The following is a 57,671-nucleotide window of genomic DNA, read 5'->3' as shown; positions in this document are numbered from 1 at the left end:
CAGAGGATGGTGTGTTGCGCGGCCACTCGCTGCACGTGCTCGAAGTCGAGAGCGGCGAGCTCATCGCCGTCGACGCATTCCTCGACGCGACGCAGCTGGAACGCTTTGGACTGCCGGACGCGCTGCCCTGAACAACGGCGTAGCGCTTCGGAGCTCGAGCTGGCCGAATCGACCGAGAATCGCACGGTCGCACAGCGCTGAGCGCGGCTCAGGCGCCGCGTCGCAAGTCGCTGCGCTTGACAGCGAAGCCGCGTCGCGGAAGCTTTCGCGCCCCTTGGCCGCAAGTTATTTCGACGTCGACGGAACACTGGTCAGCACGAACCTCGTGCACCCGACCTTGTTCTACCTCTTGAACCAGGGCACCCCGGTCCAGACGGCGCTGCGCTTCGGGCGTGCGCTGTTCAAGGCGCCCGCCATGGGCGTCGCCGAGATGGCGGATCGGCGCACCTTCAACGAGCTGCTCTACAGCTCGTACGAGGGCATGAGTGAGGATCGCCTGGTGCTCCTGGCGGAGGAGGTCTTCGAGAAGGTGCTGCGCCCCTCCGTGTTCCCGGCGGCCCGCGATCTCGTGCGCCAGAACGTCGACAGTGGTCACGTCGTCGTCCTGATCTCCGGAGCGCTCGACTTCATCGCCAAACGCCTGGCCGATCACCTGGGCGCGCACGAGGTGATCGCCAACCGCCTCGAGATGAAGGAGGGCTACGCGACGGGAAAGCTCGAAAAGCCCGTGGTCGCGGGCCCCGAGAAGGCCCGCTTGATCCGCGAGCACGCCCGCCGTCACGGCCACGATCTCGACGACTGCTACGCCTTCAGCGACAGCTACTCCGACCTGCCCATGTTGAGCGTGGTCGGACACCCCGCCGCGGTGAACCCCGATCCGCGGCTCAAGCTTCTGGCCAAAGCCTACAGCTGGCCGAGCTTCGACCTGAGAGTTTCGTCATGAATCACCCCTGCCTGGTGACCCTGGAAAAAGACAGCGCGCCCCGCGTGCTGTTCGCCGGAGACAAGTTGGTCGAGGCGGATCTGCCCAAGGGCACCCGCTGTATCTACCCGAAGCCGCCCATCAGCCCGCTCCGGGACGTGGACGCCGCGATCCGTTACGCCATCAACCACCCCCTCGGCTCCGATCCGCTCTACGCCAAGCTGCGGCCCGGCATGAAGCTCACCATCGCCGTCGATGACATCTCGTTGCCCCTGCCGCCCATGCGCCGTCCCGACGTGCGCGAGCGGGTGCTCGAGATCGTGCTCGCCCTGTGCGCCGATCACGGCGTCGACGACATCGAAATCATCGTTGCCACCGGCATTCACCGGAAAATGAAGGCTAACGAGGTGCGGCACATGGTCGGCGACCGTGTGTTCGAAGCCTACTGGCCGGACCGCCTCTACAACCACGACGCCGAAGACAAAGACACCATGGTGGAGGTCGCGACCACCGAACACGGCGAGGTCATCGAGATGAACCGCCGCGCCGTCGAGAGCGACCTGATCGTGTACGTGAACCTGAACTTCGTGCCGATGGACGGCGGGCACAAGTCGCTGATGTGTGGGCTCACCACCTATCGCAGCCTGGCGTCGCACCACAACCCGGAGACCATTCGTAGCTGCGACAGCTACATGGATCCGAAGAAGAGTGAGCTTGCGACGCGCGTCACGCGCATGGGGCGGCTAGCCAACACCAAGCTGAACGTGTTCACCGTCGAGACCACCATCAACAACCGGATGTTCGACCGCCCGCTCGAGTTCTTGGCCAAGAACGAGGACGACCTCGACGGGCGTGAGCGCGCCATGCTCAAGGGCCTGGTCGCGACCACCGGGCGCCTGCCGCAGGCGGCGCGCCAGGCCATCTTCGATCGTTTCCCGGCGCCGTATGGTGTGACCGGCGTCTGGGCGGGTGAGACCGAGGCGGTCCACGAGAAGACCCTCGAGCGCTGTTACGAACAGTACCTGGTGCCGGTGCAAGGGCAGGCCGACGTCCTGGTCTGCGGGATCCCGTACATTGGCCCGTACAACGTGCACGCCTTCCTGAATCCGCTGCTGGTCAGCGTGCAGGCGCAGGGGTACCTGTTCAACTTCTATCGGGGGGCGCCGCTCTTGAAGAAGGGCGGCACGCTCATCATCACGCATCCGTGCACCGACAAGTTCGATCACGAGCAGCACGCGCCGTACATCGACTTCGTGCACCGACTCCTGCCGGAGACGCGCGACGCGGTGGAGCTCCACAAACGCTTCGAGAAGAAGTTCGCGGAAGACCCGGCATTCATCCAGATGTACCGCACCGGCCACGCCTACCACCCGGCCCACGCCTTTTTCATGTGGTACTGGGGCGAAAACGGGCGTCAGCACATCGGCCGGGTGATCGTGGTCGGCGCCGACAACGAGTACATCCCAAAGCTACTCGGCTACGAGACCGCTTCGAGCATGGACGAGGCCCTGTACCGGGCTCGGGGCGAGGACAATAAGAGCTTGGACATCGCCTGTTTGCACGTGCCGCCCATCGTCATGGCGGACGTCTCCCTGTGACGGCTCCAGGATTTTTCGTTTAACGACCGCCCGAGCCCCGGCATCGGCGGGGCATGCACAAATTGGGGCGTTCGCTGCTCGTCGGGTCTGTGTTTGCGCTGGTGGGCGCCTGCGCGCGCACGCCGCCGGTGGCGATGCTTCGGCCCGTCGTGGCGAAACCCGCCGTGGAACGCCAGCTGAGCGCGGGAGAGGGCCGCCACCTGCTCAATCGTTTTGCGTTCGGGCCGAAGCCCGGTGAGGTCGAACAGGTCGTGAAGCTTGGGGCGGTCGCCTGGCTCGACGCGCAGCTCGGACCACGGGCGCCCGATCCGGCCCTGGAGCAGGCGCTCACCCCCTACCGGTCCGCGATGGAGGCGCCCGAGGCGCTGGTAGCTCGCTGGTTGGGCGGCGACTGGCAGGACGGTGCCATGCGAGACGGCGAGATCCGAAAAGAGATCAAGGACCGCGCCAAGGATCAGCTGGCCCGCATCGCCCTCACCGAGCTGACGCGTCACATCCAGAGTGAACGGCAGCTCGAGGAGGTGATGGTCGACTTCTGGACGAATCACTTCAACGTCTTCGGCCGCAAGGGGTTGGTGCGGATCTTTGCCGGGGACTTCATCGAGCGCACGCTCCGGCCGCACGCGCTCGGTCGCTTCGAAGAACTCTTGGTCGCGACGGCGCGGCACCCGGCGATGCTGCTGTATCTGGACAACGCCCGGAGCCGCGCGCCCCGCGAGAACGCGAGCGGTGAGCCGCGCGGTGGACTGAACGAGAACTACGCGCGGGAGCTGCTCGAGCTCCACACCCTGGGGGTCGACGGCGGCTACAAACAGGGCGACGTGGACGCCCTCGCGCGGATCTTGACGGGGTTCAGCGTGCGGCGTCCGAAGGAAGGAGGCTTCGGTTTCATGTTCCGCCCTGGTGCCCACGACGGCAGCGAGAAGGAGCTGCTCGGGCAGCACTTCGCGGGCGGCGGCGGCGAAGAAGAGGGCCTGCGGGCGCTTTCGCTCCTGGCCAGACACCCGGCAACGGCCCGGCACATTGCCACGAAGCTGTGCGCTCGCTTCGTGGCGGATGAGCCTCCGCCCGCCTGTGTGGAGGCCGCGACGAGGAGCTATCGCGAGTCGAACGGCGAGATCGCACGTGTGCTCCGCACGATCGCGCTTCACGACAGCTTCTGGCAGACGAGTGTGCAGAACAAGAAGCTGAAGACCCCGTTGGAGCTCGTGGTGAGCTCGGCGCGTGCGCTCGGAGCACGCCCGGACGGCTCGCTCGGGCTGGCCAAGGTGCTCGAGCGCATGGGAGAGCCGGTCTTGCTCGAGAGTGTGCCGACCGGTCACCCCGAGTCCGAGTCCGAGTGGGCGGACACGAGCGGGCTCTTGTCGCGCATGAGCTATGCGTCGCTGCTTGGTGCGGGCCGGTTGCCCGGCGTCGAGCTGGATCTGGAGAAGGTGCTCTCGGCAAAGGGCGACGAGCTCGTCCCGAGGGCCAGCGCGCTCTTGCTCGGAGCTCCGGTTCGTGAACGCACCGTCGCAACCCTGAAGAACGCGGTCGCGGGGCTCGATGATCCCGAAGCGCGTCGCGCCATCGTTGTTGCTCTGCTCGTCGGGAGTCCGGAATACCAGCGTCAGTGAGGTCGAAAATGTCGAAGATGGGTCGTCGTTCTTTGCTGCTCTCGGCCTCGAGCTTGGGTCTTGCCGCACTCTGGCCCGGCGTGGCGCTCGCGGAGGCCCCGCCTGCGGCGAAGCGCCAGCGGGTCTTGGTCGTGGCTTTTCTGCGCGGTGGGCTCGATGGGCTGAGCCTCGGAGTCCCGCACGGCGATGCGGGTTATTACTCGGCGCGCCGAGGTATCGCCATCGCTGCGCCCGGAAAGACCGGCGGCGCCATCGATCTGGATGGGTACTTCGGGCTGCACCCGCGGCTCGCTCCGCTCGTGCCCGCCTACCGCGCCGGGGAGCTTGCGCTGGTGCATGCGGTCGGTTCGCCGCACGGGACTCGTTCACACTTCGAGGCGCAGGACTACGCCGAGACCGCGATGCCCGGCGCGCGTTCGGTCCGCGACGGTTGGCTCGGTCGCGCGCTCGTGAGCACCGGTCGCGCCCGGGCTCCGCTCGGAGTCGTTGCCTTGTCGAGCAAACGACCGCTCGCGCTGCGCGGCAATCTGGACGTCGTGAGCGCGAAGCGCATCGATCGTTTTGCGCTGCGTGCGCCGAAGAAACTGGACGAGCGCCTGACGCGCGGGTTCGAGGCGCTCTACGCCGACAATGACGACCCGGTCACGCGCGCCGGGCACAATGCCCTCGACGTCGCGCGCAGGCTTCGCGACATCGATCGCAGCGTCGACGCGAGCACCTACCCCCAAGGGGCGCGACCGCTCGCGGAGGTCGCGGCCTTGATCCGCGCGGATGTCGGGCTCGAGGTCGCGTGGATCGACGTTGGAGGCTGGGACACCCACCAAGGACAGGGCAACTCCGAGAGCGGGAGACTGCCGCGTTTGTTCGACGGGCTCGGCAAGGGTCTGGCTCAGTTCCGCGCCGATCTCGGGGAGCGGTTTGCAGACGTCGTGGTGCTCGTCATGACGGAGTTCGGTCGGACGGTGGCCGAGAATGGTACCGGGGGAACCGATCACGGTCACGGCTCGGCCATGCTCGTGATGGGCGGTCCGGTGCGCGGTGGCAAGGTGTACGGCAAGTGGCCTGGTCTTGCCGAAGGGTCGCGCCACGAAAAGCGCGACCTGGCGGTGACCACCGACTATCGCGACGTGTTGGCGGAGCTCTCGACAGGGCACCTTGGCGCACCGCACGCGGCGCTCGTCACGCCCGACTACACTCCTTCGCCCCTCGGGCTGCTGCGCTGAGCGGGGTTTCGTGGACGTAGTTTGCCGGGCTCGCAGTCCGGCGACTGCTTACCGTATACTCGCGCCCCCATGCGCCTTCGTGCCTCTGCTGTGTTGATTGTGGTCCTGTCTGCTCTCCTTGCTTGCAAGATGTTCAAGAAAGAAGAGCCCACCGACGCGGGCATGGAGCCGACCGTCGAACCTGCGCCGACTCCCACCGCCGCGGCGGAACCCGCTCCCAGCGCCGAACCGGCGAAAGACGACCCCGGGACCGCTCCCGGCACCACCAAACAGCCGACGGTGCAGCAGACCGACGCGGGGGCCAAGGCCACGGCGGACGCGAGCGCTCCGAGTGACGCGGGCGCCACGGCCGCGGACAGCGGCTCGTCCAAGGGCGCCAACTGCGCGGCGAAGTGTCAGGGCGTGATGCAGGCCTGTCTCACGCCGAGCGTGAAGGACGGCGGCTTTCCAAGCTTCGCCGATCCGACGAAGTGCCAGGCGGCGTTCGACGACTGCGTGAAGGCTTGCAAGTAGTCAGGCCCGTGTTGCCGTCGACGGTTGGGGTCGAAGCAACCGTGGGTTGGCAGACGGCGTTGGCGCTGGTGCGGGTGCGGTGCGCTGTCGAGCCCTGTCTGTTGACACCGCCGATCGCCGATCTGGCCCGCGCAGGCTGAAATCGCAGGGCAGGCCGTTGCCGAGGCGCAGCTGCGCCCAGTCGAACTTTCGCACTTCTGGGATGGCACGTGAGCTGCATGTAGGTGTGTGTGCGTAGAACGGGAATCACCACAGGAATTCAGGAGCCACGAACATGACTGCAGCACCGGTGATCGGCGGAGCCGTTTGGGAGGTCGATGAGGCCGCGCCCACTTGGGTCAAGAGCGAACCGCCACTTGCCAGCGACCTGGAGGCAACCCGGGTCTGGCGCGCCGAGCGGAGTGGTGTGCGGGCAACCGAGGCGGCGGACTTCGCCGAACCGCTCGCGTCGGAGGCCCAGACGCGCTTGCGCGTGGTGCCGGTGCTCGACTCCGTGCGCGAGTCCTTCCCCGAGCTTCCTGCGCGCAAAGCTCAGCTCGGACTGCCGTCGCTGGAGTCCACGCTGGTATTCCCTCTCGAGCGGCGCCTGCTACCGGCGAGCGCGCTCGGGCGGTGTATGGCCCCGCCCATCGAGGAGACGCCCCGAGCTGCCGTCTCCAGGCGGGCGCTGCTGGTGTCCGCAGTCGCGGCGGCATGTGTGACACTCACCGTCTTGTTTGCGGCGACGGCGCCGTTCCTGTTGTCTCCGTGAGCGCGGTCGCGCGCTTCGCGGTCAGAGTCCGACGTAGCCTGCGATGAAGTGAAAGTAGAGGCCACCGAGCGCCCACAGCGGCAACGTCACGAAGCTCGTGTGCCCGTGATCGATCTTCCAGTGGTTGTAGGTCCACAGACCGCGCTCGAAGAACAGGCTCATGCCGCGCCCGTAGGTGTATTCCGTCACGAAACCGACCAGCGCGAACGCGGCCATGATGCCGAGGTAGTGCAGGCTCACCCAGGCCGAGAGCGCGCCGGCCGCTAGGGCGATGGGCAAGCAGAAGACCGCGAACGCGGTCTTCGAGAAGCGTCCATGCCGGGCGCTGGTGAGTCGGCGGAGCGGCCAGGCCAGAGCGATGCCGAGCGTGAGGGCTGCGGCGCAGACCATCACCGGGCGATCGAGTGAGAGCGCCGGCTCCACGGAGCCGCGCAGCACACGCCGGGTCTCACAGAACAGCAGCGCGCCGACGGCCCAGGGCAGGAAGTTGATGGTGCTCGTGTAGCCGGACAGCACCGAATGATAACTGTAGGTCCAGATCGGCTCCCTGAAAAACCCGCGCCAGACCACGGATACGATCAGCTCCCCGACGATGCCCAGGAGGCCCGCCGCCACGAACAGGACGAGGTAGCGAGGACTGATGAAGAGGGCGAGGGACAGAAATGAAAGCGGGACCCAGCCCATGAGCACGTAGAACTTGGTCAGCGAGAACTGTTGGTCGGTGAGCCAGTCGCCACGCTTGAGCGCCAGCAACACCAGCACGAAGCTGTAGACGTTGGAGGCGGTTCCGAACAGCAAGAGCGGTCGGAACTTGGGGTCGAAGAGCAGCGCCAGCATCAGGGTCCTCGTGGGGCGGGCCGCCGCGCGAGGTAGTACTCGAACTCGCGGGCCGACGTCGCCTCTTCTTCGTCAGCGCGCACAAGCGCGGTCCGTCCGGCTGCGACGACGCTGTCGCGCCAGAGGTACAGGGTGGCCTCGGCAACGTCGTAACGCCGCGCGAGCACACCCGGGGGCACACCCCGCAGCATCTCGAGCACGATGCGAAGGCGCGCGGCACCCGTTGCATCTTCCGTTTCGAGCCCGAGCCGACGCTGCGCTGGCGCCGAGAGCCGAGCCAGAACCAGGGCCTGATGTTCAGTCGCGGCGCGCAAGCGCTCGAGCCAGCGGCCTCGGTAGGGTAGTCGTGGGGTGGGCCAGACCAGCAAGCGCGTGAACTGCCGGCTCTCGTCGCTGAATGCCGTGCGGCCGTGCAGCATGCGGTGGTTGTCGACCACGAGCAGCTCTCCAGCTCGAGGGTGCACCCGGAGCAGGCTCGTTCGCGCGATGAACGCCCTCAGGCCGAGGGCGATCGTGTCGTCGGCTCGCGGGCGGGGTGAGTGGGTGAACACCACCGACGCCCCGCGCAGCGACAGCGTGGGCCCGAGCACGTCGCCGAACACGAAAGGCAGGCGCCGCGGCACGTCGAACAGCTGCGCGAACAGCTCCGGTGCCTCGCGCTCGATATCGTCGAGCAGCGCATGGCTATCGAGCAGCAGCGTGTCGCCGCCTTCGACGGCGTGCACACAGAACATGAACTGGAGCTGAGGCGGCACACCCAACAGCAGCTGGCTATCGGTGTGCAGCGGTGTCTCGCCGGACGTCGACGCGAAAGAACGTCCCCAGGGCACGGCGGCGATGGGCTGGCGTTCGACCATCTCCGGCGTGTCGCCCAGGAAGAAAGCGGCCGCCTCCCACGGGTCGCCGGAGGACAGCTCGAACGCACGCGGGTCGGGTGTGCAGAGGGCGTAGCCGGAGCTGACGAGGGACTCCTGGAGTCGCGCGCGACTCGGCTGGTCGCCGAAAAACGGGAACGCGACCGTCATGAGCTGCGCGGAGCGTAGCCCCACTCGACCCGTTCATGCGTGGCATCCAGCAGCCAGCGCGGGAAGGGCATGAATTGCGCGAGCGGCGCTCCGGCGCGCACCCGCACCCGCCGACCCGGAGTGCTCAGGCGAAATACGGCAGGCAGCGCGTGGAACTGATCCGTGGCAACCACGCCGCGAAGCACCTCGAAGCCGCTGCCAGTGAAGCCCTCGACCAATGTCGACCAACCCGGCGCGGTGGACACGAGCGCCGGAGGTTTCACGAAAAAGAGCGGCTCGCCTGCCTGATGCGGCGTCACGTATTTGGTGAAGTACCAGATTGCGCCGCGATGGCGCTCCAGGGTTTCCGCGTCGAAGGCGGAGGCCCAGGCCGCGCGTGTCCGGTCGGCGAAGCCCTCGAGCGCGGAAGCATTCGGTTCCACGCGAGTGTTGTGTCCGTCGAACTTGGCCGTGAAGGCGACGGCGTTCTGGAAGATCAGCCGAGCGACCGGCGGGTTTCCGCGTTCGACGCCCGTCGCGGTCAAGAGGTCGACGCTCGTGCTCTGGACCAAACACTCCGGCCCCGCGGAGACACATCGGAGCTCGCCCTTCTCCCCTGGTTTGGGCTCACTCGTCTGCGCCCGCATGCGTTTGTACTTCTGGGTCGAACCCTTCTTCTTCTGCTCGAAGTACTTGGCATCGAAGAAATCCAGGTGGCCTCGACCCACGTCGAGCGCTTGGTCGAGCGCGACTACGCGCGGGCGCGCGCACGACACAAAGGGCATGAGCGTCGCGAGCTCGCCGTGAACGAGGAGTGGGAAGGGGTTGGCCTCGCTCGGGGTCAGCGACAGCACCAGCGGGACGAAGTTCTCGGTGTCGGTGAGCCAGCGCTCCTCCACGTCGAACAGCACGTTTCTGCGGTTGCCCGCGTGACCGATGCGCAGACAGAAGCCGGGTCTTGGTCGCACGAACAGGCCGGTGAAGAACCCGACGCGGGGGCCTCGGCCTTCGCGCCAGACGAGTCCCCGTTCCATGCGTTTCGGCCAGAGGCTGTGCTTGGGCAACAGCCCTTCGGCGACGAAGCGCGGCACACTGCCGCGCAGCAAACGCAGCAGGCGCTCCGGTGGGTTGCTCAGTCCGGGCCGGCCGAGGGACTTCGTCAGCCAGAGCTGCTCTCGCAAGAGCAGCTGAAAGCCGGCGCGATTTCCGTCGAGCAGGGGGCTGCACGCCTGCGCGGCCCGGAGCGGAATGGAGCCGTCCAGGGTTGCGCTCGGCCGCTCGAGCCGCACAGCTCCGTCCAGCGTATCGAGCACCTCGAAGACGCTCGGAGGCGCGCGCTCCACTGGACGCTCAGCTGCAGCCACCACCGCCGCCGCAGCCACCACCGCCGCCACAGCCGCCACCGCCGCCGCAGCTCGACGACGAACAACTCGACGATGAACAGCTGGAAGAACCGGAGGAGGATGCGACCCAGAAGCCAGCGCCCGTGGTGCTCGTGTCGATGTCTCCGGGTGACAGCAGGCGCTCGGTGGCCAACACTGGCTGCAGCGCTGCGAAGGCGGGTACGGCAGCCAGCGCCGCGCCACCCGCGACGGCGACTGCAATGCCCACATCTGCCGGGTTGAACCGCCGGCCGCCCGTCACGTCTGCGCGCAGCGACAACGTGGCGTCATCGAGCCAGGACAAATACGGTCTTGCCAGCGTGCTCCGCTTGCGTCCGACGAAGGCCAGCACGAGGCCGATGCCGCCCACGATGATCATGGCGGTGAACAGGTTGGAGAAGGGACGATCGATCTCCATCAGCCAGAGCACGCGGATTGCGCCCACGATCTCGACGAACGCGAGCGGCACGAGCATCACCAGGACGTACATGGCGATGCGGCCGGCGTTACGGATCAGCCCGCCCCGTGCCAGGAGCGTCTTCAGCTCACTCTCCTGGGTGGTGGCGACGGCCGTGGCCGTGGCGGTGATCGTCGCTGCAGTCGGCTGGCTGCCTGCGGTGCGCAGCGATTGTTTGAAGGAGCTGAGCAGCGGCGTGGTCGGGGTGATCGAGTCGTTCAACACGTACGCCGTCTGCTGTGCACCCGAGGCGTCGACGACCGGCGCGCTCGGTGTCAGCCAGCCTTCACCGATGGCCTGGGCCACGAGCAAGTTGGCGACGCCCGGCACTCCACGCTTCAAATAAGCCACCGCAAACAGCTCGTCGCCCTGGGGGATGAAACCTTTGGCCAGACCGCGCACCGTCGGTTCCGGTGCCGGCATTGCACCGGCCATGCGGTACGGCGCACCGGCGGCCTGCGCCCACATGATTGGCGACGCCTTTGGTGTTGCCAGCGGTGGGGCCGCGTCGAGCAAGATGCGCGCGGCCAGAAAGCGCACGACCAGTGCGCCGACGGCGACCAGCAGCGAGAACACCAGGAAAAAATCGAGGAAGGGCCCGCCGGGTTGGATGTCGAACGGGTAGAAATCGAACAACTCGTGCATTGCTCAGCTCTCCATCTGATCGACTTCTCGAATCATGTGATCGAGGAGTTTTTGCAGGGCATCGTGGGCGGCATCCGGGTCTTTGCGCACGCTCGAGAGCGGCGCCGTGTCGACGTCGTACACCGCGGCCGCCTTCTCGAGCAGCGTTGGCAGGGTGTCGTCCTTGGCCGGCGACTTGCGCAACGACAGGAGGGCGTGTAGCGGACCGCGGAGCTGCTTGACCTTGCGCTCGACGGCGCCGGCGAGCTGAGGGCCGGCGCCGAGTCCATCGACGACGGCGCGGCGCAAGCGGATCTGCGATTCTCGGAGCTCTTGCTCGATGCGCAGTCGCCGGTGCTGGTCCGAAATTTCGAGCGCCGCGAAGGGGTCCTTGCCGGAGAGGACGACGTGGCAACTCTTGATGTCGTCGTAGAAGAGCGGGAAGACGTCGGCGGCGCGCGGGATCTCGTCGGCGCCGAGGATCACCGCTTCGAAGCGGAACGCCGAGCGCGCGACGGTGAGGGTGTTGGCGACGGACAGCAGGGCCTCGCGGCTCGGATCCGCGAGCACCAGGATCAGATCGACGTCGCTCACTCCCGGGCGAAATCCGCCCCGGACCGCGCTGCCGAAGACCAGCAGCGCCGCGAGGTTGTCGCCGAGCTGGCTCTTCAGGGTGCTGGCCAGATCGCCGAGCCGGTCGCGCACCGTCTCCGGTAAGTCGGAGGCGAGCTTTGGTGTCTGCTTCGGAGTGTCGGTCATGGTCGCGGCCTGGTCCTTTCGATTGTGCGTACGCGGGAACGGGAGCCTGGCGCTTTCAGCGCCAAGAGCCGGCTGCCGTCGTGGAGGGTCTCTTGTCCGACGAAGGGCGCGCGTCGCGGCTCGACGGCGCAGGTAGTCGGGTTGCGCGTGAAACGCGAGCGCAAGATCAAACAGTCGCGGCGCGCGTCATCCGCCAGCGAGCGTATTTGCACGGCGCGCTCCGCGATGGCCCAGGCATCGGCGATCGCAGCCAGGCGCGGCTGACGCGGAGTTGCATCGACGACCGCGCGGCCGATGACCTCCAGCTCGGGTTTGTGGCGCGCGAGAAACCCGAGGATCGGCAGGGCTTCGTCCACACGCTTGCGTTTCAGGATCTCGCGCGAACGGCGCAGCGGTTCGGCGCCGAAGTGGGCCTCGTCTGCGGCGTTTGGTGCACGCACGTCCGTCAGCGCGCACGTAATGCGATTCTGCGCGGCCACCAGCTCGGCACGCATCGGCTCCGATGGAAGCACGAGCGGGGTGGGCTCGACTTTGTGTTGCGCCTTCGGCGCCGCGCCTCGCTGAATGTTGCGACAGCGCTCGGTCTCGCCCGTGAGCTCGGTGAACTCGGGAAACAGAGCGTCGCGCTCCAGGAGCATCGGCACGGCGCCGGTCCGGTTGAGGACCCGTTCGAGCAGCAAGAACACCGGCTCGGGTACCGCGTGGGCGTGGTCGTCGAAGTAGAATCCGTGCTCCGAGACGCCCCCGGCCAGGTGGATCATGCCGACCTGCTCCAGTGGGAAGCGTTCGGCCGCCTGCCACGGCTCTTCACCCGAGTTCACGGCGTTGGCGTACAGGTTGCCAACGTCGAGCAGAAGTGGGCAGCCGGTGGCCGCGGCGACCTCGCTGTAGAAATCACCCTCGCTCATTTCGTGGTCGGGCCACGCGAACGACCACGCCACGTTTTCGAGCAGGAAAGGCACGTCCGGCAGGTAACGCCGGGCGCGGGCGACGTTGCCGGCAACGACGCTCACGGCGGTGCGTGTGTAGGGGAGCGCGGTCAGGTGACCGATCTCGCGGCCACCGCTGCGCACGAACGCGATGTGTTCGCTGATCACGGGCGCGCCGAGCTCCCGAGCGAGGGCGCCCAGGGCGCGGGCACGCTCCGGTTCGATGCCTTCGGCCGCCCCGAGCGAGAGCTTCACTCCGTGAGGCACGACCGGCCAGAGCTCGGTCAGCGCACGAGCCTCGCGCCGTGTGGCCGGCTGCACGAAGCAGCTCTCGGCGACGACCTCCACGAAGTCGACAGAGCTCGGCCGCCGCAGGAGATCCGCGGCCAGCTCGGCTCGAAATGCCAATCCGACACCACCCGTCCCCGACATGCGCGCCGGGACGCTAGCCTGCGCCGCCTTTTGCTGCAACGCGGTCGACCGAGGGCGGACACTCGCTGTGCTCAATACGCCCGGGTACGCGGTCAATGCCAACGTCGTCAAGGACAGTATCACCGGTCTCGAGTGGCCGACTCCCGAGCAAGGCCTCTGGACGTCGACGCCCCGGCGCTCGGACCCGACGAAGTCACTGCTCGTCGACTTCGCAAGCGGCACGGAGTCCTTCGACACGGCCAGCGTTCCCCACCGTGCACGCTGCGTGCGCGGCCTGCCATGAACCGCACGCTGGTCAGGGGATGAGCGTCGGACAGGAAGCGGAGCACTTGGTCTGCAGGCAGCTCGAGAGCGGGAGGAACAGCGTCGGGCTGATGCAGGCCTGACACGCGGAGAGCACACAGGCGGTCGCGCTCACTCCGATGCAGTTGTCCAGGTAGCAGCGGAGTGTCTGGGCGCAGAGCGCGTCGGCGAGGCACGCGTTCGTCTGTGTGCAACATTGCTGGCGCCCGCAGGTGTCGCACGTGGGGTCTCCCGTCGTGACCTGGGGTGCCATGCAATCCTTGCCGTGCAGCGTCGTCGAGCAGACGTAGCTGCCGACATCGGTGCCAGCGTCGACTGCTCCCCCGGTTCCGCCCAGCGCTGCCGTTCCGCCCTGGCCGCCGCTGCCGCTCTGGCCGCTGCTGCCGCCCAGGTTGCCGGTGCCGCCGCTGCCGCCGGTCGCGCCGGTCCCCGCATCGCTGCCGCCGGTCCCCTGGTCGCTTCCGAACTCGCTTCCACCGCAGGCCACGAGAAGAAGGAAAGAGAGGGCCCAGCCCAGCCGAAAAAAACCACCCATCGCGTTGGATTGTTCGACGAAGTGACCCGCACTGCAAGCCGGACGGAGCCCTGGCCTAGGGCGGCGGCGAATCCAGAGCAAGCGGCGACCGGGTGCGAGATCGGGTTAGGGTCCGAGCATGGCGGAGCCCGTGGACACGCTGGTCGTCGGCGCGAGTGCGGCGGGCCTCTCGACCGCTTGTTGCCTCGCCAAGGCGGGCGTCGAGCACGTGATCCTGGAGAAGGAGGCCGAGGTCGCGACGGCGTGGCGCAATCACTACGAGCGGCTCCACCTGCACACGACCAAGTCGCTCTCGCAGTTGCCGTATCGGAAGTGGGGCGCAGACATCGAGACTTATCCAGCCCGTGACGCCGTCGTGAAATACCTGGAGGGATACGCCGAGCGCTTTGATCTCTTTCCGCGCTTTGGTCAGGAGGTCCGGCGCATCGAGCAGCGCGACGGAATGTGGCTCACGCAGTCGACGGGTGGCGAGTACTTGTCGAAGAACGTCGTCATCGCCACGGGCTACACCCGGGTGCCGTTCATCCCGTCATGGCCGGGACAGGACGACTACGGCGGGGAGCTCCTGCACAGCTCGAAGTACAAGAACGGAGATGCCTGGAAGGGCGAGCGTGTGCTGGTGGTCGGTTTCGGGAACTCCGCCTGCGAAATCGCCATCGACCTCCACGAGCGAGGGGCCAGGCCAACACTGTCGGTCCGCGGGGGGGTCAACATCATTCCCCGCGACCTGTTCGGCATACCGATCCTGGGGGTCGGAATCAGCCTGAGCTTTCTCTCTCCCGAGACCGCCGATTTGATGGCGTGGCCCTTGATCCGCGCGACGATCGGCGATGTTCGCAAGCTGGGCCTGAAGAAGCTGCCGTACGGGCCCAATGTGCAGATCCAGCGCCACGGGCGCATCCCGCTGCTGGACATCGGCACCGTGGCACTGATCAAGAAAGGTGAGATCGAGGTGCGCCCGAACATCCAGCGTTTCACCCGCACGGGCGTCGTGTTCGAAGGGGGGCGCGAGGAGGCCTTCGCGGCGGTCGTGCTGGGCACGGGCTATCGGCCCGCCCTGAGCGACTTTCTCGCGGCGGCGGACCAGATCTGTTCGCCGGACGGCGTTCCGACGAAGAGCGGTGCCGAGACCCTGCCCGGTCTGTACTTCTGCGGGTTCTACGTCTCGCCGACGGGCATGCTCCGGGAGATCGCGCTCGAGGCTAGACGCATCGCCCTCGCGATCGCGGAGTCTACGGCGCGTGCTCGCTCGCTCGCGGACGGCTGAGCGCCGTGAGCACATTGCAACCGTCGGGCAGCGGTTCGGTTGGATCCCAGGCGGAGACGTGACCCGCTCGTTCGACCAGCGGCACGTTGGCAGCGATTTCGGCCGGGGAGCGGCCGGTCCAGTCTTGGGGCAGGGCGCCGAAGCACAGCGCGGTCAGCCCGCGATCGTCCTCCAGGCCGACGACGGCGTCGTCGAACAACGCCGCCGCGGCGAAGGTGGGAGCCGCGACGCGAGAGGTGCTGACGGCTACGTCCACGAGCTTGCCCTGCTCGAGCTTGCCAGCGAAATCGGCGTCGAACACCCGCACGATGGTGCGGAGCTTCGGTGAGAGCCGGCGCGCTCCGAGCGCGATGCCGAGGTTGGCGGCGTCGTCGCCGGTGGTGGCTATGATCGCAACGGCGGTCTCGACCTGGGCGGCCGAGAGCGTCGACTCGATGCGTGCGTCCCCGGTCACGAAGGGCGCGCGTCCTGCGAGAGCGCTGGCGAACTCCCCTTCGGAGTCCAGATCGATCGCCACGACGTTCACCCCCAGGCGACCGAGCTCTCCCCAGGTGCGGTATCCGACGTTCCCGAGTCCGACGACGATCACGTGGCCGCCTCGTGGCATGGGGGGGCGCCCGAGCTCGGCGCGCAGTTGCTCACTCACGACGAAGCTGGTCGCGAACGAATAGAGCACTGCCATCGTCACCGAGCCGAGCAGCATGAACAACGAGGCATAGACCATCATCGCCGGGCCCGACGTGCGCGGCGTGATGTCGCCGTAACCGGTGGTCGTGATGGTGGTGATGGTGAAGTAGAACGCCTCGGCCAAGCTGATGGGCGGCTCGACACCGAATCGGAACACCAGCACGCTACAAAGCGCGAGCGCGACCAGCACCCAGAACACACTCCGCAGCGCGCGGGGTGAGTTGTTCCATGCGGTCCGAAACGTGGCGACGACGCCCGTGCTGGTTCGAGCTCGAGCGGTGACGGCGGCGAGCTCCGCCTGCCCAGGCAGCGAGGCATACGCGGAACGCTCGCCAATCAGCGTGACGCGCTCGCCGGCCTCGAGCTTTATGCCACAGCTCGCGAGCACACTCACGCCGTAGCGCTGCCTCAGCTCGTCGCGCGTGAGGTCGACGAGGGGCGACCTGGCATCGAGCGCGAGCTCCCCGACGAGGACCTCGTCTTCGCCCAGGGTGATGGCCGCCGTGAGCTGACGGCCCAGGGCAGCAAACGCGAGCACGGGCGCGGACAGCGCCGAAACGCCGACTGCCCGGGTGTGCCCCAGGCTGTCTTCGAGGGAACGGGCGAGGTCGCGGTCGAAGACCCGCACGCCGAGTCGCAGATCGGGTCGCAGTCGGCGAGCATCGAGCGCAATCTCGAGATTGGCGAGATCGCCGTCGGTCACCGCCAAGAGCGCCTGCGCGTCCGCGACGCCGGCTCGGTTCAGCTCCGCTTCATCGCGTGCGTCGCCGGTCAGGACTTCACCGCCGGACTCGACGATGGCGCGCGCTCGATCAGCCCGCACCTCGAGTCCCAGTGTCTTGACCTTGACACCCAGACGCAGCAACAAGCGCGTCACACGGTAACCGACGTGGCCCAGCCCGCAGACCACGACATGTTTGTCACCGACGCTCATGCTCGGGAGACTATGCCGACCTGGCGCGGCGTCCGAGACCCACCTATGCTCACCGGCGTGCGAGGCGTATTGGCCGCAGTTCTGGCCCTCGGAGCCGCATCGTGTACGGGTGATCCGGTCGGAGAATCCGCGAGCGACGCGGCGGCAGGCTCGGGGGGAGACGACGGCGGCGTGGACGCCGCGCTGGACGCGACCGGAGATGGGGCGGGCGCCGGCGGCGTTCAGGTGCTCGCGGCCGGCAGGGATTGCCCAGCGGATCTGCGAGTGGTTGGCGGTACCATCACCTGGGTCGATCAAGGTTCACTGCAGAGCTCGGGAAAGAATGGTGTGGTGGCCACGATGCCGGCGGCGGGCTGCGGCGACGACGCAGGTAGCTGCATCGTAGTGCTCGCGACCGATCAGAGCTCACCTTCGGCAGTCGAGGTCGATCCCGCGACGAACGACGTCTTTTTCGCGACGGCCGGCGACGGCTCGATCTGGCGGCTCCCGGCCGCCTCCACCACCCCGGAGAACTTCGCGAGCTTGCAGGTCTTGCCGCGCGCGCTCGCCCTCGACGAGACGTCGCTCTACTGGGTGAACGCCGGCACGTATGGCGGGGGCGATGGCCAGGTTCGACGGCGTTATCTCGATGGTGGCACGGTCGGTGGTATCGCGATCTTGGACGCCCTCGAGTCTCCGGTGTCGGTCGAGTTGCTCGCGATGAAGGTCTTCGTCTCGATCAGCGGCTCCGGTGACACCGCGGGGCAAATCTACGCCAGTGACATCACCGGCGCCGGCGCTGCGATCGTCGCCAGCTCCCAGAGTCTCCCGCGGGGGCTCGCGATCGACGCGACACACGTGTACTGGACCAACTCCGGGGACGGCACCATCATGCGTGCGCTGCACGACGGGAGCGAGCCGACTCAGCTGCTCTCCGGCCGAGCGACACCCAGCGACATCGCGGTGGACACAAAGGGGATCTACTGGGTCGAGGCTGGGACTCCGAACGAGTTCTCCGACGGCGCCGTGATGGCGGCACGGCTCGACGGCTCGAACGTCGTGACGCTGGCGGCAGGGCAGCGCGACCCCCGCAAGCTCGCCCAAGACTCCAGCTTCGTGTACTTCCTCAATCGCGGCACCCAAGGGGTCAAGCAGTGTACTCAGCACGACGGCAGCGTGGGGCGCGTGCAGAAGCCGTGGTGACGCTTCGCGCCGGAGCGCGAGGCCGGCGTGTGCTACAAGTGCGAGATGAAGCCTGTTCTCGTGGTCTGTGGCCATGGCCCCGGGATCTCCGACGCCGTGGCACGGCGGTTTGGTCGAGAGGGGCATCCGGTGGCGCTCGTTGCGCGCAACGCCGGGCGCCTCGCCGCAGCGGTGGAGGCGCTGGGCGAAGTCGGAGTGACCGCCAAGGCTTTTCCATGCAACCTCGGTGACCCCGATGCGGTGCGTCAGCTCATCAGTGATGTGCGCGCCGCCGTCGGTCCAATTGGCATCTTGCATTGGAACGCCTACGGCGGGGGCGCCGGCGATCTGACCACCGCCAAGACCGAGGAGCTCCGCGCCGTGCTCGACGTGAGTGCCCACGGTTTCCTCGCCGCGGTGCAGGAGGTGCTGCCCGATCTTCGCAGCAACAAGGGTGCGATCTTGGTTACCGGCGGCGGGTTTGCGTTCTTCGATCCGAAGATCGATGCGATGGCGACCGAATGGAATGCGATGGGGCTCGCACTCGCAAAGGCAGCGCAGCACAAGCTGGTCGGACTCTTGAGTCAGAAGCTGGCTCCGGACGGCGTCTACGTCGGCGAGGTCGTCGTCATCGGCTCCGTGAAAGGCACTGCCTTCGACTCCGGGCAGGCCACGCTCGAGCCGGCCGCCATCGCCGACCGGTTCTGGGAGCTTGCCGAGAGCCGCAGCGAGACGAGCGTGAATTTCCCCTGAAGCGCGAGGTTTGCCCCGGACGTCCCAGCAGGGCGGGAACGTGAGGCACGCCGCTAACTGCCGCCTTTGCCCGAACCCCCTGACGACGCAGCGCGCCAAGCCTTGACTCCCGGGCCGGCATGGGTGACCGAAAGGACCCTTTAGGCCCCGAACCGTCCGAAGTTAGATGCCGAAGCACCCGCCCATCGTTCGCAAACCCGTCAGCGCGGACAGCCCGCCGCTGGATTTGGCGCGTTTGCTCGGCGGTCGGCACTTCGTCGTGGTGGGGGGTACCGGGTTCTTGGGCAAGGTCTGGTGGACCTTCTTGCTCTACCACTACCCCGAGGTCGAGCGAATCCACCTCGTGGTTCGACCGCGCGGCAATCAGACTGCCGAGCAGCGCTTCTGGAAGGATGTGGTCGGCAGCGAGCTGATGGCGCCGCTCCGCGAGCGCTTCGGAGCCAACTTCGAGGCGTTCATGCGCGAGAAGGTCGTGCCCGTCGCCGGAGACGTGGTGCAGCCCTTCTGCGGGCTCGACGCCAGCCTGCGAGACGAGCTCCGCGGGTCGGTGGACTGTGTCATCAACGCATCGGGCGTCGTGGATTTCGATCCCCCGCTCGACGAAGCGCTCCAAGTGAATGCGTTCGGCGTGCAGAACCTGGTGGCGCTGTCCAGGGACCTCGGCGAGGTGCCCTTCCTGCACACCAGCACGTGTTTCGTGGCCGGTTCCCGCACCGGCTTCATCGAAGAGATCGACCCACGCGAACACCCGTTCCCGCGGGCCGGCGAGCTCGAGCGGGCGCACTGGGATCCGGATCGCGAGATCGCGGAGTGCCTCGACGTCGTCGAGCAGGCGCGGCACCGCGCGAGTGACGCCTTCCGTCAGAGTCATTTCCTGGACGACGCAAAGAAGAACCTCGAAGCCCGCGGGGAGCCCGCCCGGGGCAGCCCGCTCGAGCACGAGGTCGAGCGCGTGAAGCGCAAGTTCATCGAAGCGCGCCTGGCCGAAATGGGCATGGAACGCGCCAAATTTTGGGGTTTTCCCAACACCTATACCTACACCAAGGCCATCGGTGAGCAGATCGTCGCTGGCTCCGGGCTGCCTCACACCATCGTCCGCCCCGCCATTGTCGAGAGCACCGTGCGGTTCCCGTTCCCGAGCTGGAACGAGGGCATCAACACCAGCGCGCCGCTGATCTACTCGCTGCGCGAGGGACAGACGCAGATCCCGGGTGGCGACAACTACCTGGACATCATCCCCTGCGACATGGTCGCCGGCGGCATGACGCTTGCCCTCGCGGAGTTGCTCGATGGCAGCCATCACGCCGTCTACCAGCTGGGCTCGAGTGACTCGAACCCTTGCACGATGCGCCGCTGTTTCGAGCTCTCGGGTTTGTACAAACGCACCTACTGGCGCAAGACAGGGCGTGGCGGGCCCGTCATCAGCGCACTGCAATCCCATTTCGAGGGCGCGCTGCTCGGAGAGAAACAATTCGAAGCCTACGGGCCGCTCAAGATCGCCGACGGTGTGGGGGTCGCGGCTCGGTTGCTGAGGAAGGCCGCCATCGGTCCCGCCGCACCGCTGCTCAAGCCCACCGCGAAGGCACTGGAGAGCTTTGCCGACGGCCAGCGCAAGGTGGGTGAAGTGCTCACTGCGTTCGTGCCGTTCACGGCGGTCTACGACTACGTGTTTCGTTGTGACAACACCCGCGCCGCCTACGCCCGCCTCTCGCCGGCGGATCGCGAGAAGATCTTCTGGGAGCCGGAGAGCATCGACTGGCGGCAGTGGTTCCTCGATGTCCACATTCCGGGCCTTGAAAAGTGGGTATTTCCCCAGATCGACGAGCGGATCCGGCGGCCGCGGCGCGCGCCGGTTGCCCACGCGACGCTCACCAACCTGCTCGACGACATGTCGGATCGTTTTGATCTGTCGGTGGCGCTGCAGCGCACGGAGGCCACCGGGCTGTCGCGCATCAGCTTCCGCGAGTGGCAGGCGCGGGCCCTCGCCACGGCGGCCCGGCTGCGTCAGGCCGGAGTGGCCCCGGGCGAACGTGTGCTGCTCGCTGGAGCCAATCATCCGGCGTGGCCCATCGCCTTCTTCGGCATCCTGTACAGCGGCGCCACGGTCGTTCCCGTCGACTCCGGCATCGAGGCGGATGTCGTCGCGAATCTCGCCAACGCCTCCGGGGCGAGGGTCTTTCTCGCGGACCAGACGGTGACCGGGCGGGTCCGACCCGTGCTGCCGGCAGATGGCCCGGCGCTATCCTGGTTGGACCTCTGGCAGGCGACTGAGGACGGCGCTCCGCTCTCGGATCCCAGCGAGCCGGCTGTCGATGACGTCGCGGCGCTGATCTACACGAGCGGGACGACCGGGGTGCCGAAGGGAGTGATGCTCTCGCACGGGAACCTGACGGCCCTGGTGGCGTCGCTCGCGCCGCTGTTCCCGCTCGGCAAGGGAGATCGCGTGCTGAGTGTGTTGCCGCTGCATCACACCTTCGAGCTCACCTGCGGCATGCTCCTCCCGCTCTCGCGCGGGTCGCGGATCGTGTATCTGGACGAGCTCACGGGCGAGCGTCTGGAGCTGGGTCTGAAGAGTGGGCGCATCACCGCGATGATCGGTGTGCCAGCGCTGTGGGAGATGCTCGAACGGCGCGTGAGCGCCAAGGTCGCCGAGCGCGGGCGTTTTGCCTCGCAGGTCTTCGACTTTGCCGTCGAGCTCAATCGGTCACTGGGCAAGTCTCTGGGCATCGACGCGGGCAAGCTGCTGTTTGGGCCCGTGCACGAGGGGCTGGGCGGGCATCTGCGTTATCTGGTGAGTGGCGGCGCTGCGCTGCCCGAAAAGACACACCACCTGTTCGCGGGGCTCGGTCTGCACCTGGCCGAAGGGTACGGCCTGACCGAGGCTTCCCCGGTGCTCACGGTGGCGTCCGGGGGGCCGAAGTCGCGGTCGGGGCACGTCGGCAAGGCCATCCCGGGCGTCGACATCCGGATCGCGGCGCCGAACGCCGAGGGGGTCGGCGAGGTGCTCGCCCGCGGTCCCAACGTGATGCTCGGTTACTCCGACGACGAAGAGAGCACACGGCGCACCATCGACGCCGAGGGTTGGCTGCACACCGGCGACCTCGGCAAGGTCGACAAACGCGGGCAGCTCGTGATCGTCGGGCGCGCGAAGGACGTCATCGTCGCGGCGAACGGCGAGAACGTGTACCCGGACGACGTCGAAGCACGCCTCGGCGCCATCGAGCACATCGCCGAGCTCGCCATCGTGGGGATCGATGACCCCCGAGGCGGAGAGCGTGTTGCGTGTGTCGCCGTGCCGGCTGACGACGACAGCCTGTCGCGCGTCGAGCGCAAAGAGCGCGCGAGGAAATCCTTGGAGCGGGCGCTCTCGGCGCTGCCGCCGTCTCAGCGGCCTGCAGTCGTCACGCTGCTCGAGACGAAGCTGCCGCGGACCACGACACGCAAGGTCAAGCGCAACGAGGTCCGGCGCGTGATTGAGCGAGTGGGTCCACTCAGCGAGCGGCCGCCGCGCATGACCGGTGCGAGCCACCTGGATGGCCCCGCGCAGAGTGTGCGCGCTGCGGTAGCGGTCATCACGCGCAAAGATCCGAACGAGCTGGAGCCGAGCCTGGGCCTGCGCGCCGATCTCGGCTTCGACTCCCTGATGTTGCTCGAGCTGTTGGTCGCGCTCGAGGCGCAGCTCGGCGGCTCCGTCGATGCCGAGCGGCTCAACGCCTGTGTCACCATCGGCGACGCCGAGGCGCTCGTGCGCGAGACCCGGCTGGGGCGCCATGTGTCGCGCACGCGGGCCATCGAGACGCTGGAGGACGAACCGCTCGAGTTGCCGCCGGCGCTGCGCGAGGCGGCGATGCACTGGCTGGGGCGAGCGCAGATGGGGTTCTACGATCGCTTCTTGCAGACACGGGTCGCGGGTCGCGCGTTCATTCCCCACAACCGCAACGTGCTCGTCGCGGCGAACCACGCCAGCCACCTCGACATGGGGCTCGCGAAGTACGCGCTGGGCAGCTATGGCGAGGGGCTCGTATCTCTCGCGGCGCAGGACTATTTCTTCGAGGGCAACCGCTGGCGCAAGGCCTACTTCGAGAACCTGACCAACCTGGTGCCGATGTCCCGCAGCGGTTCGCTGCGACAGAGCCTGCGCCAGGCCGCCGAGCTGCTCGAACAAGGCAAGACGGTTCTGATCTTCCCCGAGGGCACCCGCAGCTCCGACGGCGACGTGAAGGAGTTCAAGAGCGCAGTTGGATATCTGGCCTTGCAGAACCGCGTGGACATCCTGCCGCTCTATCTTGGCGGCACGTTCAACGCGCTGCCCAAGGGTGCCACCGTGCTCCGACGTCGCGACGTGGTTGCCCGCATCGGGCCGCCGCTCGAGGTGAAAGAGCTCGAGCGGCTGACCGCGGGCATGAACGCAAGTGAGGCGTCGCGGGTCGTCGCGGAGCTGACACGGCGAGCGGTCGTGGCCCTGTCGCGCGGAGAGATCCTGGATATTTCTCGGCTAGAATCCCTGGACGCTGCGGCTCTCGGCCCCGTCGACGACTCCCTGGCACCGGTCTTCGGCGAGCTCCGCCAACGTTTCGTCCCGAACGCAGTCGAGGAGCCGGTGAGCTTCTACTTCTCCCTGGGCGAGAGCGAACGCTGGACGTTGCGCATCGAGCCCGACCGCTGCGAGGTCACCGTGGGCAAGGCCGTCGAGAGCGCCGACTGTGTGCTCAAGACCACCCCCGGCATGTTCCGCCGCATCGTGCGCGAGGCGTACACACCGAGTCCGCAGGAGTTCATCTCGGGCGCGGTGAAGAGCAACAACATCGAGCTATTGATGGTGTTCCAGCGGGCGTTTCAGCTGGAGAACACCAGCGACAAACTCTCGAGTGTGCTCACGCTGTCGGCCGGCGGGGACGTATGAGCGAACACGGGAACGGCGGCCGTCGCTCGAACGGCAACGGCAAACGCTCGACACCACCGAGCGCGCGTCCGGTGGAGCAGGAGCCGCGCAAGTACTGGGTAGGCGGGGCGACCGGTTTTCTGGGCGCACATCTGGTGCGCCTGCTCGTTGCGCGTGGACACCAGGTCGTGGCGGTGTCACGCGGCGGCGGAGACGTCGATGGGCTGCCCGTGCTCGCGCTGGACGTGAGTGATGCTGATGCGGTGGCGGAGAGCGCCCGCGGCGCGGATGGCGCCTTCGTTGCGACGGGCAAGGTGTCACGGGATCCCGCCGATGCCGAAGCGATGCACCTGGCCAACGTCGTGGCGACCCGCCAGGTGCTGGCGGGGCTCGAGCGCGCGGGCGTGCGTCGTGTCGTCTACGCCAGCACCAGCGGCACCATCGCGGTCAGCGAGGACGCCGAGGAAATCGCGGACGAAGAGGCCTCCGCGCCGATGGAGCTGATCGCGACCTGGCCCTACTACCGCAGCAAGTCCTACGCGGAAAAGGCGGCCCTCGAGGCGAATCACCCCCCGACCTTCGACGTGGTGGTGGTCAACCCCAGCCTGCTGCTCGGGCCGGGCGATCTGCGCGAGTCGTCCACTGGAGACGTGCGGCGGTTCCTGGAGCGGGCCGTCCCCGCCGTCCCCGCCGGAGGGCTCGCCTTCGTGGATGCGCGCGATGCAGCGCTCGGCATGTTGCTCGCGTTCGAGCACGGGCGGGCAGGCGAGCGTTATCTCTTGAACGCGCAGAACCTCACCTTGGCGGCGTTCTTCCAGCGCCTCTCGCGCCTGACCGGTGTGCCGGCGCCGCGCCTGAAGCTGCCGGCGTCGCGCCCTCTGGCCCTCGGCATGTCTCGTTTGTTCTCCCGCGCGGTGCGCGCCATCGGCGGTGAGCCGCCGGTGGACGACGTGAGCGTCGAGATGGCGCAGTACTTCTGGTACTGCAGCAGCGAGAAGGCGGAGCGGGAGCTCGGTTGGGTCGCTCGTGATCCCGGCGAGACGCTCCGAGACACCGTGGAAGATCTGGTGGCGCGCGGCGTCGCGTCGCCCCGCGGGGCCTGGGCCTCGCACTCGCACTGACCCCGATGTCGAGCAAAGGGCGTCCGTACCGCACCCTCGAGATTGACGGCTTCGAGGTGCTGATTGGACGCGGCGAGCACGAGAACGACGAGCTGACGTTCCGTGTCGCGGAGCCCCACGACCTGTGGCTTCACGTCGGCGGCGGCACTCCGGGCAGTCACGTCGTGATTCGCAACCCCGAACGCGTCGAGGTGCCTCGGGAGGTCTTGCTGCGCGCCGCAGCCTTTGCTGCCTGGTTCTCCAAGGCGCGCAGCAGAAGCCGGGTCGAGGTGCACGTCTGCCGCGTGGCTGACGTCTCGAAACCGCGAGGTGCCCCTGCCGGCATGGTGCAGATTGCTAGGGAGAAACGCCTGAAGGTGGCGCCAGAGAAACCCGAATCCGACGTCTGAGGCCGCTGCGGACATGGGCGCATATCGCCGGGTCCGAGGCCGCGCTACTCTGATCGTTCCGAGAACCCGCAGGAACCGAGGAACAGTTCATGAGTCGATTGGGCGTTTGGGCTGGGCTGATGGCGGTCTTCTTCTTGGTCGGCTGCGGAGGTGAGGACGGGGGGGGCGGCGGCCTGCTGAAGCCCGACGCCGGCGCGGACGGCAACACCGACGACGCTTCCGACGCGGGGACGAATGATGCGTCGGACGACGGCTCGGTCTCCGATGCACCGGACGACGGCAGCACCTCGGATGGCGGCGCCGACACCGGTCCAGGCGACAGCGGCTGCGTGGACACGGCGGCCGCGTGTGCGCTCGCCGACGAGCAGCGCGCCTCGGACAAGCTGAACGGGTTGCTCGGTGATCCCGTCGGCCTGAAACAGTTCCTGACCGCCGTGCCCAAAGGCGGAGATCTTCACAACCACATGTCCGGCGCGGTGTACGCCGAGACCTACATGAGTTGGGCCAAGACCGAAGGGGGTTACTGCATCACGAACAGCACGCTCTCGCTCTCGACCTCGTGCAACAACACGTCCACGACGTCGCCAGTGCCAACGGCCGCTGACGCCCTGTTCTTGCAGGTGGTCAGGGCCTGGTCGATGCAGGACTTCGTGGCGGGGGCCGAGACCGGGCACGATCACTTCTTCGCGACCTTTGGAAAGTTCGGCGCCATCTCCGGAGCGGCGCACCACGCCAAGGGGCTGGCGGACGTGAAGCAGCGCGCGGATAGCGAGAACGCGGTCTACATCGAGCCGATGTTGTACTCGAACTCGACCGCGGGAAATCTCGGTAGCTCGGTCTGGACCGGGGGCACACTGACGACGGCGGACCTGCCGGCCTTCCACGCGGCGTTGCTCGCGAGCAGCGGTTTTGCCGGGGCGAAGTCCGCCGTCATCAACGACATTCAGAACACCGAGTCCGGTGCCGACCAGCTGCTCGGCTGCAAGGGTTCGAACCCCGCGAGCGCGTGCCGCGTGGGCTCGCGGTACATGGTGTACATCTCCCGGAGCGGCAGCGGTCCGGCGGTGTTCGCCCAGATGGTCGCGGCCTTCGAGGCCGCGAAGACCGAGCCGCGCCTGGTGGCGTTGAACCTGGTCGGACCGGAGGACGGTTCCAGTGCCCTGAGCGCTTACGACCGTCACATGGAGATGCTCGGCTACCTGAACGGTCAGTACGCCGGCAAGAGCCCGCTCCACGTCACGCTGCACGCGGGTGAGATCACCACGCAGTACCTCCCGACGAGCTACAAGATCGCCACCATCAACCACATCAGGAAGGCGGTGGAGATCGCCCACGCCGAGCGCATTGGTCACGGCGTCGACGTGCTCGGCGAGACCGACCCGACGGGGTTGCTGACGCAGCTGAAACAGCTCGGGGTGATGGTCGAGATCGGCCTGAGCAGCAACGTACAGATCCTCGAGGTGAGCGGCACCAACCACCCGCTCGCGAGTTACCTGAAGGCGGGCGTGCCCGTCGCCCTCGCGACCGATGATCAGGGGGTCTCACGCTCGAGCATGGCGGGCGAATACCTGCGCGCCGTCCAAGATCAGAAGCTCGACTACAAAACCCTCAAGCTGATGGCCCGCATCAGTCTCGAGAAGTCGTTCTTGCCCGGCACGAGCCTGTGGGTTTCGCTCGACCTGCTCGATGCGGTGGTCGCGTGTGCGCCGACCGCGACCAGCTACTACGGTGACAGCCCGGTCGCGGTGAGCTGTCAGAGTTTCCTCGATGGTAGCGCCAAGGCGGCGATGCAGTGGGAGCTCGAGCGCCGCTTTCGGGAGTTCGAGGCGAAGCAGTGAGGCGTTGGGCGGTCGCGCTGCTCGTGCTGACTGCCGCGTGTTCACCCGCGCCAGAGCCCAGGGACTCGACCGCGGTCGGCGCCGAGGCGCAAAAGGCGAGCAAGCCGCGCTCGAAGCAGGCCAAGAGCGCGGGCGCGAGCGCGGACTCCGGCAGAGCGCCGGACGCCGAGGTCGCAAGGGACGATGCGGACGCTGGACCGACCGAGCCGGTGTATCGCGACCCGCCGCCGGTGGTGGTGCGCCGTCACCACGTCTTTGCCACGCTGTTCGCCCGCGCCGGCAAGCGAGTCACGCTGACGTCTCTCCTGACGACGGCCAGTGACACTCACCCCGATCTCGAGACGGGCACCGAGGTGGCGCTCCAGTTCAAGGCCAAGGGCAGCACCGACTGGCAGGGGGCCGCGCGAGCCAAGGTCGTGTCGATCAAGGACAAGGGTAATCGGGCAATCGGCACCGAGCGGCAGGAGATTTCGGTCGAGCTCGTGAGCGAGGAGCCGAAGACCAAGGCTCTATACCTGCGCGGGGCGCGGGTTCGGTTGGAGGTCGACCGCCCCGAAGCACAGTGAGGCGAGGCGGGGGCTCGGGGACGACCCGAGATTGCGCCGATCACGCTGGCGGCAGGTGCGCCGAGAAGTGAGCGCAATGTCCTGGACGCGGCCGCTGGTGGCCGAGGGAAGTTGTCCCGGCTCGGGGCCTTCGGGCAGCCTTCGCGTTTGGAGGTGCCCATGCCCGCTACCGAGGCGATGAAGCTCTACGCAATTTTCAGCAGCGTGATCGCGCTGCACCTGCTCGTGCTCGCGGGTTGGACGGGAGGAGTGCGCTTCGCCCGCAAGGCCTACGTCAACCCCGAAGACGCGAAGCTGAACAAGGCCGAGCAGGCAGATGTCGACCACCCTGACGTGCAGCGAGTGAAGCGCGCGCACCAGAATGCGCTGGAGAACGCCATCCCGTTCTTCGCGGTGGGTTTTCTGTATGCCGGCGTCGCACCCAACAAAAACGCTGCGCTCGTCTACTTTGCGACGTTCACCGCAGCGCGCGTCCTGCACTCGATCTTCTATCTCTGGGGACGCCAGCCGTTCCGTACGATCGTGTTCGCGATCGGCGCGGCCTGCACCGTCGGCATGGCGGTCCAGGTCATCCGAACGGCGATCTGAACCTACTTCTTCTTCATCGTCGGCGGCGGCAGAGGATCGGGCGGTGGGGGCGGCGGAGGCCGCGGCTTGGTGGTCGGGGGAGGTGGGGGATCCGGTGGTGGCAGATACACCGGGCCCGCGTCGGGTCGGAGGTCCGTCGGTGGCTCTGCGTACTGCGAGGCGTCGGGCTTGGGGTCCATCTCGAGCGGCTGACCCGCGCCCGCGTCTGCGAGTGTCGGGCCCTGGTTCTGGTCGCGCATGTAGGGGGGCGGGAGCGGATCGGGTGGAGGCGGAGAGAGTGGGTCGCAGGCCAAGGGCGAGAGCGCGATGGCTGCGGCCGCGACGGCGCTGATGCGGACGCGTGGTCTCGGGCGCACGACTCCCCGTGCGGCCGTCAAGATCGCGTGACTGGTGTCCGCGACCTCGTCCTCGAGCTTCCGGTTCGCCGCGCTGACCTCCTCGAGCGTGATGTTCGTGAAGTCCTCGAACGCGGCGGGGTCGAGTGAGCGCTCGGACTCCGCAAAGTCCACGATCTCGAGCATGCGGGCGACGGAGTCGTAGTTCACCTTCCGGATCGTCTCGAGCGTGCGCGCGCCCAGCCTCGCGGTCTGCGCCCGCGGGTAGAACTGGCGCAACAAGTGCCAGTAGTACCCGAGGGACAGGTTGGAGTTCATTAGGCCGTCGCAGCGGAAATTGCGGTCGAGGAAGGCGTGCGCAAACACGCGAAACGCACGCTCCGCGGCCGGATCACTGATGTCGTAGTCCCAACCGAAGACGTCACCCACGAGCCGCTGCTCGCGGGCGAGCTTCCGGTGAAGTGGAGTGCCCGGGTAGATCTCGGTGCGGCAGAAGTTCATCGGGACGTCGGCGTTCAGGCGCAAGAACTGCAAGCTCTCGCGCAGCGAGCGGATGCGCGTCTCTGGATCGAAGATCAGCATGTTGAAACAGGCGTAGATGCCGGCGCGCCGCAGGAAGTCCAGCGCGCGCTGGTTGGCGCCGATGTCCACGCCACGACCCAGGGTCTTCAGTCCCTGGCTCGAGCCGGCCTCGATGCCGATGTAGATGCGCAGGATGCCGATCTCGGAGAGCACGCGGAACACGTTGTCGTCGAGATCGTCGGGACGAGCCTTCAGCACGAGGGCGACGTCGTTGACACCGCGCTGCTTCAGGGCGTCACGCAAGCTCTTTGCCCGCGCCAGATCGCGGACGGCGTTGCGCGTGAAGAAGTCGTCGTCGTGAAACACCAGCATGCGGGCGCCGCGCTCTCGGCGTACCAGCGCGATCTCGTCTGCGATGTTGTCGGCGCTGCGCGAGCGATAACGCTCTCCGCCGGCGTCGTCGATGTAGGCGTTGATGCAGCAGAACGTGCAGTGGCCGTAACACCCACGGGTACCGACCAAGAAGGCCGCGGGCACGCCCATGTGCAGCTGCGGCTCGCCGACGCGCTTGGGGAAGGCGATGGCGTCCAGATCCGAGGCCAGCGGGCGAGGGGGCGCAACGTGCAGAGATCCGTCAGCGGCGCGGTGAGCGAGACCCGAGAGGTCGTCCAGCGACACTCCGCGGCCGAGGCGCTCACACAGCTCGACCAGGGTGACCTCGCCTTCGTGCCGTACGACGCTGTCGATGGCCGAGTAACGCTCGAGCACCTCGCGATAACAGAAGGTCGGGAAATGCCCGCCGACCGTCAGGTGCCCGGAATAACCCGATTGGCGCAGCGCCCCTGCCAGATCACCGAACTCTTCCGCCCGGCGCTGGAAGGTCATCGACAACCCGATGAGATCCGGCTTGCTGCGGCGGGCCGCAGCCAAGACCTCGTCCGAGTCGCCTGCGGACGAAAACGCCGCCAGCTCCGGCGTGTGACCGGCGGCCTCCAGGGCAGACGCGAGATAACGAAGAGCCAGGTTTTCTTCCAGCTCTGACCCCACCAAGAGTACCCGCATGGCGAACCTCCGCGCGCGATCGAGCAAGTCGCGTGCCCGAGTCGCGCCGCGCACGGCGTGCGCGCATCTAACCGATCCCCCGAGCCAGAGCTCGCAGCGGATGCGCGCTTTGGTGACCTCGGTGCAGGGGCTGCGCAATTCCGACGTGCTCGATCCGAGGTTGCCGGCTACGATGCGGAGCTCTCGAGACTCGGGTGACGAGCATGAACCAGCTACGGAAGATGTCGTTGCTGTCCGCCTTGTGCCTCGGCTTCGCGGGCTGCGGTGGGGACGACGCCGCAACCTCCGCGGGGTCCGGCGGCTCGGGCGCTGGCACCTCGAGCTGTGGTCTCGGCTTCCTGGGCGATCCGGACAAACCGGTCGAGATGAAGGTCGTCGCTCGGGGAGGGGACAAGATCTCGAAGGAGCTCACGGAGGGCGGCGAGGCGCCGATGATCCTCCCGCCCCAGGGCGGTCGAGTCATCTTCATCGGTGCGCGCGCGACGAACGTCGGACCGTGTGGGGTCGTGCTCACCGGGACGCTGCGCGATCTCGGCTCGGGTCAGATCCGCGTCGACGAGCGCAAGACGAACCTCAAGCCGACGGGCGACGGTTGGGGCATGAGCCTGGACGCCGACATCTCCACTTTCTCCAACATCCCGCTGTGCCCGAACCAGTGGGCCTCGACCGACATGGTGGGCCACACGTTCGAGCTCGAGCTGACCTTGCTGGACAAAGAAGGCCGCACGGCGACGACGAAGATGAACGTGGTTCCTACCTGCGCCGAGCCCGAGAGCCTTGCTGCTTGCCAGTGTGAGTGCAAGATGGGCTATACGCTCGGTCAGACCTGCAACTGACGACCGGTGGGAGAAATGATGCGAGCTTCGTCGCGTAAGAACTGGCTCGGCGCCCTCGCCGTTGTCCTGCCGTTGTGCGCCGCTTTTGCTTGTGGTGGTGGGGACGACACCGCCACGAGCAAACCGAAGAACGACGCCGGCACGGGGGACGCTGGCGACAGCGGCGCGCCCTGCATCGACACCGGCGAGCACCCACTGCCGAGAGGCGAGGTGTTTGCGGCGTACGACTCGAAGCGGGAGCGAGTGGTGTTCTTCGGCGGCGACGTGGGGGTGCCCGTGCAGTGCAACCCAGCGCCAAAACCCACGGGCGAGCTCTGGGTCTACGATGCTCGCTGCAAGACGTTTGCTCAGGTCAATGCCAGCGGGGGTCCAGGACCCCGCGCGCGTGGGCTCGCGGTCTACGATCCAAAGGGCGACCGGTTGGTGGTCTTCGGTGGGCGTTACCGCGAAGCCTCCAGCGGCCCGTACACGGTGTATGCCGACGTGTGGACGCTCAATCTCGAGACGCTGACGTGGCAAGAGCTGCCGACCACGGGAGTGGCGCCGCCTGCACGCAGCAGTGTCGCCGGGGCGTACAACCCGCTGACCGAAGAGCTGGTGTTGTTCGGTGGCAACTCCAGCACCAGCGGGCTGTCCTTCGGACCGCTCGACGACGCCTGGGCGCTCAACCTGGCTACCGGTGCGTGGCGCGAGATCGTGGCCACGGGCACGAAGCCGCCGGCGAGGTTGTTCCACTCTGCGGCGATCGATCCGGCGACGGGGCGTTTGTTCATCCAGGGTGGCGGCGGAGCCGGCGCCTTCCAGGGGCCGTTCATGACGGATCTCTGGTCCCTCGATCCAGCCACCGGTGCATGGACGGAGGAGGATGCCGGCACGGGCACGGCACCAATGGGTCGCATTCATGCGTCACTCACCTTCGACAGCAAACAGAAGCGCGTGCTCTTGTTTGCCGGTCACGACGACGGTGCGGTCGGCAACAACAACGACACCTGGTCGTTCGATCCCGCAACCAAAGCCTGGTCCGGGCTCGTGCCGGCGGAGCAAGTGAAGACGCCCGCCCCGCAGTTCTGCCTGTTCCCACCGGATTTCACGGATGCCAATCTGTCGGCTCCGGATCGACGCTCGGCGCAGCTCGCAGTCTTGGACGAAGCGGGCGGTCGCTGGTTCGTCTACGGCGGCAAGACTGACTGCGGCAACATCGATGACGTCTGGCTGTTCGAGCTGGCCACGAACAAGTGGCAGCGAGAGGTGGAGGCCAGCGTCGGAGAAGCCTGCGTGCGCGGGAAGTTCCCGTCGCAGTGCACGACACTCTGTAACTGAACTCAGCGTTTGCGGCGGATGACACCCTCGGGATCGGGGCGTCGTTCCGACGTCGGCGCGCTCGCGCCCGCTCGGGGTTCATCGCGCTTCGGCGGGTCGGCGGCGACGAACGCAGCCATGCCGGGTTGAGCTTGCTGGGGTGCAGCTTCTGGTTCCTTGGTCACGGCTGGCTCCGGCTCCGCGTCGGGCAGTCCGAGCTTCTTTCGCAGCAGGTCACCCAAGCTACCGAGCGAACGCCCACCCGGACCGGTCGCGCCGGCGAAGTCACGGTAGTTCTTGCGCTCCTCGACCCGAGCGACCCCCACCGCCGAGAACCGGAGTCGTCCGCGGGATGCGTCGCGTGAAACCACGACCACCTGCAGCTCCCGCCCCGCCGGGTAAGCACGCCGGTGATCGGAGCCCGGAGGCAGCCCGAGCTCGTTGTGCGGGATCATGCCTTCACCCTTGGTGGTGCTGACGATCACGCCGCCACCGGTGGCCTTCACCACCACGGCCGCGAGCACCTCGTCCACCTGCACGACCGGCGCTTCCGGGGCCGACGCGCGCGCGCGCATGCTGAGCCGAACTCGTGGTCCCTTGTCGCTTTGCTCGATGGCGAGCACCCGCACTGACACGCGATCGCCGGTGTTGACCACGTCTTCGGTGCGTTCGACGCGCTGGTGAGACAGCTCCGAAATGTGAACGAAGCCATCGAGCCCGCCGATGTCGACCTGTGCCCCGTGGCGGGAGACCGATGACACCGTGCCGTCGAGGTCGGCACCAACGACCAGCGTCTCGAGCACCGAGACCTCCTTGGCGCGGCGCTCGTCTTCGAGCAGCGAGCGGCGGGACAGCACCACCGAGCGCCCCCCGTCTTTGATCTCGAGCACCCTGAACTCGAACGTCTGCCCTTCGTACGGAGCGAGGTCGGCGGCGTAGCCGATCTCGACCTGCGATGCTGGGCAAAACGCCCGCACGCCGCCCACGTCGACCTCGAGCCCACCCTTCACCGCCTTGGTCACGCGCCCCGATACCGGCGCGCCGGAGTCCCGCGCGGTCTCGAGCTGGCCCAGGTCGATGCCCCCTCGACCGAGCGCGATGGCAAGTAACGGCGAGTCCGCGTTGTGATCGACCACGGTCGCCTTGAGCTTGTCACCGACCTTGACGCGCATGTTGCCGTCTTTGTCCTCGAGCTCGAGGCGCGGCACACGCGCTTCTTTGGTGGCGCCGACGTCGACGAACACACTGTCGCCGCTGATCTGGACGACCGTTCCTTCCAAGACCTCGCCGTTCTTCAGCCGGCGGCCGGTGCCTTTGCCAGCCTTGACGGAGGCCTCCATCAAGGAAGCGAAGTCCTCTTTGCTCATGGGGCGCGGAGCATGCCACCCCGTGCGAAGCCTGGAAAGACGTTCGGCTGCCCAAGACCGGGGTGAGCTAAATTAGCTCACGCTTCGATTCGCCGCGAACTTGCGCGGCTCGCGCCCGGGAGTGCAAGGTGCTCGCGCATGCGCGCCCTGTTCTTCCTCGTCCCGCCACTCCTCGCCGCCTGGGCAGGAAACCTGGGCCCGGTCGCGCCCACGAATACAGACCGCCCGGTCGCGATGCCGCTGGCGGACGCCGGGGCCGATGTCCGAGCCGATGCGGAGCGAGGCAGTGACGCACGATCCGACTCGGACGCCCCGCCGCCTCCCGTCCCCGCCTGTGTGAAGGTCCAGAGCCAGGCCATCTTCTCCGGGAGCGGCTACGACCACGTCGTCAGCATCGACAACGGCTGCACGAAGGACGCCGACTGTCAGGTCAGCACCGATCTGGCCACTGACTCCCTCGCGGTCTCCGTGCCTTCGGGGGAGACCCGTGATCTCGTGACCTATCGCGGCTCGCCGTCGTCGGAGTTCACGGCCGACGTCAAGTGCAGCTTGCGCAAGTGAAACCCGCGAGACGGTTCCCATGGTAGCCGCGCGGCGCTAGGTTTCCCGCGTCGATGCCAGCTTCGGAACTGCCCCAGATGTCTGCCGCGCTCGAGCGCCTCGCGCTGCGGGCGGTCAGGGACACTTGGGAAGATCTGAACGCAACCTTCTTTGCTCGGCGCTTGCGGCGTCCGGTCCTCTCTCTGGTCGATGGCGGCGGACAGCTCGGACGCTGGTCCTCGGACGAGCGCACCCTCTGGCTCTCCCGGGAGCTCCTGGCCCGCCATGGCTGGGGCGTCGTCGTCGAGGTGCTCAAGCACGAGATGGCGCACCAGTACGTGGACGAGATCCTCGGGCTGTCCCACGAAGCCGCCCACGGTCCCGCCTTCCAGGAGATCTGCCGCGAGCGGCTGATTGATGCGCGAGCCTCGGGTGTCCCCAGCGGCAGTGCGGCGGTTCACTCCGATCATCGAATGCTCGAACGCGTCGCAAAGCTGCTGGCGCTCGCCGAGAGCTCGAACGAGCACGAGGCCCAAGCCGCGATGGCAGCGGCGCAGCGCCTGATGCTCAAACACAACATCGAACACGTCACCCGGCGCGGCACGGACGTGTACTCCTTCCGTCACGTCGGAACGCCGACCGGTCGAGTCGGTGAACACGAGCGCATCCTGGCGGCCATCATCGGGGACCACTTCTTCGTCGAGGTCATCTGGGTACCGGTCTGGCGACCGCTCGAAGGGCGTCGCGGTAGTGTGCTGGAGATCTGCGGGACCGTGGAGAACCTCGAGCTCGCTGCCTACGTCCACGGCTTCCTGCTTCAGACCTCGGAGCGCCTGTGGCGCGACTACAAACGAGCTCAGCGACTCGGAGCAAACGCGGAGCGTCGAACCTTCCTGTCCGGCGTGATGACGGGGTTTCGCGACAAGCTCAGGAGCGAGCAGAGGAAGCACGCGGCCGAGGGCCTGGTGTGGGTCGGTGATGGCGACCTCGAGCAGTTTTATCGCAGGCGGCACCCGCGTGTGCGCTGGACGCGCTACTCGTGTGGGGCGCGGTCCGAGGCTTACGCACACGGCCGTCAGGCCGGAGCGCAGATCGTCCTGCACCGGGGTGTGCGGAGTGGCCCGGATGGAGCGGTGAAATTGCTGCCCGAGCGCCGTCGATCTTAGCGGCTCGACGCCCGGCTCGTGGGTCGCCACAATGGCGGGAAGTCAGGCAGGCGTATTTTGGAGGCTGGGTTTGGGCGACACTCTACGTGAACGGACGCCGGCGGAAGCCGCGCCGGAGCCGAGCGTCGTGAAGGGGGGAGCCGCCGCGGACTCGGACGAGGAAGGGAGACCCTCGCTGGTCGGCCAGGTCCTCGCGGGTCGCTACCGCATCGGCAAACAGTTGGGCTCCGGCGGCATGGGCGCCGTGTACCTGGCCGAGCACGTGCACATGCGCAAGGTCGTCGCGGTCAAGGTGCTGCACCGCGAGATGACCTACATGCCGGAGGTCGTTGCCCGTTTCGAGCGAGAGGCCGTGGCTGCGGGGCGCATCGAACACCCCCACGTCGCGGCCGCCACGGACTTCGGCCGGCTCGAGGACGGTGCGTTCTACCTCGTGCTCGAGTACGTCGAGGGCAAGAGCCTGCGAGAGCTCCTGGACGAGGGCGGTCCGCTCGCTCCCGAGGTCGCGGCCCACATCGCCGAGCAGATCGCCGATGCGCTGTCTGCCGCGCATGCGGCCGGCATCGTGCACCGCGATCTCAAACCCGACAACGTGATGCTGATTCAGCGCGACGCTGACAGCCATTTCGTCAAGGTCCTGGATTTCGGCATCGCGAAGATCGAGCTCGGTGGCACGCAGAGTCAGCTCACACAGATGGGCAGCGTCTTCGGCACGCCGGAGTACATGGCTCCGGAGCAGGCTTCCGGAACCCCGGTGGATGCGCGCGCCGATCTCTACACGCTCGGCATCATCCTGTACGAGATGCTCACGGGTCGGACGCCCTTTGCCGCCGACGATCTGGTGGTGATCTTGACGCGGCAAATGACCGCCGAACCTGCGCTCTTGCCGCCTGAAATCGATCCGAGCCTGGCGGCGCTCGTGATGCACTTGCTCGTCAAAGACCCCGACCAGCGCCCGCAGACCGCTGGCGAGGTTCTGGCACGGATTCAGGCCTTTGGTCCCATCACCATGGGTTCGACGCCGCTCGTTCAGTCCGCGCCGCTGACACCGTCCCCGCACACGACTCAGCTCAGCGATTCGGGCTCACCCTCGCTCGGGGAGGTCGCGTACGGCGAGACGGTGCTCAGCCTGAGCGGCGACGAGCTGAGCCGACTCTCGGCCTCCAAGGCCGGCGCCAAACCGAAAGGTCCCATCAGTCAGCTGCTGGGCCCCCTCTTCGCGCACGCGCCGATCCTGGGCAAGCCGGTGAACGTCGGAGGGCAAGCGGTTCCGATGTGGGCCATCGGTGCGGCAGGCGTGACGCTCTCCGCGCTGCTGTTCTTCGTCGCCTTTGCTGTGCTCGTGGCGTCCGGCGTCTCGAGCTCGAACCCGAACCCCGCCGCATCGGGCTCGGCGGGCAAGGACGCTGCGCCGGCGGATGACCTCTCTCTGCTCACGAAACGGGCCCACGCCGGCGATCGTGAGGCGATCGGGAAGCTCCAGCTCAGGCCCGACGCCCAGCGGTCCGCCTCTGAATGGCGGGCCCTCGCGCACGGTCAGATCGTGGTGGGCAACGGCAAACAAGGGCTCATTGGCTACAAAAAAGCCCTCAACCTCGAGCCGGCGCTGGCAGACGATGCGGAGTTGACGCGTGACGTGCGGACCCTCGCGCTTGCTTCCGCAACCACGCTCGATGCGCTCGAGCTCGCCCTTGCACACCTTGGCACGCGCGGCGCAGATCTGGTCTACGACGTGTGGAGCCGCACACGGAGCAGCAAGGACTCTCAGGAGGTCGCGAGGGCCGCCAAGGGAGTGCTCGACGGGAGCGCGATTCGCCTCAAAGCATCGCCGGCGCTGTTGATCTACCTAGACCTCGGGAAAGCCAAGGGTTGTCCCGGCTACAAACTGCTGTTGCCCCGGGCGACACAGTCCGCGGACGCACGCTCCGCGAGCAAGCTGAAGAGTCTGACCGGGCGACGCGGCTGCGGCTTCCTGAGCTTGAGCGACTGTTATTCGTGTCTCCGCTCGGGTGACGCCCTCGAACAAGCGGTGAAGGCCGCCGAGGGCCGTCCCGCGCCGAGCTTCGAATGACCGAGGTCAAGCTAGAGCTCCACTCCGCGTTCGCGACGGCCGCGGTCACCGGGACCAATGGCAAGACCACGACCACGAGCATGATCGAGGCGATCGTCGCAGCCAGCGGCGAACACACGGCCCGGGTCACGACGCTTGGCGCGTGGGTGGATGATGAACAGATCGCCGAGGGTCCGACCCTCGAGGCGTTCGCCGAGGCCATCGAGCGCGGCGCACGGGTGGGGATCCGCACGCTTGCGCTCGAGACGACCTCGCGGGCGCTGGCCGAAGGTTTTGCCCACCGCTGGCCCGCGCAAGTAGCGGCGTTCACCAACCTGTCTCGGGATCACCTGGACTACCACGGGGATCCGGAGCACTACCTGGCGTCGAAAGCGCAGCTCTTCATGCTGCTACCGCCGAACGGCGCGGCGGTGTTGAATGCCGGTGATCCTGCGAGTGCTTTGCTGGACGAAGTGACGCCCGAGGGTGTGCGACGTCTGGCGTACGTGGGCGAGCGAACGCACCTCGCTCCGGAGTGTGTACAGCTGCCGCTCGAGCTCGTGGCGGAGCGGACGGAAGTCTCGCGAACCGGCACGCTCGTGCAGCTCGAACGGGGGCCGCTCGCCGATGCACTGGGGGGCAGTCTCTCGCTCGGAGTGCTCGGGGCCCACAACGTCGACAACGCCCTCGCCGCGGCGCTCGTGGCTCACGCCCTCGGTTATTCCGGGGCGGCGATTGTCGAAGGCCTTGCTTGCTTTCGCGGAGTCCGCGGTCGCTTCGAGCGGGTGTACGACGACCCGCTGGTCGTGATCGACTACGCCCACTCACCGGACGCTCTCGAGCGCACGCTGGAGCTGGCTCGGTCCTTGACCAAGTCCGGGCGCGTGATGTGTGTCTTTGGCTGCGGCGGGGGTAGCGACCCCGGAAAACGCTCCGAGATGGGGCGGGTCACCGCGAACCTGGCCGATGTGGTGATCGTCACCACGGACAACCCCCGAGATGAGGACCCAGCGCTGATCGCGGAGGCCGTGATGGCTGGGGCGGTTGCGGCGCGGGAAGAAGCGGTCTCTGGCTCACGTACGTCGAAGCATAGAGAAGTGACCTTGGCCACCGAGCTCGACCGCGAGGCGGCGATTCGGCGCGCGATCGGGATTGCCCGGCCGGGCGAGGGTGATATCGTCGTCGTCGCCGGAAAGGGCCACGAAACGACGCAGTGGATCGGTGAGCGCAGCTTCCCGTTTGACGACGCGGAGGTTGCCCGTGCGGCGTGTCGCGAACGCTTCGAAAGGCAGGATGGGTGATGAAGATCGATCGTGAGAAGTTCTTGGCCCTGGCGTTTTTCACCGGGGCGGTCTGTGCCTCGGGCTGTTACGTGGACAGCGGCCCACCGCGAAACCAGCAACCGCCGCCCGGCCAACCGCCGCCCGGCCAACCGCCGCCCGGTCAGCCGCCGCCGCAGGCGATGCCTCCGCAAGCCGCGAATCCGGGTCAGCCCGCAGCGCAGCCGGGAGCACCGGGTGCCCAACCGAGCGCGCAGCCCGGAGGCTTTCAGTTTCCGCCTGGCTTCCAGCCGCCGCCCGGCTGGCAGCCGCCGCCGGGTTGGACTCCGCCCGCCGGAGGCTGGACGCCACCGGCCGCCGAGGGTGGCACCGCCCCGCCGCCACCCGCGGGCGAAAAGTAGCTCGACCGCGAGACCATTTTCGCGAGCTCTACTTCCGAACTCGCCTCGACATTCCCGAGCGCGAGCGCGTGGCTGACCTGGAACGGGAATTTTCCGGCGTCATCCAGCCGTTGAAGTTCAGTCGCAACGACCAGGGTTTTCGCCTGGACATGTGGATCCTCTCGAACTGCCAGCTGCTCGAGCGGCAGCTCGAAGTCACACCGGACGGGATGGTCGACCGCCGTGACACCGTCCGTGCCGCCGACATTCCGTTCTACGAAGGGCTCATGTGGGGCGAGCACGACGGCGTGCTGGTCCCGATCGAGTGAGGACATTCCATGACGTTCGAGCAGTGCAAGATGGGGCTGTTTACTGGGGTTGATCTGTTCGAAGTGCGCTCGCTCGATGTGCTGCTTGGCACCATCGCCGCATCGGCGAGCCCGGCCACACACTGGGGGCAGGACGAGCGAGTGCGCGAGTTGTTTGACGCGGAGACGATGCTAACCTGGGTGAGCCGTCAGAGACCGGCGCCGAACCCCGGCATCGCGCGCAAACGGGCACCGGCGTGGAGCGGTGACATCGTCAAGCTAGACGACGGGCTGTGTTTCCTCGCCATCGAGTGGGCCAAGCTCGGTGATGCAGAGGTCGAGCTACCTTACTCGTTGGCTGAGCAGCTGGCCGCGGTCACGAGGCCGGTGTTCGCCTACGTGCAGCCCGTCTTCACCGGCCACGGCAAGCTGTGGAACCAGGTTGCCGTGCGCGATGCGCGCAACTTCCGCAAGGCGGGGCCCCGCGGGGTGAGCTCTCGGACCTGGTTCGGCGCCGAGCTGGTCGAGGTTCTCGGGGAGGACTTTTTGCGCGGAATTCCCGGCGTGGTGACAGAGTCGGCGGGCGGAGGCTTCAGGGTTGATCTGCTCGACTCGCCCTGGTCTCAGCCGCCCTCGGACCTCGTCCGCTCACAGAAGCTCGTGATGACGTATCTGGCGCCCGCCGGCGTGTTCGGTGACTATTCCGAGTTCAACAAGGCCAGGCCCGGCTCCGCCTGGCGGCTTCCGGTGGGACGATGAGCCTGTTGCGGGAGCAGCTGGTCGACGCGGCGCGGCAGCGGCGGCCCTTGACAGGCGTCGAGCTGGGGGAGGTCGACCTGTCGGAGGCACAGCTCGACGGTAGCGAGCTGCGATGGCTCAAGGGCAAGGGAGCAAACCTCAGAGGAGCCTTCCTCGGTGGGGCGCGGCTAATCGAAGCCGAGCTGGATGACGCCAACCTCGAAGCTGCACGGCTCGACTGCGCCGAGCTGGGCATGGCGCGTCTCGTCGGCGCCAAGCTGGTGCGTGCGTCGCTGCGCTCCGCCAACTTGGTCTTGCTGGAGGCCGCGGGCGCCGATCTCGAGGCCGCCGATCTCGAGGGCGCGCAGCTAAGGGGGGCGGGGCTGAACCGTGCTTACCTGGGTGATGCGCAGCTGATTGGGGTTGACGCGCCGCAGGCTTCGTTCGTCGAAGCCGATCTGACCCAGGCTGATCTCTCGGGAGGCAATTTTGAGGAAGCTGATTTCACCCGCTGCAACTTGATCGCCGCCAACCTGACTCGCGCCAACCTGCAGGGCGCCGACCTCACCGGCGCCAAGCTCGCGGGAGTCACCTGGACCGACTGCAAGCTCGACGGCGCGAAGTTCGATCCAGGTTCTCATCCTGCGGCACCCTGATCGGGGGGAGCGCGTCGGGCCCGCTGTGACTCGGGCCTCTCTCACCCGACCCCGGCGCCGGTCGAGATCACCGAGGGGCGCCCATCTTGTGTCGCAGGGCGACGCTTGCTGGCAACGCTTGACCCGACCTCCGGGGGGCCCTATCCTCCCATCCGGTCATCCTGATGACCAGATGACATGCCCACCGTCGACTCCACCGTCGAGCTTTTGCACCTGTTCGGGGATGCCACCCGGGTGCGGCTGCTCGCGCTCTTGAGCGACGCTGAGCTCTCCGTCGCGGAGCTGACCAGCATCACCGAGCTGCCGCAGTCGCGCGTCTCCACCCACCTCGGCCGACTCCGGGAGGCGGGCCTGCTCAGGGATCGCAAGGTCGGCGCGTCTACCCTGTACGCGGTCAACGACGCGTCGATGCCGCGGGAGGCGGGTCGTGTGTGGGAGCTCGTCCGGGCAGACATCGACGACACGCTGCTCGAAGCGGACCGCGCGCGTCGTGAGCGAATGCGCCGCGCTGCGGGCAGTACCTCGTGGCCGGAGTCCATCGCCGGCGAGATGGAGCGTCACTACTCTCCCGGTCGCACCTGGGAGGCAACGGCTCGAGCGTTCCTCGGTTTCCTGAAGCTCGGAGATGTGCTCGATCTCGGTTCCGGCGACGGCGCCATCGCGGACCTGTTGGCGCCACGCTCCAGCAGCATCACCTGTGTGGATCGCAGCGAGCGCGTCGTCGAGGCGGCGCGTCGCCGCCTGGCGCACCATCCGAACGTGAGCGTCGTGGTGAGCGACATGCACTCACTGGAGCTCCCGGACGCGAGCTTCGACCAGGTGCTCTTGCTCAACACTCTCACCTACGCGGAGCAGCCCGACCGGGCGCTCTCGGAGGCCTCGCGTGTGCTGCGTCCGGGTGGAACGCTGGCGCTGGTCACGCTGGCCGCACACTCACACGGTGACGTCACGGCCGCCTACGGGCACGTTCGCGCGGGCTTCGAGCCCAAGGCGCTCGGGCGCCTGCTCGTGCAGGCCGAGCTCGACGTCATCCAGTGCCAGGTCACGTCGCGGGAGCGCACGAAGCCGTACTTCGAGGTCGTCACTGCGTTCGCGACTCGGCCTGACTCCGAGAGCGAGCAGCGCGCCGGCAAAAACGCGCCGAAGGCCCCAAGAACCAGGCCTTCGGCTGGCAACGCCAGCCACCGATCCGCACCCCGAGCCCGGAAGTTCCTGACATGAACGACACGTCTTCGTTGCTTCGAAAACTCGCCCAAGAACGCATCCTCGTCCTCGACGGCGCGATGGGCACCGCGATTCAGGCTTACTCCCTCGGCGAGGCCGACTTCCGCGGTACACGCTTCGCGAGCCACCCGCAGGACTTGAAGGGCAACAACGACCTCGTCGTACTGACGCGGCCGGACGTTGCACTCCAGATCCACGAGGCCTACCTGGCAGCGGGCGCCGACATCATCGAGACCAATACCTTCAGTGCTCAGGCCATCTCTCAGGCGGACTACAGTCTGGAGAGCGTCGTCTACGATTTGAATGTCGAGGCCGCGCGCATCGCAAGACGGGCCGCCGCCAAGTTCAGCGACATGACGCCGGACCGGCCCCGCTTCGTGGCCGGCGCCCTCGGACCGACCACCCGCGCGCTCAGCCTCTCGCCCCGGGTGAACGAGCCCGGGTTCCGTGCTGTGAGCTTCGACCAGGTGCGGGATGCCTACGCGGAGCAGGTCCGGGGACTGCTCGACGGCGGCGTCGATCTGCTGCTGATCGAGACCATCTTCGACACGTTGAACGCGAAGGCCGCCATCTATGCCATCGAGGACGTGTTCGAGGCGCGTGGCGCCCGCGTCCCGGTGATGCTGAGTGTCACCATCACGGACAAGAGCGGGCGCACGCTCAGCGGGCAGACGGTCGAGGCGTTCTGGACGAGTGTGGCCCACGCGAACCCGATCTCCGTCGGCGTGAACTGCGCCCTGGGCGCTCAGGAAATGCGGCCCTACATGGCGGAGCTCAGCCGGGCCGCGCCGGTGTTGCTCTCGTGTTACCCGAACGCGGGGCTGCCGAACGCCTTTGGTGAGTACGACGAAACGCCCGACCAGACGGGCCAGTTTCTCGCCGAGTTCGCCAAGGATGGCCTGCTCAACATCGTCGGCGGCTGCTGCGGTACGACACCAGAGCACATCAAAGCGATCGCTGAGAGGGTGCGCGGCATCGAACCCCGCGCGGTGCCGAGCATCACGCCGGCCACGCGTTATTCGGGCCTCGAGGTCCTGACCATCGACTCGTCTTCGAACTTCATCATGGTCGGAGAGCGCACCAACGTCACTGGCAGCAAGAAGTTCGCGAACTTGATCAAGGCCAACGACTACCAGAAGGCCCTGGAGGTTGCTGCAGAGCAGGTCCGGAGCGGCGCGAACGTCATCGACGTCAACATGGACGAGGGCATGCTCGACTCCGAGGCGGCCATGACGCTGTTCTTGAACCTGATCGCCAGTGAGCCGGAGATCTGCCGAGTGCCGATCATGGTCGACAGCTCCAAGTGGAGCGTGATCGAAGCCGGTCTCAAGTGTGTTCAAGGCAAGGCCATCGTCAACTCGATCAGCTTGAAAGAGGGTGAGGCTGATTTCCTGGAGAAGGCCAAGAAGGTTCGGCGTTATGGCGCCGGCGTGGTCGTGATGGCGTTCGACGAGACCGGGCAAGCCGAGACCCAGGAGCGAAAGTTCGAGATCTGTCGCCGTGCCTACGAAATCCTGACCAAGCAGGCCGGCTTCCCGCCGGAGGACATCGTGTTCGATCCGAACATCTTCGCGGTGGCGACGGGCATCGAGGGCCACAACCAGTTTGCGATGAGCTTCATCGAAGCCACCCGGGCCATCAAGGCCAACCTGCCCGGGGCCAAGGTGAGCGGCGGCGTGAGCAACCTGTCGTTTTCGTTCCGGGGCAACGATGCGGTACGCGAGGCGTTTCACTCGGCGTTCTTGTTTCACGCCATCCGTGCGGGCATGGACATGGGCATCGTCAACGCCGGTCAACTGGTGGTGTACGAACAAATCGGGAAAGAGCTGCTAGAGCGCGTCGAGGACGTGCTCTTCGATCGCCGCGCGGACGCCACCGAGCGCATGGTGGAGATCGCCGAGACGGTCAAAGGCAGCGGGAAGAAGCAGGAGAAGAACGAGGAGTGGAGGAAGCTGTCGGTCGAGGAGCGCATTCAGCACGCTCTCGTCCACGGTGTCGTCGACTACATCGAGGCGGATGTCGAGGAGGCGCGTCAAAAACTGGCGCGGCCGCTCGACGTGATCGAAGGCCCGATGATGACGGGCATGGGAGTCGTCGGTGACCTGTTCGGTGCGGGCAAGATGTTCTTGCCACAGGTCGTGAAGAGCGCGCGGGTGATGAAGCGCGGTGTCGCGCACCTCGAGCCCTTCATGGAAGCCGAGAAGGCCAGGCTCGGTTCCAGCAGACCGCACGCGAAGATCGTGATGGCCACGGTCAAGGGCGACGTCCACGACATTGGCAAGAACATCGTGGGGGTCGTGCTCGGCTGCAACAACTACCAGGTCGTGGATCTCGGAGTGATGGTGCCGGCCAACAAGATCCTCGATGCCGCGGTCGAGGAGAAGGCGGATCTGATCGGGCTCTCGGGGCTGATCACCCCCAGCCTCGACGAGATGGTCAACGTGGCGCGCGAGATGGAGCGGCGGCAGATGAAGCTCCCGCTCCTGATTGGGGGAGCCACCACCAGTCGCCAGCACACTGCGGTGAAGATTGCGCCGGCCTACTCTCAGGAGGTGGTCCACGTGCTCGACGCGTCCCGGGCGGTGAACGTCGTCTCGAGCTTGATGGACGCTCCGGCGCGCGCGGCGCTCGACGTGAAGAACCGCGCTGAACAGGAGCAGCTCCGGCGCATTCACCAGAACAAGCTCGACAAACCCTTGCTGTCGCTCGCGGACGCCCGAGCGCGGCGCCCGGCGCTCGAATACTCGAAGACCGCCCCGCGGCCCGCCTTCGGCGGTGTGCACACGCTACGCGACCAGCCGCTGCTCGACATCGCGAGTTACATCGACTGGACGTTCTTCTTCACGGCCTGGGAGCTGCCCGGGAAGTTCCCCGGGGTGCTCGACGATCCGCGCTACGGCGCGGCAGCGCGCGATCTGTACGAAAACGCCCAGACCGTGCTCCGGCAAATCACCGCCGGGAAACTCCTGTGTGCGAACGCGGTGTACGGCTTCTGGCCGGCGGCAAGCGACGGCGACGACATCGTGCTGTTCGACGACGAACAGCGCCGTCGAGAGGTCTGCCGCTTCAACATGCTGCGGCAGCAGCTCAAGCACGACGCTGGTCCGTGCCGGTCCCTTGCGGACTTCGTGGCCCCGATGGGCAGCGGAGTGGACGACTGGGTCGGCGCGTTCGCGGTCACGGCGGGGATCGGCGAACGTGAGCTGGCGGACCGGTACACCAAGGCCTTGGACGACTACGACTCGATCATCGTGAAGGCGCTCGCGGATCGGCTGGCCGAGGCGTTTGCCGAGTATTTGCACGAGCGGGTGCGGCGCGAGTGGGGATACGGCAAGGGTGAGCACCTCAGCAACAAGGAGCTGATCGACGAGCGCTACCGGGGCATCCGGCCGGCGTTTGGCTATCCGGCCTGCCCGGACCACAGCGAAAAGCGCAAGCTCTTCTCACTGCTCGAGCCGGGCCAGGTTGGAATCACACTCACCGACAGCTTCGCGATGCTGCCGGCGGCCAGTGTCAGCGGGCTCTACCTGTCACACCCCGACGCCCGGTATTTCAACGTCGGTCGGGTTGGTAAGGATCAGGTCGAGGACTACGCCCGGCGCAAGGGGGTTGGTGTGGAGCAGGCCGAACAGTGGCTGCACCCGAGCCTCTCCTATGAACCTGCCCCGTCGGTGCGGCCGCTGCCGGCCCCAGCCGACGCCCGTGCGCCGCGGGTCTGAGCGCAACGAGCGGCTCCCGCTCGTCGCCTCAGGTCTCGAGGAACTGCTGCGGATCCTTCTTGAAGCGAGTGACACAACCCTCACAGCAGAAGTGATAGGTCTTGCCACCCAGCTCGACCTTGGGTGAGTCGGTCTTGACCACAAAGACGGAGTTGGTCACCGGACAGCGGGTGCGGTCACCGAGCTTGGCTTCACTGATCGGCACGATGGGCCGCTCTGCACTCCCGGTGTCGTGCGAGCCGCAGTTGCACCCGGTTGGAGCTTCTGCCTTTGGTGCTTCTGCCTTCGGCGCCTCGGCCGGACCGCAGTTCGCGCCGCAGCCGCAACCTCGTGCGCCCTCGCCGTGGGCCGCTGCTGCCTGGCCGCACGCGCCTGCGGGCTGTTCTTCCGCCTGCATGCCGCACGCACCCGGCTGAGGGGTGGCTGCCGCGCTCTTCACACCCGGTGAGCGGCTCGCCGGTGCGACTGCCGGTGCGGGGGAGAGTGCCTCTGGTTTCACACGCTCGTCGTTCTCACACGCAAGGAGCATGAAGTTGCACAACAGGAGCGCGGGGATCGTGAAGATGCTGCGGGCCATCGGAGACCCGGAACCTAGCGCATTTTGGCGCCAGCGCACGCCTTCAGGGTGAGGCGGGCGCGGCCGGCATTTTCGCGGGCGGGTGGTTGAACCCCCAGCCGAGCTCGAAGGCCGCCAGGAATGCGGGGGCGGAGGGCCGATCAAACTCTTTTTCGTCGCTCTGGCAGGTGGAGGGCGTGTTGCAGCGCCCTGTGATCGTGCCGCCGAAGGCGCGGCCGATGTCGACCTCGAATCCGAAGCGCGCGCCGTCGTCGGTGACCCACTCGAAGGGCATGGCCAGCGTCAACATGGACCCGTATGCGCCCACGTTCGTCGTGTGAAACGCGAGACCCGGCGCGAACACGAAGTTCCGCCGCACCACCGGCGCAACGCCGATTGCGCCACCGAAAATCACGGCGGGAGAATCGGCGCTGATGGCCGAGTACTCACCCGGCAGCACGTCATCGCCATAATAACTACTGGCGAGGTCGTCCGTGGCTTCCGTCGTGAACATGAGAATTCGACCCACCAAGCGCACGCGTGACGCGAGGTACGCGCCGCCCTGCACACCAACCGTGAAGAAGTGGTCGTAGCGTTTGTCGGCCGCGACGCCGGCGACCAACATGTCGAGAAACGGTGAGGTCTGACCGGCTGCGTCCTCGGGGTACTGGGGTTTCTGCCGGGTCGGCGGCGCCCACACGTAGCCAGGCGGCGGGTAGTAGTAACCGGGCGGAGGATAACCGTAGGCGGGGGGCTGGCCGTACGCGCCGGGTTGGGGTTCGAAGGTGTAACCGGGCGGCGGTACTGCACCGGGCGCGTAGCCCGCGGGCGGGTAACCGGGTGGTGGTGCACCGGGATACGGGGGCGCCGCACTCGCGGGTGGCGGGGCCGGCGCGGGTTGCACGGGAGGCGGCTGCCCCCGGGGCGCTGCGGGCTGGGGTGGCAGGGCTCCCGTCGAGGGGGGCGTGGCTCCTGCCGGTGGCTCCGCGCCGGCCTGCGCTCGTGCATGCAGGGTCGACAGTGAGCAGGTCGCGAGCACGAGCGAGGCAAGAGCCGAAGCACGCATGCCGGGCACGATATCAACTCCGGCCGCCGCTCGCGATGCCGCTGAAAAACTGCGGTTTGCGCGGCTTGTCAGCAAAATATGACAGAGATGTGGCGTCATGCTGACGGCTGATTTCGTACGCCTAGGAGGATGGGACTTGCCCGAAACGAATACAGCCGCGGCCCCGACGAGCAGATCAGCTGGCTGAAATCGATCCCCTTCATCCTCATGCACTTGATGCCGTTCGGCATCATCTGGACCGGGTTTGGTTGGAGAGAGGCGGCTCTGTGTGCGGCGCTGTACGTCGTTCGCATGTTCTTCATCACCGCGGGCTTCCACCGCTACTTTGCCCACCGCGCCTTCAAGACCGGGCGGCTCATGCAGTTCGTGCTGGCCTTCGGCGGTGGCATGGCCGCTCAGAAGGGTGTGCTCTGGTGGGCTGGACACCACAGGCACCATCACAAGTATTCGGACACGCCGATCGATATCCACTCTCCGAAGCGTGGGTTCTGGTGGAGCCACATGGGTTGGATCGTGTGCTCGAAATACGAAGAGACGCCGGTCGAACGCATTCGTGACTTCGCGAAGTACCCGGAGCTGCGCTGGCTCGATCGCTGGCACCTCTTGCCCGCCATCGCACTCGGCGCTGCTTGCCTCTTTCTCGGCGGGCCGCGCGCGCTGTTCGGCGGGTTCTTTCTCTCGACCGCACTGCTCTATCACGGCACGTTCGTGATCAACTCGGTGACGCACGTGTTTGGACGCCGGCGTTACGCCACCGCGGACACGAGCAAGAACTCGCTCTTGCTCGCGCTGATCACCCTCGGTGAGGGCTGGCACAACAACCACCACTACTACCAGTCGACGGCGAACCAGGGTTTCTTCTGGTGGGAGATCGACATCAGCTACTACCGCCTCAAGCTGCTGGCGTTGGTCGGGGTGGTCTGGGATCTGCGCACACCCTCCAAGAAGGTACTGCTCGCAAACTGGGAGAAACCCAGAGCGGTCGCCGACCAACCCGCGCCGAGCTTCGCTCCAGCGTCGGTCGCGGTTGGCGAGCGGCACGCCACGGCCTGAGTCTGGTGTTGGCGGCTCCGAGGGGCCCGAGCGCGCACGTCGGCGGCGCCGACGTTGACCGCTGGCCGAGCGGGTTCTAGCCTCGGCGCCTCGATGTCCAGGGCTCGGGGGCTGACGCGTCGGATGTTCCTGGCGGGATCGCTGGGCGCGACTCTGGCGTCGCTCGCTCCCTGGGTGGCGCGGGCCGAAGAGGTCACGGTGCCCGTGGCGCTCCAGGTCGAGCTCTTGGCGAAGGTCGCGGCCTACGACAAGAACCTGCCGGCGCGCGCGGGTGGCAAGGTCCGGGTGCTGGTCCTCAGGAAGTCTGACGACGACGACTCCGCTCGTGTTGCGCGGCACGCCAAGCGCGAGCTCGAGAAGAAGGACACCATCGCCGGGCTTCCCTCCGAGGTGACCTCGCTCGCCTTCGCCGATGCGACGGAGCTGGTGAGGCTGATCAAGAGCAAGCATGTCGCGCTGGTCTACGTCGCGTTGGGGTTCAGCAGCGCAGAGCTCGGTGCGATCGCAAAGGCCCTCGAGGGGGTCAGCGTGCTCACGGCCGGGGCAGCCCCCAAACAGGTCGCCGGCGGCCTCGTGCTGGGCTTTGACCTGGTGGGGGGGAAACCGAAGCTGCTCGTGAACCTGAAGCGGGCAAAGAAACAGAGCGTCGAGCTCAGCAGCAAGGTGCTGAAGCTGGTGAAGGTAGTGGAATGAAACCGAGTCTCTGCCTCGCGACCTTGGCCTTGGGCTTGGCCGTAACGGTGCACGCGCGTGCCCAGGCTGCGGAGGACGACACCGCTGAGCTCGAAGGGCTGCTCGACGAGTCGGTCGTCTCGGCGGCCTCGAAATCCGCCGAGACCGCCCGCTCCGCGCCGGCTACCAGCGTTTCGATCAGCGCCGAGGAGCTCAAGCGCCACGGGATCCGCACGCTGGATGAGGCCATCAACTATCTCGCGATGGGCATGCTTGCCGAGAAGAAGTTCCAGACCGCCGATGTCGGCGCCCGCGGTGTGCTATTGCGCGCTGACTTCGGCGCTCACGTGCTGCTTCTGCTCGATGGACATGTCCTGAACGAGCAGTGGGGTTCGAGCAGCTATTACGACCGCGGTACCATGGTACCGCTGGAGCTCGTCGATCACATCGAGATCATGCTGGGCCCCGGGTCCGTGCTCTACGGCTCGAGCGCGATGCTGGGCGTGGTTCACATCGTCACCAAACGAGCCAAGGATTTTCGCGGTGGGCACGTGGCCGTGGACACCGAAATCCCGACCAGCGTGCGCGGCATGGCCGGCGTCGGGCAGGAGTTCAAGCTGTTCGGGAAAGACGCCGAGCTCACCTTCGCTGGGGAGTACTTTGCTCAGTTCGGGCCGAGCTTCGATTTTGCCGCCTTCGATCCTGGGCCAGACAGCGTAACGGGTCTGCCGCGGCGTTTCTCCACGGACAAACCCGTCGGCATCTGGGGCGGAAAGGGCGACGACGCCTACTACACGCGAGCGCCAGGCGCGTACCTGCGGTTGCGCGTCGGTAACACCGAGGCCGCGCTGCGGGGTGCCATCTACAAACGCACGTACTCGACTGACAGTGGCAATTTCGACGACCCCGACAGCTTCGAGCAGGATCGCTGGCTCAACCTGGACCTGAAACACACACTCACGTTGTCGAAGAAGGCTCGGCTCAGCGCCCGGGCCTACGGCGACTTGTACGACTACCGGCAGGACTGGAGGAGTGATGGCGCCGAGGACTGCCTGCCAGGACAGGACTCGGGCTGTCTCTGGCGTCTGACCGGCATTTCGATGTCCGCAGGCATCGAGCCTCAGCTGAGCCTGGACTGGGCGGAGGATGGCAGCTTCGTGACCCTGCTCGGGGTCGACGGGCGCTACAAACAGGTCAAATCCAAGGTCGATTTCGTCGACAACGCCACAGGCGTGAACCCGGGCAGCCTCGGCGTCTTCGACAAGGGTGAACGCGCCCTCGGCGCCTACGTGCAGCAGACGGCGGCGCCGGTGGACTGGCTCGCGTTGAACGCCGGGGTCAGGCTCGACGCGGACGATCGATTCGGCAATCACCTGTCTCCCCGCGCGGCGGCCACGATGTTCCCGTGGAAGGGCGGCGCCATCAAAGCCATCTACAGCGAGGCGTTCCGGGCGCCGTCGGCGTTCGAGCTCTACTACTTCGACCCGCTGACGCAGATCGCGGGTGGTGACAGTCTGGAGCCAGAGGTCGTGCGCTCGGTCGAGGCCTCGTTCGAACAACGGTTCGGCAGCCAACGCATCCTCGTGGGTGCATTCCGGTCGTGGTGGCGGGATCTGGCGGTGAGTGTAGAGCTGGATCCGCAGGAGCTCAGTGACGCCATCGCGGCGGGCGAGCTCGCCCCGGCGGCGACCTACGCCTACCAGGTGAGGAACCTGGGAAGCATCGAGAACTACGGTCTGAACGCGCTGTACGAGGGCTCCGCCGTGACCGGCCGCCTGCGGTATGGGCTCTCGTTCACCGAAGCGTACACACGGCTCGAAGATCCGGGAGCCGATCCCATACGGCTGGAGGTCGCGCCATCGTGGTTTGGCAACGCGCGCATCTCGTATGATCTCTCCCAGGGGCTGCCGACGGTTGCGCTCGCGTCCCGCATCGTGAGCCGCCGACAGCTCGATCGCAGCGAGCCCGGTTTCGCCGATCCGCAGCTCGAGCTGCGGCTGGCGCTCACGGGCCCCGTGCCGGGGGTCAAGGGGCTCGCGTACCGGGCGACGGCCAACTACGTCGCGGTGGATGACACCCCGTACATCGTGGGTCCCGCCCTGCCAACGGGCGAACGCATCCACGCTCCCGTCGACCGACTGCGTACCGGTGTCGGTCTCTCGTACGATTTCGGCTGGTGAGCTCAGGCGTGGCGACGATCGCGGCGGATGCGCTCGGCAATCTTGCGCAGGCTGATGGTGCGAAAGACGGCGTCGACCTGGGTAGAGAGCGCGGCCTCGTCCCCCTTCTTGAGAAATGCGCCGTCGAACCCGTGCTGACGGTAGCGGCTCGCCTCGTCCGGATCCGACGTGTACAGGTAGAATTGACAGGTCGATTCCGCGGGCAGTGTGCGGCGGATCTGCGTCAGCGCTTCCTTGCCATTCATGCCCGGCATGTGAAAGTCGATCACCGTCAGATCCGCGTTCTTGGCGCTCTTGGCCGCCACTTCGATGCTCGTCGTGGTGCGCACCTGGTAGCCGACCGCGCTGAGCGAGAGCCGGATCTGCTCCAGGATCAGCCAGCTGTCGTCCATCACGACGATGCGTCCCCGCTCTTCGGTCATGGACCGCCCTCGGTGCTCACGGCCTCGCGCGGGCTGAGGATGAAGCGGGTGCCCGAGGGCGCTCGCGCCTCGACGAACACGTCGTAACCGACCGCGTCGAGCTCGCGCACGACCGCCGCCAGCCCCACGCCGCGGCCTGAGAGTCCGTCGTCCGACGTGACGGCGGTGTCGACGCGGAAGGTTCCGGCATGATTCGCTGCGAAGCCGAGCGGGGTCCCCGCCTCTGCGGCCTGGGCCAGGATGGGGTTCTTGGCCACACCCCTGCCGTCGTCCCAGATCTCGATCCGCGGACGCAGCGCGGGACCGGTGGCGACGACGCCGATGGCACCGACCTCGGGTTTTCCTGTCGCCCTTCGCTCGTCACACCGCTCGATGCCGTGGGCGATGGCGTTCCGGACGAGGTGCGTGATGACGCCGGGCAAGACCCTGCCGAGGCTGGCCAGGATGCGGGTCTCGCGGCCCTCGAGCTCCAGGCGAGCGCGTTTTCCGAGGGACTCGGCCCAGGCGGGTGCCCGCTCCAGGAGCGGCCCGACGTGTTCTCCGAGCACGCTGGCGTGCAGGCGCTCCGACAGCTCGAGCAACTCGCCGCCGCTCGAGCGGGCGATGCCCGACAGCTTTTCCAGGTCGGAGCGCTGCACCGTGACTTGTTCGAGCGCAGCGCGTCCGGAGGGTGACGCTGCAATGAACAACTGCTCACTCTCGTCCAGGAGCTTGGCGATGCTGTCGATGGCGCCCGAGAGGTCGTCGCGGAGCTCGGCCGTACCCGTGCTCGATTCGCGGGCTTGGTCGCGCAAGCCCGCCAGACGACTCTCTACACCCTCGAGCAGAGTGGTGATCTGCCCGAGTTCGAAGGTGGCGGCCTCTCCCTTCAAGGTGTGCACGGTCTGGAACGCCTCGTCGAGCTTTGCGAGCGGGAGCGCGCCGAGCTTACCCAGGAGCTGTCTGGCGCGCTCCAACCGTCCGCGCGCAACCGACAAGAACGCCACGAACAGTTGGCCGCCGCCGGACACCAGGCGCTTGAGCGTGGCGACCTGGCGCGCGTGGCGTTCGCCCTGTTCCTGAACCTCGCGCTGAAGGCGGGACTGTTCGCTCACGTCCGTCGCCAGCAGCATTACGCTGTGGATGGCGTCATCTCGGACCACCGGCTGAAAGTCCAGAGCGAGCACCCTGACCGAGTCCTCGCCTGGGATGCGAACTTCGGCTGGGGCCAGCGGCAACAGCTCGTGCCAGGCGCTGGGCAGCACCTCGAACGCAAGCGCCAGCCATTCTTCGAAGGCGCGGCGCTCGGCGTCCCATGCGCCAACCCCCGGATACAGGAGGTCGCGCACGTGCCGCTCCCCCTCGGCTTCGTCGCCGAAGACGCTGGTCGCTTGGCGCGACTGCGTGCCGATGACCTTGCCACGCACGTCGAAGACCACGATGGCCTGTCGCATGTGGTCGAACAGTTCGCGCAGGTTGGCGTTGGCCTCGGCGAGGCGCTCTTCGCGATCGAAGATGGCCCGACGCATCTTGTCGAAGGCGCGGGCCAGACGGCCGATTTCGTCGTTGGCAAACGCGCGGACCTCGGCTTCGCGCTCCCCGCGCTCGATGCGCTGGGTGGCACGCAAGAGCGCGTCGATCGGCCCCACGACGGAGAGCCGGCTCACCACCAGGAGCACGGTCATCGTGCCCAGGGCGAGCGCGAGGCACAGCCACAAGATGCGCTGGCGGTTGATCTCGTAGGCCGCGTTCTCCCCAGCCAGCGAGAAATGGATGACCGTCGACCCGACGGGAGTGCCCTCACCGCCGACCACGACGCGAGCCACTTCGACGAAGGTGGGTTGCACCACAGTGCGTGCAGGGCCGGACGCCACGTTCGCCGAGGGACGGGCCCCGCCGGGCACACGCTCGGCGAGCGGTACATCGGAGCCCGGCTGCCAGATCGCCGCGAACACGACGTCTTTGTTCTGAGTCAGGTGTCCGAGCTCGGCGTCGATGGCATCCTTGTCGCCGAAGTCCAGCGGCGCGCCGAGCGAAGCCGCGAACAGATCCGCCACCATCTCTGCGGCCACTCGTTTCGACTCCACGAGTGAGTCCCGCTCACGCTGACTCACACGGAAGAACACCACGGCGCTCGCTACCGTGACGACGAGCACGACCGCCGCGCCCAGCTTGGTGCCCAAGGAGAGGAAGCCACGCTCCGGCTCGGCCTTTTCCGCGCGAGGTTGTGCCGTCCGGACGCTCTTCGTCGGCCCTCGCTCATACCTGGGCGAGTATATTCAGGTCGTTCGGCAGGCGGCTAGAGGTCATCGGCGAGCCAATTCGCCCGCGAGGGGAAACGCCGTGGGCCAAGCAGGACAACCACACGAAACCGACGCTGCCAGGGTAACGTTCACTCGATCGTCACGCCCGCCTTGGCCAGGTGTTCCTTGAACGACTGCTTGTCGTTCGACTTCATGTACGCTTCTTTGGGGTCGACCAGGCCGTTCTTCACGTGTGTCAGCAGGTGATCGTTCATGGTCTGCATGCCGAGCGAGCGCCCAGTCTGCAGCACGCTGGCAATCTGGTAGGTCTTACCCTCGCGTATCAGGTTCGAGACCGCCGGCGTGGTGATCAAGATTTCGTACGCCGCGATGCGCCCGCCGCCCTTCTTCTTGCACAAGATCTGCGCGATCACGCCGCGCAGCGACTCGCTCAGCATGGTGCGGATCTGCGCCTGCTGTTCCGGCGGGAACTGGTCGATGATGCGGTCGATGGTGCTGGTCGCGCTGGTCGTGTGCAGTGTGCCGAAGACCAGATGTCCGGTCTCGGCGGTCTCGACCGCGATCGAGATCGTCTCCAGATCGCGCATCTCTCCCACGAGCACGATGTCCGGGTCCTCGCGCAGCGCGGCGCGCAGCGCCGCCTTGAACGAGCGGGTGTGGGTGCCGACCTCGCGCTGGTTCACCAGGCAGCGCTTGTTGGGATGCACGAACTCGATGGGATCTTCGACGGTGATGATGTGATCGGCTCGGTTCTGGTTGACGTAGTCGATCAGGGTCGCGAGGGTGGTGCTCTTGCCGCTGCCGGTTGGGCCCGTCACGAGGACCAGTCCCTTGGTCAGCCAGCACAGGTCCAGCACCTTGGGAGGGATCCCGAGCTTTTCGACGGGCACGATGTCGAACGGGATCTGGCGAAATACGGCGCCAGGACCGTTCTGGTCGACGAAGTAGTTGGCGCGAAACCGCGCGACCCCGGTGATGGCGTGGGCGAAGTCCGAGTCCCAGTCCGTCTCGAACTCTGCACGGTTTCGCTCGGGCAAGATCTCGTACAAGAGCGACCTGAGCGCCTCGGCGCCGAGCTTTCCGTGCTGTTCGAGGGTGGTCATGGCGCCGCTCAAGCGCACCATCGGTTCGACACCCGTGGTCAGGTGCAGGTCGCTCGCGCCGAGTCGGACCATCTCGCGCAGGAACAGGTTGATGCGCGGCTCTCCCGGCTTCGACTGCACGGCCGGCGGCGCGATGGAGCCGCGGATCTGCGGAACACGCGGCATCGGCGGCTCCAGCATGGGCGGGCGAGGGGCCGCTTGTAGTGCCGCCACGCTGCCGCGCTGGGCCGAGAGACGGATCTTCCATTTGTCGGGGCGCTCCATCTCGATTTCGATCTGGACGGGGACCCCCTCCGAGTCGCAGGTGAAGCGCAGGCGCTTGTCGCGCTTCAGCGCCTGGATCTGATCGGTCGTCGCACACTCCTGAACCAGGGTAACGAGCTGTTTGTGGTCGACCCGATTCGTGGTCAGTCGCTCACCCGTCTCGAAGGAGAAGCGAGCGACCTGATCGCTCTCGAGTTCGAGAGCCTGAGCATCATGGCGCAGCAGGTGGCGGACGTAGTTGTCGATTTGCATGGGCTCCCTCGAGTCTAGTTCCCCGCGAAGCCGATGCCGATGCCCGCGAAGAAGCTCCAGGCGTCATAGGCCACGGGGAACGTGGACAGGACCTCCGGATCGTTGCGCCGGATACTGACGCGGGCGGGTCCGACGCTGAGCTCGGCGGTGAGCGACAGCCTGCGGCCGCCCTCGACGCCGTAGTACCAGAGGTTTGGCAGGCTCACCATGCCCGCGGTGAGCGAGGCCTCGACGGGGACCTTCTTGTCTCCCTGGTAGCCGTGCTCCACGTAGGGACCGCGATTGAACGCGTAGTTCTCGGTATGTAGCGAGAGGCGCGCCTCGTGGAGCTGCGCCACGGGGGTGGTGGCGTACGCGACGCGGGCGTCCACGTACTTGGCGATGTCGGTCTGCTCGAAGTGTACGGTCACGAAGTCGATGAGATTCTGCCGGTCCGCGATGTCGGTCACCCCAGCCGGCTGTGGCGGAACGAGCTGCAGCTTGCGCCCGTAGAGGCTGGTGCGACCGATGGTCTCGGGCACGGACTTGGAGAAGTAGTCGAACTGGCGAAGGCCACCCTTCAAGTAACTGAGCTCCTTGAATTTCTGACTCAGCACGGTGGTGACGAAACTCTTGAGTTCCGGGACGTCGATGTCACCGAAGACGCCCTGGGAATACACGTAGCCGGCGTAAGCACTGCCCACCTTGGTGTTCATGCTCACCCCGACCACACCATCCACGTCACCAGGCAACACCTTGTTGAACGTCGATTTCCCGAACAGCCGGAGTGGCGACAGCGTGTGCGCGATCACCGGCCCCATCATCGTGATGTAGCCGTAAGAGCCGCGGTTGAGCCCCTCTCCCACGACGACCGGGAGCGTGTAGCTGGCCGTGTAAAAAAAGCCGAAGAGTCCGCCACGATAACCAAACGCGAAGTTCGACGAGTACAGATCCACGTTGTTCATCGAGATCCCGCGCAGACAGCCCTCGGTAGCGTCGGTGATCTTGGTCTTGCAGCCGCCCGGGGCGCGGGCAGCGTTGATGATGGCGCCGTACTCGATGGCAAAGAGCCCGAGGTTTTCGCCGTCTTCCAGCTCGGCGCCGAGTACCGGGATCACGTAGCGGTCGAACGCCCCCACCGCGCCGTAGACCTGGGCATTGGTGATCCCAGCCTGCCGCGCGGCCTCGTAGCGCGTCGTGCCTTCGAGCAGGCTGAAGCCCTCCGGCGCAAAGAAGTCGCCGCCGAAGTCCTGCGCGCCGGCCGCTGACGTGATCGTGAGTACGGCGACGCAGACGAGAGAACGCCGGCTCACTCGAGCCCCGCGTCAGTTGTTTTCGACTTGTTTTCGACGATTGTCGCGCAGTCGATCCCGGCTGCGAGCCAGGCGTCGAGGTCGTCGCCGAACTGCTTCACGTCCGTGCAGCTGAGCTTGCGCAGGCTGATCGCACACTGGAACCCGCTGCCCGTATCGAGCTGGGCAATGCAGCGGTACTGGTCGCGGAATTTCTCGTAGCGAGCGTTGCCGAGCTCGGTGTCGTCGGTGCAGGTCACCGTGCGATTGGCGATCGAGAAGCCGGTCTCCTGGCAGATGTCGTCGGGCTCGAGTTCTTCGTAGCCTTTGCAGGTCAGGAGCAAGGACACAATGAACGCTGCCAGCGCGAGCTCGGTGCGATTCCGAACGGGTCTGCCCATCGTGCCTTCCCTTCTTTCATGACTGAAGGCCCGAAGGCAATCGGGATCGACGCCGTGCTAGCGCACCACGCTCACACTGTGGGTGCCCGCCGGAACTTTGACGAGCAGCGAGCCTCCCTCGAACGCCCAGCCGCTCGCCGCGCCGTCCAGCGCGGCGGCGCTCGCGGCTTGAGTCAGCGCTGCTCCGCCGTCGCTCACGTTCGCGGGCGCGGCGCCAAAGCCGACCAGCTCGAAGACGACGCCGTACTTCAGCTCGCTGCCGTCCTTGCTCGTCAGGTTGACGCTCGGGCCGAGCTCTTCCTGGCCGATCTCCGCGCCGTCGAACAGCACGAAGCTCGACGCCGGTCCCGGCGCGACGCGCGCCCATAGCACCCCGGGTGAGGTCGCGTACGAGTCCACGGTTGCGTCCGTGGTCGGGCTCATGGTGTCGATGGTGGGGCGCAGCATCGGCACGATGCCACCGGCCTTCAAGAACAGCGGCAGCGTCTGGAGCGGAGCGCTGACGCTGATGGATTTGGCGCCGGTGTGGGATTTTCCCGTCCACCAATCGACCCAGTCGCCCTCGGGCAACGGCACGTCTCGCGACGTCTTGCCGCGCTCGACGACGGGGGCAACGAGCAGGGAGTCGCCCAGCA

General features: G+C 67.0%; 50 protein-coding genes (2 of these 50 only partly in view). 32 read left to right on the top strand and 18 right to left on the bottom strand.

Features of this window, described 5'->3' with window-relative positions; genetic code table 11:
• The 7 genes from IPI67_28515 to IPI67_28485 all read left to right on the top strand — a co-directional run.
• Positions 1-131, top strand: the 3' portion of a protein-coding gene (locus tag IPI67_28515) for an RNA polymerase subunit sigma-70 (GenBank protein MBK7584130.1). Its footprint begins 880 nt before the window's first position; 131 of the gene's 1,011 nt are visible here — the last part of the coding sequence; its start codon lies off the left edge, out of view; it ends in the stop codon at positions 129-131.
• Positions 132-274: 143 nt separating this feature from the next.
• Positions 275-943 carry an HAD family hydrolase gene (locus IPI67_28510; protein MBK7584129.1) on the top strand — a complete coding sequence of 223 codons (669 nt, stop codon included), beginning with the start codon at positions 275-277 and terminating at the stop codon, positions 941-943.
• Complete coding sequence (locus IPI67_28505) at positions 940-2,520, top strand: DUF2088 domain-containing protein (protein ID MBK7584128.1); 1,581 nt, start codon at positions 940-942, stop codon at positions 2,518-2,520. The genes IPI67_28510 and IPI67_28505 overlap by 4 nt, the downstream gene beginning before the upstream one ends.
• Positions 2,521-2,573: 53 nt before the next feature.
• Complete coding sequence (locus tag IPI67_28500; protein ID MBK7584127.1) at positions 2,574-4,136, top strand: DUF1800 domain-containing protein; 1,563 nt, start codon at positions 2,574-2,576, stop codon at positions 4,134-4,136.
• A gap of 17 nt (positions 4,137-4,153) precedes the next feature.
• Complete coding sequence (locus IPI67_28495) at positions 4,154-5,359, top strand: DUF1501 domain-containing protein (protein MBK7584126.1); 1,206 nt, start codon at positions 4,154-4,156, stop codon at positions 5,357-5,359.
• A 69-nt stretch (positions 5,360-5,428) separates the two neighbouring features.
• Entirely contained in the window at positions 5,429-5,872 is a 444-nt protein-coding gene (locus IPI67_28490) for a hypothetical protein (protein ID MBK7584125.1), read from the top strand.
• 274 nt (positions 5,873-6,146) lie between these two features.
• Positions 6,147-6,623, top strand: a complete 477-nt coding sequence (locus IPI67_28485; GenBank protein MBK7584124.1) for a hypothetical protein — start codon at positions 6,147-6,149, stop codon at positions 6,621-6,623.
• A gap of 21 nt (positions 6,624-6,644) precedes the next feature.
• Here the strand turns inward: IPI67_28485 and IPI67_28480 are convergent, their stop codons facing one another.
• From IPI67_28480 to IPI67_28455, 6 genes are read right to left on the bottom strand one after another with little or no spacing between them, the layout of a single operon-like run.
• Positions 6,645-7,460 carry a hypothetical protein gene (locus IPI67_28480; protein MBK7584123.1) on the bottom strand — a complete coding sequence of 272 codons (816 nt, stop codon included), beginning with the start codon at positions 7,458-7,460 and terminating at the stop codon, positions 6,645-6,647.
• Entirely contained in the window at positions 7,460-8,485 is a 1,026-nt protein-coding gene (locus tag IPI67_28475) for a TauD/TfdA family dioxygenase (GenBank protein ID MBK7584122.1), read from the bottom strand. Before IPI67_28475 ends, IPI67_28480 begins: the two co-directional genes overlap by 1 nt.
• A complete protein-coding gene (locus IPI67_28470; GenBank protein ID MBK7584121.1) occupies positions 8,482-9,807 on the bottom strand; it encodes a hypothetical protein in 1,326 nt (441 codons plus the stop codon). Before IPI67_28470 ends, IPI67_28475 begins: the two co-directional genes overlap by 4 nt.
• 7 nt (positions 9,808-9,814) lie before the next feature.
• The gene (locus IPI67_28465; GenBank protein ID MBK7584120.1) at positions 9,815-10,948 is read right to left on the bottom strand and encodes a hypothetical protein; all 1,134 of its coding nucleotides are present in this window, start codon (positions 10,946-10,948) and stop codon (positions 9,815-9,817) included.
• A 3-nt stretch (positions 10,949-10,951) separates the two neighbouring features.
• Positions 10,952-11,686 (bottom strand): nucleotidyltransferase domain-containing protein, encoded by a 735-nt coding sequence (locus IPI67_28460; GenBank protein ID MBK7584119.1) that lies wholly within the window; start codon positions 11,684-11,686, stop codon positions 10,952-10,954.
• Positions 11,683-13,047: a DUF692 domain-containing protein gene (locus IPI67_28455; GenBank protein ID MBK7584118.1), complete on the bottom strand. Its 1,365-nt coding sequence runs from the start codon at positions 13,045-13,047 to the stop codon at positions 11,683-11,685. Before IPI67_28455 ends, IPI67_28460 begins: the two co-directional genes overlap by 4 nt.
• A 67-nt stretch (positions 13,048-13,114) precedes the next feature.
• On the opposite strand from IPI67_28455, the gene IPI67_28450 reads away from it, so the two are divergent.
• The gene (locus tag IPI67_28450) at positions 13,115-13,330 is read left to right on the top strand and encodes a hypothetical protein (protein MBK7584117.1); all 216 of its coding nucleotides are present in this window, start codon (positions 13,115-13,117) and stop codon (positions 13,328-13,330) included.
• A gap of 12 nt (positions 13,331-13,342) precedes the next feature.
• Here the strand turns inward: IPI67_28450 and IPI67_28445 are convergent, their stop codons facing one another.
• Positions 13,343-13,885, bottom strand: coding sequence for a hypothetical protein (locus IPI67_28445; GenBank protein MBK7584116.1), 543 nt, complete (start codon positions 13,883-13,885; stop codon positions 13,343-13,345).
• A gap of 118 nt (positions 13,886-14,003) precedes the next feature.
• On the opposite strand from IPI67_28445, the gene IPI67_28440 reads away from it, so the two are divergent.
• Entirely contained in the window at positions 14,004-15,152 is a 1,149-nt protein-coding gene (locus IPI67_28440; GenBank protein MBK7584115.1) for an NAD(P)/FAD-dependent oxidoreductase, read from the top strand.
• Here the strand turns inward: IPI67_28440 and IPI67_28435 are convergent.
• Positions 15,118-16,773 (bottom strand): NAD-binding protein, encoded by a 1,656-nt coding sequence (locus IPI67_28435; GenBank protein MBK7584114.1) that lies wholly within the window; start codon positions 16,771-16,773, stop codon positions 15,118-15,120. The genes IPI67_28440 and IPI67_28435 overlap by 35 nt on opposite strands.
• Before the next feature lie 57 nt (positions 16,774-16,830).
• On the opposite strand from IPI67_28435, the gene IPI67_28430 reads away from it, so the two are divergent.
• The 8 genes from IPI67_28430 to IPI67_28395 all read left to right on the top strand — a co-directional run bounded on the left by IPI67_28430 (position 16,831) and on the right by IPI67_28395 (position 28,071).
• Positions 16,831-17,955 carry a hypothetical protein gene (locus IPI67_28430; GenBank protein MBK7584113.1) on the top strand — a complete coding sequence of 375 codons (1,125 nt, stop codon included), beginning with the start codon at positions 16,831-16,833 and terminating at the stop codon, positions 17,953-17,955.
• 45 nt (positions 17,956-18,000) lie between these two features.
• Positions 18,001-18,687 carry an SDR family NAD(P)-dependent oxidoreductase gene (locus tag IPI67_28425; protein MBK7584112.1) on the top strand — a complete coding sequence of 229 codons (687 nt, stop codon included), beginning with the start codon at positions 18,001-18,003 and terminating at the stop codon, positions 18,685-18,687.
• A 166-nt stretch (positions 18,688-18,853) separates the two neighbouring features.
• Positions 18,854-23,590, top strand: a complete 4,737-nt coding sequence (locus tag IPI67_28420) for an AMP-binding protein (GenBank protein ID MBK7584111.1) — start codon at positions 18,854-18,856, stop codon at positions 23,588-23,590.
• Positions 23,587-24,690 carry an NAD-dependent epimerase/dehydratase family protein gene (locus IPI67_28415; GenBank protein ID MBK7584110.1) on the top strand — a complete coding sequence of 368 codons (1,104 nt, stop codon included), beginning with the start codon at positions 23,587-23,589 and terminating at the stop codon, positions 24,688-24,690. The genes IPI67_28420 and IPI67_28415 overlap by 4 nt, the downstream gene beginning before the upstream one ends.
• 5 nt (positions 24,691-24,695) lie before the next feature.
• Positions 24,696-25,079 (top strand): DUF814 domain-containing protein, encoded by a 384-nt coding sequence (locus tag IPI67_28410; protein MBK7584109.1) that lies wholly within the window; start codon positions 24,696-24,698, stop codon positions 25,077-25,079.
• Positions 25,080-25,168: 89 nt separating this feature from the next.
• On the top strand, positions 25,169-26,917 hold the full coding sequence (locus IPI67_28405) for an adenosine deaminase (GenBank protein ID MBK7584108.1): 1,749 nt from the start codon (positions 25,169-25,171) through the stop codon (positions 26,915-26,917).
• On the top strand, positions 26,914-27,483 hold the full coding sequence (locus tag IPI67_28400) for a hypothetical protein (protein MBK7584107.1): 570 nt from the start codon (positions 26,914-26,916) through the stop codon (positions 27,481-27,483). The genes IPI67_28405 and IPI67_28400 overlap by 4 nt, the downstream gene beginning before the upstream one ends.
• Before the next feature lie 159 nt (positions 27,484-27,642).
• Positions 27,643-28,071: an MAPEG family protein gene (locus IPI67_28395; GenBank protein MBK7584106.1), complete on the top strand. Its 429-nt coding sequence runs from the start codon at positions 27,643-27,645 to the stop codon at positions 28,069-28,071.
• Between the two features lie 2 nt (positions 28,072-28,073).
• Here the strand turns inward: IPI67_28395 and IPI67_28390 are convergent, their stop codons facing one another.
• Positions 28,074-29,990 carry a cobalamin-dependent protein gene (locus IPI67_28390; protein MBK7584105.1) on the bottom strand — a complete coding sequence of 639 codons (1,917 nt, stop codon included), beginning with the start codon at positions 29,988-29,990 and terminating at the stop codon, positions 28,074-28,076.
• A gap of 203 nt (positions 29,991-30,193) precedes the next feature.
• Between IPI67_28390 and IPI67_28385 the strand changes: the two genes are divergently transcribed.
• A complete protein-coding gene (locus tag IPI67_28385) occupies positions 30,194-30,826 on the top strand; it encodes a hypothetical protein (GenBank protein ID MBK7584104.1) in 633 nt (210 codons plus the stop codon).
• Positions 30,827-30,841: 15 nt separating this feature from the next.
• Positions 30,842-32,146 carry a hypothetical protein gene (locus IPI67_28380; GenBank protein ID MBK7584103.1) on the top strand — a complete coding sequence of 435 codons (1,305 nt, stop codon included), beginning with the start codon at positions 30,842-30,844 and terminating at the stop codon, positions 32,144-32,146.
• A 2-nt stretch (positions 32,147-32,148) separates the two neighbouring features.
• Here IPI67_28380 and IPI67_28375 read toward each other — a convergent pair whose 3' ends face one another.
• The gene (locus tag IPI67_28375) at positions 32,149-33,492 is read right to left on the bottom strand and encodes a S1 RNA-binding domain-containing protein (GenBank protein MBK7584102.1); all 1,344 of its coding nucleotides are present in this window, start codon (positions 33,490-33,492) and stop codon (positions 32,149-32,151) included.
• 138 nt (positions 33,493-33,630) lie between these two features.
• On the opposite strand from IPI67_28375, the gene IPI67_28370 reads away from it, so the two are divergent.
• The 10 genes from IPI67_28370 to metH all read left to right on the top strand — a co-directional run bounded on the left by IPI67_28370 (position 33,631) and on the right by metH (position 45,553).
• The gene (locus tag IPI67_28370; GenBank protein MBK7584101.1) at positions 33,631-34,053 is read left to right on the top strand and encodes a hypothetical protein; all 423 of its coding nucleotides are present in this window, start codon (positions 33,631-33,633) and stop codon (positions 34,051-34,053) included.
• 77 nt (positions 34,054-34,130) lie between these two features.
• Complete coding sequence (locus IPI67_28365; GenBank protein MBK7584100.1) at positions 34,131-35,198, top strand: DUF2786 domain-containing protein; 1,068 nt, start codon at positions 34,131-34,133, stop codon at positions 35,196-35,198.
• Between the two features lie 70 nt (positions 35,199-35,268).
• A complete protein-coding gene (locus tag IPI67_28360) occupies positions 35,269-37,269 on the top strand; it encodes a serine/threonine protein kinase (GenBank protein ID MBK7584099.1) in 2,001 nt (666 codons plus the stop codon).
• Complete coding sequence (murE, locus tag IPI67_28355; protein MBK7584098.1) at positions 37,266-38,549, top strand: UDP-N-acetylmuramyl-tripeptide synthetase; 1,284 nt, start codon at positions 37,266-37,268, stop codon at positions 38,547-38,549. The genes IPI67_28360 and murE overlap by 4 nt, the downstream gene beginning before the upstream one ends.
• A complete protein-coding gene (locus IPI67_28350; GenBank protein ID MBK7584097.1) occupies positions 38,549-38,929 on the top strand; it encodes a hypothetical protein in 381 nt (126 codons plus the stop codon). The genes murE and IPI67_28350 overlap by 1 nt, the downstream gene beginning before the upstream one ends.
• Positions 38,930-38,997: 68 nt before the next feature.
• Positions 38,998-39,237, top strand: coding sequence for a hypothetical protein (locus IPI67_28345; GenBank protein MBK7584096.1), 240 nt, complete (start codon positions 38,998-39,000; stop codon positions 39,235-39,237).
• A 9-nt stretch (positions 39,238-39,246) separates the two neighbouring features.
• On the top strand, positions 39,247-39,975 hold the full coding sequence (locus IPI67_28340; protein ID MBK7584095.1) for a hypothetical protein: 729 nt from the start codon (positions 39,247-39,249) through the stop codon (positions 39,973-39,975).
• Complete coding sequence (locus IPI67_28335) at positions 39,972-40,610, top strand: pentapeptide repeat-containing protein (GenBank protein ID MBK7584094.1); 639 nt, start codon at positions 39,972-39,974, stop codon at positions 40,608-40,610. The genes IPI67_28340 and IPI67_28335 overlap by 4 nt, the downstream gene beginning before the upstream one ends.
• Positions 40,611-40,787: 177 nt before the next feature.
• A complete protein-coding gene (locus tag IPI67_28330) occupies positions 40,788-41,831 on the top strand; it encodes a metalloregulator ArsR/SmtB family transcription factor (protein MBK7584093.1) in 1,044 nt (347 codons plus the stop codon).
• Complete coding sequence (gene metH / locus IPI67_28325; protein MBK7584092.1) at positions 41,828-45,553, top strand: methionine synthase; 3,726 nt, start codon at positions 41,828-41,830, stop codon at positions 45,551-45,553. Before IPI67_28330 ends, metH begins: the two co-directional genes overlap by 4 nt.
• Before the next feature lie 28 nt (positions 45,554-45,581).
• On the opposite strand, the gene IPI67_28320 is transcribed toward metH, so the two are convergent.
• Both IPI67_28320 and IPI67_28315 read right to left on the bottom strand, forming a co-directional pair.
• A complete protein-coding gene (locus IPI67_28320) occupies positions 45,582-46,130 on the bottom strand; it encodes a YHS domain-containing protein (protein MBK7584091.1) in 549 nt (182 codons plus the stop codon).
• A gap of 43 nt (positions 46,131-46,173) precedes the next feature.
• Positions 46,174-47,175: a hypothetical protein gene (locus tag IPI67_28315; GenBank protein MBK7584090.1), complete on the bottom strand. Its 1,002-nt coding sequence runs from the start codon at positions 47,173-47,175 to the stop codon at positions 46,174-46,176.
• Between the two features lie 129 nt (positions 47,176-47,304).
• Here IPI67_28315 and IPI67_28310 point away from each other — a divergent pair, with 129 nt between their 5' ends.
• The 3 genes from IPI67_28310 (at position 47,305) to IPI67_28300 (ending at position 51,080) form a co-directional block, all read left to right on the top strand.
• Positions 47,305-48,228 (top strand): acyl-CoA desaturase, encoded by a 924-nt coding sequence (locus IPI67_28310; GenBank protein ID MBK7584089.1) that lies wholly within the window; start codon positions 47,305-47,307, stop codon positions 48,226-48,228.
• 93 nt (positions 48,229-48,321) lie between these two features.
• Positions 48,322-48,921 carry a YfiR family protein gene (locus tag IPI67_28305; protein MBK7584088.1) on the top strand — a complete coding sequence of 200 codons (600 nt, stop codon included), beginning with the start codon at positions 48,322-48,324 and terminating at the stop codon, positions 48,919-48,921.
• Positions 48,918-51,080 carry a TonB-dependent receptor gene (locus tag IPI67_28300; GenBank protein ID MBK7584087.1) on the top strand — a complete coding sequence of 721 codons (2,163 nt, stop codon included), beginning with the start codon at positions 48,918-48,920 and terminating at the stop codon, positions 51,078-51,080. Before IPI67_28305 ends, IPI67_28300 begins: the two co-directional genes overlap by 4 nt.
• A gap of 2 nt (positions 51,081-51,082) precedes the next feature.
• Here IPI67_28300 and IPI67_28295 read toward each other — a convergent pair whose 3' ends face one another.
• The 6 genes from IPI67_28295 to IPI67_28270 all read right to left on the bottom strand — a co-directional run.
• Positions 51,083-51,502, bottom strand: a complete 420-nt coding sequence (locus tag IPI67_28295) for a response regulator (GenBank protein ID MBK7584086.1) — start codon at positions 51,500-51,502, stop codon at positions 51,083-51,085.
• Positions 51,499-53,664 carry a HAMP domain-containing protein gene (locus IPI67_28290; protein MBK7584085.1) on the bottom strand — a complete coding sequence of 722 codons (2,166 nt, stop codon included), beginning with the start codon at positions 53,662-53,664 and terminating at the stop codon, positions 51,499-51,501. Before IPI67_28290 ends, IPI67_28295 begins: the two co-directional genes overlap by 4 nt.
• Positions 53,665-53,873: 209 nt before the next feature.
• Positions 53,874-55,013, bottom strand: a complete 1,140-nt coding sequence (locus IPI67_28285; GenBank protein MBK7584084.1) for a type IV pilus twitching motility protein PilT — start codon at positions 55,011-55,013, stop codon at positions 53,874-53,876.
• Positions 55,014-55,378: 365 nt separating this feature from the next.
• Positions 55,379-56,656 carry a hypothetical protein gene (locus tag IPI67_28280; GenBank protein MBK7584083.1) on the bottom strand — a complete coding sequence of 426 codons (1,278 nt, stop codon included), beginning with the start codon at positions 56,654-56,656 and terminating at the stop codon, positions 55,379-55,381.
• Positions 56,653-57,036, bottom strand: a complete 384-nt coding sequence (locus IPI67_28275) for a hypothetical protein (protein MBK7584082.1) — start codon at positions 57,034-57,036, stop codon at positions 56,653-56,655. The genes IPI67_28280 and IPI67_28275 overlap by 4 nt, the downstream gene beginning before the upstream one ends.
• 57 nt (positions 57,037-57,093) lie before the next feature.
• Positions 57,094-57,671, bottom strand: partial view of a glycoside hydrolase family 31 protein gene (locus IPI67_28270; protein MBK7584081.1) — the final stretch only. Its footprint extends 1,924 nt past the window's final position; only the last 578 of its 2,502 coding nucleotides appear in the window; its start codon lies beyond the right edge, outside the window; the stop codon is at positions 57,094-57,096.

It is taken from the genome of Myxococcales bacterium (assembly GCA_016706225.1).
Lineage (GTDB): Bacteria > Myxococcota_A > Polyangia > Polyangiales > Polyangiaceae > JADJKB01.
The sequence above is the reverse complement of the archived record's forward strand: the minus strand, read 5'-3'. Positions and strand labels throughout refer to the sequence as shown.

Bases quoted from the DNA above. Each gene is read 5' to 3' on its own strand.
- IPI67_28330 (MBK7584093.1), top strand. From the start codon at position 40,788: ATGCCCACCGTCGACTCCACCGTCGAGCTTTTGCACCTGTTCGGGGAT.
- IPI67_28480 (MBK7584123.1), bottom strand. From the start codon at position 7,460: ATGCTGGCGCTGCTCTTCGACCCCAAGTTCCGACCGCTCTTGCTGTTC.
- IPI67_28455 (MBK7584118.1), bottom strand. From the start codon at position 13,047: ATGTCGGGGACGGGTGGTGTCGGATTGGCATTTCGAGCCGAGCTGGCC.
- IPI67_28445 (MBK7584116.1), bottom strand. From the start codon at position 13,885: ATGGGTGGTTTTTTTCGGCTGGGCTGGGCCCTCTCTTTCCTTCTTCTC.
- IPI67_28315 (MBK7584090.1), bottom strand. From the start codon at position 47,175: ATGCGTGCTTCGGCTCTTGCCTCGCTCGTGCTCGCGACCTGCTCACTG.
- IPI67_28440 (MBK7584115.1), top strand. From the start codon at position 14,004: ATGGCGGAGCCCGTGGACACGCTGGTCGTCGGCGCGAGTGCGGCGGGC.
- IPI67_28410 (MBK7584109.1), top strand. From the start codon at position 24,696: ATGTCGAGCAAAGGGCGTCCGTACCGCACCCTCGAGATTGACGGCTTC.
- IPI67_28390 (MBK7584105.1), bottom strand. From the start codon at position 29,990: ATGCGGGTACTCTTGGTGGGGTCAGAGCTGGAAGAAAACCTGGCTCTT.
- IPI67_28435 (MBK7584114.1), bottom strand. From the start codon at position 16,773: ATGAGCGTCGGTGACAAACATGTCGTGGTCTGCGGGCTGGGCCACGTC.
- IPI67_28465 (MBK7584120.1), bottom strand. From the start codon at position 10,948: ATGCACGAGTTGTTCGATTTCTACCCGTTCGACATCCAACCCGGCGGG.
- IPI67_28395 (MBK7584106.1), top strand. From the start codon at position 27,643: ATGCCCGCTACCGAGGCGATGAAGCTCTACGCAATTTTCAGCAGCGTG.
- IPI67_28365 (MBK7584100.1), top strand. From the start codon at position 34,131: ATGTCTGCCGCGCTCGAGCGCCTCGCGCTGCGGGCGGTCAGGGACACT.
- murE (MBK7584098.1), top strand. From the start codon at position 37,266: ATGACCGAGGTCAAGCTAGAGCTCCACTCCGCGTTCGCGACGGCCGCG.
- IPI67_28310 (MBK7584089.1), top strand. From the start codon at position 47,305: ATGGGACTTGCCCGAAACGAATACAGCCGCGGCCCCGACGAGCAGATC.
- IPI67_28420 (MBK7584111.1), top strand. From the start codon at position 18,854: ATGCCGAAGCACCCGCCCATCGTTCGCAAACCCGTCAGCGCGGACAGC.
- IPI67_28380 (MBK7584103.1), top strand. From the start codon at position 30,842: ATGATGCGAGCTTCGTCGCGTAAGAACTGGCTCGGCGCCCTCGCCGTT.
- IPI67_28485 (MBK7584124.1), top strand. From the start codon at position 6,147: ATGACTGCAGCACCGGTGATCGGCGGAGCCGTTTGGGAGGTCGATGAG.
- IPI67_28425 (MBK7584112.1), top strand. From the start codon at position 18,001: ATGAAGCCTGTTCTCGTGGTCTGTGGCCATGGCCCCGGGATCTCCGAC.
- IPI67_28490 (MBK7584125.1), top strand. From the start codon at position 5,429: ATGCGCCTTCGTGCCTCTGCTGTGTTGATTGTGGTCCTGTCTGCTCTC.
- IPI67_28375 (MBK7584102.1), bottom strand. From the start codon at position 33,492: ATGAGCAAAGAGGACTTCGCTTCCTTGATGGAGGCCTCCGTCAAGGCT.
- IPI67_28285 (MBK7584084.1), bottom strand. From the start codon at position 55,013: ATGCCGCGTGTTCCGCAGATCCGCGGCTCCATCGCGCCGCCGGCCGTG.
- IPI67_28460 (MBK7584119.1), bottom strand. From the start codon at position 11,686: ATGACCGACACTCCGAAGCAGACACCAAAGCTCGCCTCCGACTTACCG.
- IPI67_28370 (MBK7584101.1), top strand. From the start codon at position 33,631: ATGCGCGCCCTGTTCTTCCTCGTCCCGCCACTCCTCGCCGCCTGGGCA.
- IPI67_28495 (MBK7584126.1), top strand. From the start codon at position 4,154: ATGGGTCGTCGTTCTTTGCTGCTCTCGGCCTCGAGCTTGGGTCTTGCC.
- IPI67_28320 (MBK7584091.1), bottom strand. From the start codon at position 46,130: ATGGCCCGCAGCATCTTCACGATCCCCGCGCTCCTGTTGTGCAACTTC.
- IPI67_28340 (MBK7584095.1), top strand. From the start codon at position 39,247: ATGACGTTCGAGCAGTGCAAGATGGGGCTGTTTACTGGGGTTGATCTG.
- IPI67_28305 (MBK7584088.1), top strand. From the start codon at position 48,322: ATGTCCAGGGCTCGGGGGCTGACGCGTCGGATGTTCCTGGCGGGATCG.
- IPI67_28475 (MBK7584122.1), bottom strand. From the start codon at position 8,485: ATGACGGTCGCGTTCCCGTTTTTCGGCGACCAGCCGAGTCGCGCGCGA.
- IPI67_28415 (MBK7584110.1), top strand. From the start codon at position 23,587: ATGAGCGAACACGGGAACGGCGGCCGTCGCTCGAACGGCAACGGCAAA.
- IPI67_28350 (MBK7584097.1), top strand. From the start codon at position 38,549: ATGAAGATCGATCGTGAGAAGTTCTTGGCCCTGGCGTTTTTCACCGGG.
- IPI67_28385 (MBK7584104.1), top strand. From the start codon at position 30,194: ATGAACCAGCTACGGAAGATGTCGTTGCTGTCCGCCTTGTGCCTCGGC.
- IPI67_28405 (MBK7584108.1), top strand. From the start codon at position 25,169: ATGAGTCGATTGGGCGTTTGGGCTGGGCTGATGGCGGTCTTCTTCTTG.
- IPI67_28275 (MBK7584082.1), bottom strand. From the start codon at position 57,036: ATGGGCAGACCCGTTCGGAATCGCACCGAGCTCGCGCTGGCAGCGTTC.
- IPI67_28300 (MBK7584087.1), top strand. From the start codon at position 48,918: ATGAAACCGAGTCTCTGCCTCGCGACCTTGGCCTTGGGCTTGGCCGTA.
- IPI67_28505 (MBK7584128.1), top strand. From the start codon at position 940: ATGAATCACCCCTGCCTGGTGACCCTGGAAAAAGACAGCGCGCCCCGC.
- metH (MBK7584092.1), top strand. From the start codon at position 41,828: ATGAACGACACGTCTTCGTTGCTTCGAAAACTCGCCCAAGAACGCATC.
- IPI67_28500 (MBK7584127.1), top strand. From the start codon at position 2,574: ATGCACAAATTGGGGCGTTCGCTGCTCGTCGGGTCTGTGTTTGCGCTG.
- IPI67_28335 (MBK7584094.1), top strand. From the start codon at position 39,972: ATGAGCCTGTTGCGGGAGCAGCTGGTCGACGCGGCGCGGCAGCGGCGG.
- IPI67_28295 (MBK7584086.1), bottom strand. From the start codon at position 51,502: ATGACCGAAGAGCGGGGACGCATCGTCGTGATGGACGACAGCTGGCTG.